General features: G+C 48.1%; 46 protein-coding genes (1 of these 46 running past the window's edge). 33 read left to right on the forward strand and 13 right to left on the reverse strand.

The features are described 5' to 3' along the window. Positions 1-269 precede the first annotated feature (269 nt). On the forward strand, positions 270-974 hold the full coding sequence (locus FCN51_RS24410; RefSeq protein WP_160257086.1) for a DUF1349 domain-containing protein: 705 nt from the start codon (positions 270-272) through the stop codon (positions 972-974). Next, positions 971-1,513: a sugar O-acetyltransferase gene (locus FCN51_RS24415; protein WP_160257087.1), complete on the forward strand. Its 543-nt coding sequence runs from the start codon at positions 971-973 to the stop codon at positions 1,511-1,513. Before FCN51_RS24410 ends, FCN51_RS24415 begins: the two co-directional genes overlap by 4 nt. Positions 1,514-1,737: 224 nt before the next feature. Here FCN51_RS24415 and pgm read toward each other — a convergent pair whose 3' ends face one another. The 8 genes from pgm to FCN51_RS24455 all read right to left on the reverse strand — a co-directional run bounded on the left by pgm (position 1,738) and on the right by FCN51_RS24455 (position 9,120). After that, positions 1,738-3,402, reverse strand: a complete 1,665-nt coding sequence (pgm, locus tag FCN51_RS24420) for a phosphoglucomutase (alpha-D-glucose-1,6-bisphosphate-dependent) (RefSeq protein ID WP_160257088.1) — start codon at positions 3,400-3,402, stop codon at positions 1,738-1,740. Between the two features lie 182 nt (positions 3,403-3,584). Then, complete coding sequence (locus FCN51_RS24425; protein ID WP_160257089.1) at positions 3,585-4,961, reverse strand: MFS transporter; 1,377 nt, start codon at positions 4,959-4,961, stop codon at positions 3,585-3,587. A 203-nt stretch (positions 4,962-5,164) separates the two neighbouring features. Next, positions 5,165-5,611 carry a hypothetical protein gene (locus tag FCN51_RS24430; RefSeq protein ID WP_201762577.1) on the reverse strand — a complete coding sequence of 149 codons (447 nt, stop codon included), beginning with the start codon at positions 5,609-5,611 and terminating at the stop codon, positions 5,165-5,167. A 97-nt stretch (positions 5,612-5,708) separates the two neighbouring features. Further along, entirely contained in the window at positions 5,709-6,149 is a 441-nt protein-coding gene (locus FCN51_RS24435) for an SRPBCC family protein (RefSeq protein ID WP_160257190.1), read from the reverse strand. A 29-nt stretch (positions 6,150-6,178) separates the two neighbouring features. Beyond that, entirely contained in the window at positions 6,179-6,940 is a 762-nt protein-coding gene (locus FCN51_RS24440) for an SDR family NAD(P)-dependent oxidoreductase (protein WP_160257091.1), read from the reverse strand. A gap of 159 nt (positions 6,941-7,099) precedes the next feature. Then, positions 7,100-7,732: a TetR/AcrR family transcriptional regulator gene (locus tag FCN51_RS24445; protein ID WP_124306173.1), complete on the reverse strand. Its 633-nt coding sequence runs from the start codon at positions 7,730-7,732 to the stop codon at positions 7,100-7,102. Between the two features lie 62 nt (positions 7,733-7,794). Further along, the gene (bdcA, locus tag FCN51_RS24450) at positions 7,795-8,508 is read right to left on the reverse strand and encodes an SDR family oxidoreductase (protein ID WP_160257092.1); all 714 of its coding nucleotides are present in this window, start codon (positions 8,506-8,508) and stop codon (positions 7,795-7,797) included. A 60-nt stretch (positions 8,509-8,568) separates the two neighbouring features. Further along, entirely contained in the window at positions 8,569-9,120 is a 552-nt protein-coding gene (locus FCN51_RS24455; protein ID WP_374727185.1) for a hypothetical protein, read from the reverse strand. A 543-nt stretch (positions 9,121-9,663) separates the two neighbouring features. Between FCN51_RS24455 and frc the strand changes: the two genes are divergently transcribed. From frc to FCN51_RS24485, 6 genes are all read left to right on the forward strand, one after another. Next, positions 9,664-10,974 carry a formyl-CoA transferase gene (frc, locus tag FCN51_RS24460; RefSeq protein WP_003626715.1) on the forward strand — a complete coding sequence of 437 codons (1,311 nt, stop codon included), beginning with the start codon at positions 9,664-9,666 and terminating at the stop codon, positions 10,972-10,974. Positions 10,975-11,083: 109 nt separating this feature from the next. Beyond that, positions 11,084-12,820, forward strand: coding sequence for an oxalyl-CoA decarboxylase (oxc, locus tag FCN51_RS24465; RefSeq protein WP_160257093.1), 1,737 nt, complete (start codon positions 11,084-11,086; stop codon positions 12,818-12,820). Between the two features lie 6 nt (positions 12,821-12,826). Further along, entirely contained in the window at positions 12,827-13,999 is a 1,173-nt protein-coding gene (yfdE, locus tag FCN51_RS24470) for a CoA:oxalate CoA-transferase (protein WP_160257094.1), read from the forward strand. Further along, the gene (locus FCN51_RS24475; RefSeq protein ID WP_160257095.1) at positions 13,996-14,712 is read left to right on the forward strand and encodes a YoaK family protein; all 717 of its coding nucleotides are present in this window, start codon (positions 13,996-13,998) and stop codon (positions 14,710-14,712) included. Before yfdE ends, FCN51_RS24475 begins: the two co-directional genes overlap by 4 nt. A gap of 12 nt (positions 14,713-14,724) precedes the next feature. After that, positions 14,725-15,000: a GNAT family N-acetyltransferase gene (locus FCN51_RS24480; RefSeq protein WP_231869366.1), complete on the forward strand. Its 276-nt coding sequence runs from the start codon at positions 14,725-14,727 to the stop codon at positions 14,998-15,000. 209 nt (positions 15,001-15,209) lie between these two features. Beyond that, complete coding sequence (locus tag FCN51_RS24485) at positions 15,210-15,923, forward strand: MgtC/SapB family protein (protein WP_160257096.1); 714 nt, start codon at positions 15,210-15,212, stop codon at positions 15,921-15,923. Here the strand turns inward: FCN51_RS24485 and FCN51_RS24490 are convergent. Next, positions 15,888-16,457 carry a phosphoglycerate mutase family protein gene (locus FCN51_RS24490; protein ID WP_160257097.1) on the reverse strand — a complete coding sequence of 190 codons (570 nt, stop codon included), beginning with the start codon at positions 16,455-16,457 and terminating at the stop codon, positions 15,888-15,890. The two genes, FCN51_RS24485 and FCN51_RS24490, sit on opposite strands and share 36 nt — an antisense overlap. Positions 16,458-16,657: 200 nt before the next feature. Here FCN51_RS24490 and FCN51_RS24495 point away from each other — a divergent pair, with 200 nt between their 5' ends. Then, the gene (locus tag FCN51_RS24495) at positions 16,658-17,161 is read left to right on the forward strand and encodes a YciE/YciF ferroxidase family protein (protein WP_003626699.1); all 504 of its coding nucleotides are present in this window, start codon (positions 16,658-16,660) and stop codon (positions 17,159-17,161) included. A 108-nt stretch (positions 17,162-17,269) separates the two neighbouring features. On the opposite strand, the gene FCN51_RS24500 is transcribed toward FCN51_RS24495, so the two are convergent. Then, positions 17,270-17,734, reverse strand: coding sequence for a nuclear transport factor 2 family protein (locus tag FCN51_RS24500; protein WP_160257098.1), 465 nt, complete (start codon positions 17,732-17,734; stop codon positions 17,270-17,272). Positions 17,735-18,107: 373 nt separating this feature from the next. On the opposite strand from FCN51_RS24500, the gene FCN51_RS24505 reads away from it, so the two are divergent. Further along, positions 18,108-19,178: an NAD(P)-dependent alcohol dehydrogenase gene (locus FCN51_RS24505; protein WP_160257099.1), complete on the forward strand. Its 1,071-nt coding sequence runs from the start codon at positions 18,108-18,110 to the stop codon at positions 19,176-19,178. A 99-nt stretch (positions 19,179-19,277) separates the two neighbouring features. Here FCN51_RS24505 and FCN51_RS24510 read toward each other — a convergent pair whose 3' ends face one another. Further along, complete coding sequence (locus FCN51_RS24510; protein ID WP_038506015.1) at positions 19,278-21,791, reverse strand: TonB-dependent receptor plug domain-containing protein; 2,514 nt, start codon at positions 21,789-21,791, stop codon at positions 19,278-19,280. A 479-nt stretch (positions 21,792-22,270) separates the two neighbouring features. Beyond that, complete coding sequence (locus tag FCN51_RS24515; RefSeq protein WP_160257191.1) at positions 22,271-24,511, reverse strand: Hint domain-containing protein; 2,241 nt, start codon at positions 24,509-24,511, stop codon at positions 22,271-22,273. 627 nt (positions 24,512-25,138) lie between these two features. On the opposite strand from FCN51_RS24515, the gene FCN51_RS24520 reads away from it, so the two are divergent. The 6 genes from FCN51_RS24520 to FCN51_RS24545 all read left to right on the forward strand — a co-directional run bounded on the left by FCN51_RS24520 (position 25,139) and on the right by FCN51_RS24545 (position 31,259). After that, positions 25,139-26,083 carry a LysR family transcriptional regulator gene (locus tag FCN51_RS24520; protein WP_004449342.1) on the forward strand — a complete coding sequence of 315 codons (945 nt, stop codon included), beginning with the start codon at positions 25,139-25,141 and terminating at the stop codon, positions 26,081-26,083. Positions 26,084-26,249: 166 nt separating this feature from the next. Further along, entirely contained in the window at positions 26,250-27,872 is a 1,623-nt protein-coding gene (locus FCN51_RS24525; protein ID WP_160257100.1) for an ABC-F family ATP-binding cassette domain-containing protein, read from the forward strand. Positions 27,873-28,236: 364 nt separating this feature from the next. Further along, positions 28,237-28,620, forward strand: coding sequence for a hypothetical protein (locus FCN51_RS24530; RefSeq protein ID WP_003630760.1), 384 nt, complete (start codon positions 28,237-28,239; stop codon positions 28,618-28,620). 181 nt (positions 28,621-28,801) lie between these two features. Further along, positions 28,802-29,935, forward strand: coding sequence for an acyl-CoA dehydrogenase family protein (locus tag FCN51_RS24535; RefSeq protein ID WP_160257101.1), 1,134 nt, complete (start codon positions 28,802-28,804; stop codon positions 29,933-29,935). Next, positions 29,932-30,663 carry a PIG-L deacetylase family protein gene (locus FCN51_RS24540; protein WP_160257102.1) on the forward strand — a complete coding sequence of 244 codons (732 nt, stop codon included), beginning with the start codon at positions 29,932-29,934 and terminating at the stop codon, positions 30,661-30,663. The genes FCN51_RS24535 and FCN51_RS24540 overlap by 4 nt, the downstream gene beginning before the upstream one ends. Then, on the forward strand, positions 30,660-31,259 hold the full coding sequence (locus FCN51_RS24545) for a class I SAM-dependent DNA methyltransferase (RefSeq protein WP_160257103.1): 600 nt from the start codon (positions 30,660-30,662) through the stop codon (positions 31,257-31,259). The genes FCN51_RS24540 and FCN51_RS24545 overlap by 4 nt, the downstream gene beginning before the upstream one ends. Here the strand turns inward: FCN51_RS24545 and FCN51_RS24550 are convergent. After that, complete coding sequence (locus tag FCN51_RS24550) at positions 31,162-32,298, reverse strand: glycosyltransferase (protein ID WP_160257104.1); 1,137 nt, start codon at positions 32,296-32,298, stop codon at positions 31,162-31,164. The two genes, FCN51_RS24545 and FCN51_RS24550, sit on opposite strands and share 98 nt — an antisense overlap. 713 nt (positions 32,299-33,011) lie before the next feature. Here FCN51_RS24550 and aspT point away from each other — a divergent pair. The 17 genes from aspT to FCN51_RS24635 all read left to right on the forward strand — a co-directional run. Then, positions 33,012-34,703: an aspartate-alanine antiporter gene (gene aspT, locus FCN51_RS24555; protein ID WP_160257105.1), complete on the forward strand. Its 1,692-nt coding sequence runs from the start codon at positions 33,012-33,014 to the stop codon at positions 34,701-34,703. A gap of 25 nt (positions 34,704-34,728) precedes the next feature. Continuing rightward, the gene (locus FCN51_RS24560; RefSeq protein WP_020944068.1) at positions 34,729-36,318 is read left to right on the forward strand and encodes a bifunctional aspartate transaminase/aspartate 4-decarboxylase; all 1,590 of its coding nucleotides are present in this window, start codon (positions 34,729-34,731) and stop codon (positions 36,316-36,318) included. A gap of 116 nt (positions 36,319-36,434) precedes the next feature. Then, entirely contained in the window at positions 36,435-37,535 is a 1,101-nt protein-coding gene (locus FCN51_RS24565) for an asparaginase (RefSeq protein ID WP_160257106.1), read from the forward strand. Between the two features lie 31 nt (positions 37,536-37,566). Next, positions 37,567-38,556 carry a hypothetical protein gene (locus FCN51_RS24570; protein ID WP_004449325.1) on the forward strand — a complete coding sequence of 330 codons (990 nt, stop codon included), beginning with the start codon at positions 37,567-37,569 and terminating at the stop codon, positions 38,554-38,556. Between the two features lie 225 nt (positions 38,557-38,781). Then, entirely contained in the window at positions 38,782-39,531 is a 750-nt protein-coding gene (locus FCN51_RS24575) for a tetratricopeptide repeat protein (RefSeq protein WP_160257107.1), read from the forward strand. Between the two features lie 161 nt (positions 39,532-39,692). Further along, positions 39,693-42,131, forward strand: a complete 2,439-nt coding sequence (locus tag FCN51_RS24580) for a TonB-dependent receptor (RefSeq protein WP_160257108.1) — start codon at positions 39,693-39,695, stop codon at positions 42,129-42,131. Positions 42,132-42,233: 102 nt separating this feature from the next. After that, positions 42,234-42,923 carry a Fe2+-dependent dioxygenase gene (locus tag FCN51_RS24585; protein WP_160257109.1) on the forward strand — a complete coding sequence of 230 codons (690 nt, stop codon included), beginning with the start codon at positions 42,234-42,236 and terminating at the stop codon, positions 42,921-42,923. A gap of 492 nt (positions 42,924-43,415) precedes the next feature. Continuing rightward, positions 43,416-45,104 (forward strand): thiol reductant ABC exporter subunit CydD, encoded by a 1,689-nt coding sequence (cydD, locus tag FCN51_RS24590; RefSeq protein WP_160257192.1) that lies wholly within the window; start codon positions 43,416-43,418, stop codon positions 45,102-45,104. Continuing rightward, positions 45,101-46,792: a thiol reductant ABC exporter subunit CydC gene (cydC, locus tag FCN51_RS24595; RefSeq protein ID WP_160257110.1), complete on the forward strand. Its 1,692-nt coding sequence runs from the start codon at positions 45,101-45,103 to the stop codon at positions 46,790-46,792. Before cydD ends, cydC begins: the two co-directional genes overlap by 4 nt. A gap of 64 nt (positions 46,793-46,856) precedes the next feature. Next, positions 46,857-48,470, forward strand: coding sequence for a cytochrome ubiquinol oxidase subunit I (locus tag FCN51_RS24600; RefSeq protein ID WP_160257111.1), 1,614 nt, complete (start codon positions 46,857-46,859; stop codon positions 48,468-48,470). A gap of 14 nt (positions 48,471-48,484) precedes the next feature. Next, positions 48,485-49,624 carry a cytochrome d ubiquinol oxidase subunit II gene (gene cydB / locus FCN51_RS24605; RefSeq protein WP_160257112.1) on the forward strand — a complete coding sequence of 380 codons (1,140 nt, stop codon included), beginning with the start codon at positions 48,485-48,487 and terminating at the stop codon, positions 49,622-49,624. 13 nt (positions 49,625-49,637) lie between these two features. Continuing rightward, positions 49,638-49,832, forward strand: coding sequence for a hypothetical protein (locus FCN51_RS24610; RefSeq protein WP_019087756.1), 195 nt, complete (start codon positions 49,638-49,640; stop codon positions 49,830-49,832). A 345-nt stretch (positions 49,833-50,177) separates the two neighbouring features. Further along, positions 50,178-51,518 (forward strand): PQQ-dependent sugar dehydrogenase, encoded by a 1,341-nt coding sequence (locus FCN51_RS24615; protein ID WP_160257113.1) that lies wholly within the window; start codon positions 50,178-50,180, stop codon positions 51,516-51,518. A 324-nt stretch (positions 51,519-51,842) separates the two neighbouring features. Next, positions 51,843-52,661: a mechanosensitive ion channel family protein gene (locus FCN51_RS24620; RefSeq protein ID WP_003630273.1), complete on the forward strand. Its 819-nt coding sequence runs from the start codon at positions 51,843-51,845 to the stop codon at positions 52,659-52,661. 201 nt (positions 52,662-52,862) lie between these two features. Continuing rightward, the gene (locus FCN51_RS24625; protein WP_020944056.1) at positions 52,863-55,139 is read left to right on the forward strand and encodes a TonB-dependent receptor; all 2,277 of its coding nucleotides are present in this window, start codon (positions 52,863-52,865) and stop codon (positions 55,137-55,139) included. Positions 55,140-55,425: 286 nt separating this feature from the next. After that, complete coding sequence (locus tag FCN51_RS24630) at positions 55,426-55,947, forward strand: DUF4142 domain-containing protein (RefSeq protein ID WP_035362229.1); 522 nt, start codon at positions 55,426-55,428, stop codon at positions 55,945-55,947. 346 nt (positions 55,948-56,293) lie between these two features. Then, positions 56,294-57,671 carry the 5' portion of a B12-binding domain-containing radical SAM protein gene (locus tag FCN51_RS24635; protein WP_201762578.1) on the forward strand. The gene runs 230 nt beyond the window's last position, so the window shows 1,378 of its 1,608 coding nt (coding positions 1-1,378); its start codon is at positions 56,294-56,296; its stop codon lies beyond the right edge, outside the window.

Here is a 57,671-nt window from a genome sequence, read left to right on the forward strand (position 1 = left end):
TGGTCGGAGATCCAAGCGGGCGAACCGGATGAATGGCAAATTCCGCGTTTGTGGTTCATCCTGAATAACGTCACGTATCGCCCAATGTATCGGTATATTCTCCGAATGCACTGTCAGCTAAATCAAATACGCTGATTTCTTGCGCGAGATTTCATCGGCTTGTCGCAGTTCACGGTTTTCGCTCTCCACAAAACCTAGGGCAATTCGAACTTGTCTGAAAGCCAGATAAAGCAGATCATCACACAAGATAAATACCTTAATGACACAGGATGTTAGCAGTGAGCGAGAAGACCGAAAAGAACTATCCTCCCAGCATGACAAGGCGCACGGTGATTGCTGCTGGAGCGATGGCTGGTGGCATGGCTTTAGGGGGCAAAGCGCATGCCGGCAATTCTAGCCCGTGGCAGAATGGGGAGTGGCTTAACAAGCCACATCAAAGCGCAATCACTGCCGATGCATTAGAGATGGTAACGGACAAAGGGTCTGATTTCTGGCGAGAGACCTTTTACGGATTTACACGTGATAGCGGGCATTTTTATGGACTCCATGCGCCGTCACGTTTTACAGCACAGCTTCGTATTCGCGCGGAATACGAGAAGCTATATGATCAGGCCGGTCTCATGGTTCGTATTGATGAGAAGCAATGGGTCAAAGCTGGGATAGAACTTTCAGATGGGCGCGCCATGCTCAGCAGTGTTCTTACAGATGGCCGTTCAGACTGGGCGACGGCTCCTTATGAGGGCGACCCCAAAGATTTTTGGATGCGCGCAACTGTAGCCGATGGCGTGCTACGGCTTCAGGTATCTGCCGATGGCAAGATCTGGCCGCTTGTGCGTTTGGCGTCTTTTCCCAAGGCGGCGTCCTATCTGGTTGGCCCAATGTGTTGCACGCCGGAGCGAGAAGGCCTTAAAGTCTGCTTTTCTGATTGGCGGCTTACTCCGCCACTGGGCAAAGCATTACATGATCTGACATGATGCCTCATCGTAGCGAAAAACAGAAAATGCTGGCGAGTGATCTGTATCTCGCTAGTGACCCCGAATTACAGCACGATATGGCGCAATGCGCTCAATGGCTTGCTCGGTATAACAACCGCAATGGAAATTTGTCTGAACGACTAGGAGAAGTTGGAGAGAACACCTGTATTCGCCCGCCTTTTCATTGTGATTATGGTTATAATATTTTCTTGGGCAATAATGTGTTCCTCAACTTCAATTGCATCGTGCTTGATGTAGTGCCTGTCAGGATTGGGGATGAAACACAGATCGGCCCCGGTGTGCAGATTCTGACTGCTGATCATCCACGAGACCCTGAATTGCGCCAAAAAATGTTGGAGTTTGGCCACCCCATTACCATAGGTAAAAATGTCTGGATTGGCGGTGGGGCTATCATCCTGCCCGGTATAACAATTGGGGATAACGCTATTATCGGGGCAGGCAGCGTTGTCACGCGCGATGTTGCTTCTGGCGTAACCGTGGCTGGCAATCCCGCACGGCCTTTGCATGCTGGATTATAATTCTGGCAGAATTCTTTACTTGGCTGGTGAGAGTAGTGTGTGCACCGTGTGCTGAACCTACAGTGTCACGCCAAATGTGATTTTGTGTCAGTCATCTAAGACAAGCTAAAAAACTCCCAGATGACTGGCACAAAATAGGTATAATCCCAATATTTTCCTAAAAAATTTGGAAAAATGGTATCAATCCATGCCCAATGGCAGGGCATGGAAGGTTACTCAAAAAATCAAACAGCTTTCTTTTCGGCCGCTTTAGCAAATAGAGCGGAAATCGCATTTTGTGCTTCGGTTTGGATAGCCTTCAGATGCGCCTCGCTCTTGAAGCTTTCAGCATAGATTTTATAGACGTTTTCCGTGCCGGAGGGGCGGGCGGCAAACCAGCCATCTTTGGCTGAAACCTTCAGCCCACCAATAGCTGCTCCGTTGCCGGGCGCATTGGTCAAGGTGCTGATGATCGGTTCACCCGCCAGTTCGGTCATACCAATCTGTTCAGGTGACAGGTTTTTCAGGATAGCTTTTTGTTCTGGATTGGCCGGAGCATCAATACGCGCGTAATACGGCGTACCAAGGCGTTTGGTCATATCTTCATACGCGGTGCCGGGGTTGCGCTTGGTGCGCGCAGTGATTTCGGCTGCCAGTAGGCCAAGAATGATACCGTCCTTGTCTGTGCTCCATACCGTGCCATCACGGCGCAGGAAGGATGCCCCCGCACTTTCTTCGCCGCCAAAGCCCAGCGTGCCGTGGAACAGACCATCAACAAACCATTTGAATCCAACAGGCACTTCCACCAGCTTGCGACCGATTTCCTCTGCCACACGGTCGATCATGCTGCTGCTGACCACTGTTTTGCCCACGCCTGCACCGGCATTCCAGTTTTCACGATTGCTAAACAAATATTCAATCGCAACGGCTAGATAGTGATTGGGGTTCATCAGCCCATATTTGCCTGACACGATGCCATGACGGTCGGCATCGGTATCATTAGCGAAGGCGATGTCGAATTTATCCTTCATCCCCACCAGACGGGCCATGGCATAGGGTGAAGAACAATCCATACGGATGCCATCCCAATCGGCAGTCATAAAGCGGAACGTCGGATCTACTTCCTTGCTGACGATCGTGGCGTTGATACCGTATTTATCAATAATCGGCTGCCAGTAATCTACAGCAGCTCCGCCCAGTGGGTCGATACCGATAGACACGCCGGACTCACGGATAACATCCATATCCACCACAGATGCCAGATCATCCACATACGGAGTGATGTAGTCATGCCGCTTTGTGGTGGCAGCTTTCAGCGCATCTTCAAGGCTAACACGCTTTACGCCTTCCATCTTTTTGGCCATGTAAGCGTTGGCAGCACCTTCCACCACCTTGGTGATATCGGTATCTGCCGGGCCGCCATGGGGAGGATTATACTTGTAGCCGCCATCTTCTGGCGGGTTGTGTGATGGTGTAATCACCACGCCATCAGCCAGATCGCTACTACGATTACGGTTATAAGTTAGGATTGCGTGCGAGATGACTGGCGTGGGCGTATAGCCATCCTGCGCATCAATACGGACTTCCACGCCATTGGCCGCGAAGACTTCCAGTGCGGATTTCAGTGCAGGGCGTGATAGCGCATGGGTATCAATACCGATGAACAGCGGCCCAGTAATACCTGCGCTTTTGCGGTAATCGGCAATCGCCTGACTGATTGAGAGAATATGGTTTTCATTGAAGCTGGTGCTTAGGGAAGACCCACGATGCCCCGATGTGCCAAATGCTACACGCTGTGTTGCAATAGCGGGATCGGGCTTGCGGGTATAATAAGCGTCAAGCAGGGCATCGATATTGACAAGATGGGCTGGATCGACTGGCTTGCCGGCAAATGGGCTTATGCTAGGCATTCATTGCTCCCAAAATACGATATGAAAAAAGACACATATTCTCCCAATTTCCTTACAGGCCGGTCATGGCATCGTCCACCCGCAAACCATTCTCATGCGGGATGGCCTGATGGTATATGAGAAAGAAAATGTATCATGCCCGAACACTATGCACGGATTGTGGCAGTGGCGTTGCATGACATTTAAGGACTGCTTTTTTGCTGATGCTGCTCATCTCGAATAACGCGGCGTGAAACACTAAGAATAGCGCCGGTAAGGGCAAACCCTGTTGCCAGTTCAAGGCAATGAACAGCTCCAGAACTTCCTTCAGACAAACCAAAAACCAGCGCCACCAAGGCGGAGCCCAAGGCCCAGCCCATTGTGCGTGCAACAGCTAACATGCCACTGGCAGCGCCGCTGCGGGTGGTTGGGCCAGAAGTCATGACAGTAAGATTATTAGGTGTTTGATAAAAACCGAACCCAATGCCACATAGTCCCATACGCCACGCCACATCCAGAAATGATGGGTGTGCAGGCATAATGCTCAACATGGTTAATCCAGCAGCCAGAATTGTCAGCCCGATACTGCTTAAAACAGATGCCGGGTGGCGGGCCGCCAGTTGCCCGGCAAAAGGGGCTGCCACGGCAACAAGTAATGGCCAAGGCGTAACAAGCAGGCCAGTTGTAACCGCAGACTGGTGCATAATTGTTTGAAACAGAAATGGCAGGGCAACATAAGCCAGAATTTGTGCTGCATAGGCACAAACAGATGTAAGGATGGAAAGCGAAAATAGCGGAATAGCCAGAAGATCAAGAGGGAGCATAGGGGCCTTTTGGCGGCGCTGCTGCAGATACAGCATAATGGCACACAGAAAACCTGCTCCGATTTCAATGCCCGCCCATCTGGGTTCTTTTTGCCCCAGCGCATCAACGCCAAGAACGCCCAGCCCCAGAGCGCCAACATTCAGCAAAGCGCCCATCCAATCGAATGTGAATGAACGGCGCGGGCTATGTGGTGCAACCCGTAGAAAAAGTGGTACCGCTATAAGGCCGATTGGCAAATTGATTAAAAACAGCCAAGGCCAAGTGGCAACAGATAAAACTGCAGCGGCCAGTGTGGGGCCAGTAGCAGCGGAAATAGCAACCGCAAGTGCAATTGTTGCGAATGCCTTATGTAAAAGCTCTCGGGGGTAAACACTTCTCACAAGCGCACCGCTTAACGCGGCCATACAGGCTCCACCAATGCCTTGTAACACGCGAGAACCCACCAGAAGACCGATAGACCCAGAAAGCGCACAGGCGAGGGATGCCGCAGTAAATAGTGCCAGCCCAAAACCGTACACTTTTTTAAGGCCAAGGGATTCAGCTAATGCAGCAGCCGGTAGCAGACTGACCGCCACAGCGAGTTGATACCCGTTAACAATCCAGACAGTAAGTGTTTCGCTGCATGAAAGATCCTTTGCGATGGTAGGAAGGGCAATGTTGGCAATGGCGCCATCCAGCCCGCCCAACACAATTCCGAGCACAGCGCAGAGCATAACCAAACGGCGTTGAGTGTCAGAAACCGGTTGATTATTCATTAGAAAAAAGACCCCGCAAGCAACATATGAGCGGGGAACTGCACGTGAGGCTGCTTTAATATTGGAGCGTTCATGAAAGTTCCCGATTTCCTGATAATGAGCATGCAGCTTTGAGGCCTAAAAGAAAATACGGGCATTTCATTGCATTCGGCAATTCGTATTTATGGGCCACATATATCAAAACACTTTTGTAGCCCGTATTATTACTGCCTTATGCCGCTGCTGGAGCTAAAATTCGAGGTAGAAAAACTATGGCTCAGCACAACGCCATTATTAAACACGATAGTAAGCGTTTTACTTTTGTTGTTTGTTCTTTCACCAAGCATGCCTAGCCCCACAACATCCTGAGCGATGGAAAGACCATCTTCCCGGCCTGCTGTAAAACTGTAAACCCAGAACTCGTAGCCGTTTTCGTAACCTTTTTGCCCCGGTTCACCGTAAATCTGATGCACTTGGGATGCCGTTGTTATGCCATCATGAATATTCTGGTTAACTTCCATAAGAGTGGTATGTTTTATAGAGGCATCACCTGTAGAGGTACAGGCGCTCGTGCTGGCAATAATAGCTATGGCCGCAGAAATTCTGATAATTTTCATTCTGTAATCTGTCCTTTTGTCTATGTATTCTGTGTATACTCCATTGTGTTGCATCAATACAGATTATCTATCAGAATGTTGCGGTGAACGCGCTCAATGTGATTTTTTAATTAACTGAATATCCACTTAATTACGGTCTGGATAATAGCGATTATTTGCCAGAAAGCCTGCTAGCCAGCTTATCGAAAGCAGGTTGGTAAATCAGTGTGGGCATGCGTGCTTGCATTGCGGCAGCATCGTCTGGATTAGCCTCAAATTGCCCTTTCCAGCGGATGAAGGTGCGCTCACCATCTGTAACCGGCAGGAGCTGGATGGTTGAACGATAGTTCCAGATTGGGAGCGCTGATTCAATGATCGAAAATGTTACCGCGTGATCCGTATCGGATAGAGCCAGAAGCTGCTCACGAATAAGGCCGACATCGTCCATCTCAAGCCGCCGAATGGCACCGACCCGATCGCCCGGATCATCCCCTTCAATCTGGCAACTTTTCACCCCCGGCAACCATTGCCCGATGGATCCGAAATCCCGAAGGAGGGGCCAGACGGATGCAATGGGTGCATTGAGAACACTACTGGCCATAACCTCTATCATCATATTTTCCTGATCTCTGCTAAGGCGTATCAAAGTGACTGACCGCCAGTTACTTCGATACGCTGACCATTCACCCAGTGCATGTTGTCAGACAAAAGGGCCGCAACAGCGGCTCCAATATCATCTGGTTGCCCGACACGTCCCAGAGGTGTGATCTCTGCCAGACTTTTGTTGACATCAGAGTTGTCTCGTACCAATCCACCGCCAAAATCCGATGCTATGGCGCCGGGTGCTACCGCATTGACGGTAATGCGGCGTTCCCCCAGTTCCTTTGCCATGTACAGTGAGATTACTTCGGTAGCCCCTTTCATGGCGGAGTAGGGGCCATGATCGGGCAGGTAAAAGCGTGTGGCTGCCGAAGTGATGTTGAGAATACGTCCACCATCGCAGATCAGCGGCAGAAGGGCCACAGTTAACAGGTAAGGCCCCTTGAAATGAATGTTATATTGATTATCAAGCAGTTCAGGTGTCGCCGCATCAAAGTGAGTGTGAATGATATTGCCAGCGTTTTGCACGATGTATTTTAACACAGATCCGGAAAATTCTTCATCCAGAAGATTGCTGACCTGCGCAGTAAATGTCGCAAAAGTGGTGTAGTCTGAAATATCCAGTTTCAGCATGCGCAGTTTTGCGGTGTCGGTGCTGAGTGCCGTTTTAGCGGCCTGTGCTTCGGCTTCGTTAGTGTAATAAGTGCCGATGACATCAATGCCTGCTACAATCAGGTGTTTTGCAATACTATAACCGATCCCACGATTGGCACCTGTAACAAGGGCCACGTATTTCTGGTTCATAATCGTTTCCCTTTGGTAGGTTTGTGAGAGGCGAAATGAGGTTGCTATACTTAAAGAACAATCGATACATAAATGGGGTGAGGTAGATCGTCAATAAATTATGGACCGACCGATATGTATAAAGCCACAGAGAGTGGCTGGTGATAAAATCAGGGCCGTTTACTGGCGGGAGGAAACGCTCTTGGGACGCACCACAAGACTATCCCAGATTTGCATGAGCGTTGTAATGGCTGCATCCAGTTTCTTGGCCCTGTCACCATCTCTGGCTTCGCAGGCCATGCCGTGAAGAAAGGTTGTGAACAAAGTAGGGAGCGTCTCGATAGCGGGTGAGGGGGGCAATTCTCCACTTGCCACAGCCCGATCTACACAAGCTTTCATGCCCTTTCTGGTGCGTGCGCGTTCGGCAGCCAAAAGGGTCTGCACAGACTGGTTTTCTGGTGAACAATTACTGGCGCCCAGCACAATTAGGCACCCCGTAGGGTGAGAGCGCGTTGTCTGCATGCGGGCGGAGCGTCGCAATGTCTGTTCAATAGCATCACGTGGCGCGAGTGTTTCGTCCCATAGAGGCGCAGTAACTTGCCCATAGGTTTCTAGATAGCGCTGCACGACTTCACGGAACAGCGCTTCCTTGGAACCAAAGGCAGCATAGAAACTGGCAGGCGAAATATTTCCCATGCAGGCCTTGAGCTGGTTCAATGATGTCGGCTCATAACCCTGCATCCAGAACAGCGTGAGCGCGGCATCCAGCGCCTTGTCCCGGTCAAACTCACGGGGCCGTCCTGTTCGGGCCATATCTTGTCTCCGTTCGTGTAAAAGTTTTTTATACTAATTGATACGGAAGTGGATGGCCAGAATCACGCGCTGAAACCCCCATCAATGGTCTGCATGGCCCCCGTAATACCGCGTGCTGCGTTGCTGGCCAGAAACGATACATAGGCTGCAACATCATCTGCCGAGCCATGTTCCTTGATAGCCATGACGCTGTGCATGAGATCGGCTTGTGGGCCATTGGCCGGGTTCATATCCGTATCTGTTGGCCCCGGCTGGATGACGTTGACCGTGATATGGCGTTCGCCAAAATCCCGCGCCAGACCACGCACCATGCTTTGCAGGGCTGATTTTGTCATGCTGTAAGCGGCCAGCCCCTTGAAGGGCACGCGATTGGCGTTTGTGGAACCGATCAGGATAATCCGGCCTCCATCTGGCATGGAGCGGGCCGCTTCAACTGCACAATGATAGGCGGCACGAATGTTGATATCTATCATGCGGTCAACGTCATCAGGGTTGAGTGTTAGCGGGTCTCCGGCAATGCAAATTCCAGCATTAAAGACGAAAATGTCGATTGGGCCTGCATTTCGGACGACAGAAAGCATTTCTGAACGACTGGTTGCATCTGCCTGAATGGCTTCTGCTCCGGTCTGGCGTGCAAGCTCTTCAGCTTTTGTGCGCGATCCGGCCCATGTGAAGCTTACGGATGCCCCATCGTGGGTCAAACGTTTGACAATTGCAGCTCCAATCCCTCGGCTACCGCCGATGACCAAGACCTTTTTGCCTAAAAACTCTGCCATGTTATGCTCCCCTTAGTTCTGTATCGATCACTACAGAACGGGAAAGCATTAGAGCGCAAGTTAATTTTGTATCGAGTGATATGGAACTTTTGTTTTGTTGCTAAAGATTTTATAAAAATTATTCAGGGATATCTTTTTCTTTTTTTCACCTTCAGCACTTACACTGAATTTTTGGTAAACGCCTAAAGCAATGACCATGAATGTGGCGACTATTAATAGCGCAGCAGGAAAAAGAATATCCTCTGGAGCTTTGCCGCTTCTTTCAAAAACACCGACCAATCCTTCAATAAAGACTGCAATAATAATTGTTGTCATGAATTTGGTGAGACTGACTCTAGCTTCGCTTAATGATTGCTTTTCTTTGGGGCGTAAGACTTCTTCTTCAATAAAGTATTTTGCAATATCAAAGACAGCAACGGCAATAACAACATAGCTAATGGCTTGAACTATTTCTTCTCGTCCATCGTCAAGAGAGACTATGAAAGCTGAAACAAGGCCAATTGTCCCAGACACAATGAGTAAAGTGGCCAATATTATTAAAAATATACTCGCCACACAGAATGCTAATCTGGAAATGTTTGTTATGGTATTAATTGTAAACTGTCCTTGCATGAGCAAATTGATGCCATAAGATAACATTTATTTTGGCAAAAAGTTCCCTACAATTCTGCTAGTTCTTCTCAATATATTGCTATCCTAGAAAAGGCTATTGCGCGGTGCACCAATGGTGATTGTGGCATCACTTATTTATGGCATGAGGTATACCTGCTCAGATATATATATCATATAAGAGGATTTACTTTGAGTTGTTCGCATAATAATTTTTATTTATATCAATATGTAATAATTTACGAATTTCTGATATAGGTTATTATTTTGAAATAATATGAAAATGCAAAAGTTTTCGCGGTAAATATATTTTTCTTAACATTTGCAAAATCAATGCAGTTGGGTGTTTTGATGGTATAACTTTTTTAAAAGAGAATTATAAAAATATTATATATAATAAATAATTTATCAAATTTTTGATATGAATCAAAAGATCACCATGTTTCTTCATGGTATTTGTTATAACGTGTTAACAAAGGGCATCCGTCCGGTAATTATTGAAATTACTAGCCATTGCTTAATGTATGGCTGAGGGAAGGTAAAATTATGAGCACGACATCAGAAAATCCCAAACCTCTCGATGGCATTAAGGTTATTGATTTTGGGGGAGTGCAGTCGGTTCCATCTGCGGCTCAGTTACTGGCGTGGTATGGTGCTGATGTCATTAAAATTGAACGTGTAGGGGTGGGCGATATTACCCGCAACCAGCTTCGGGATATTCCGGATGCAGATGCTCTATATTTTACAATGTTGAACTGCAACAAGCGTTCTGTTGAGTTGAATACAAAAACACCAGAAGGCAAGGCTGTATTTGAAAAATGCCTCAAATGGGCTGATATTCTTCTTGAAAATTTTCGCCCCGGAGCCATGGAGCGTATGGGGTTTACGTGGGAATACCTACAGCAGCTCAACCCACGTCTGATTTATGGCACAGTTAAAGGATTTGGTGAAAACTCCCCTTGGGCCGGGGTGAGCGCATATGAAAATGTTGCCCAATGTGCAGGTGGCGCAACATCCACAACTGGTTATTGGAATGGTGCGCCACTTGTTGATGGTCAGGCTCCAGGCAATAATAATGGACCTTTGGTAAGTGCAGCTGCTTTGGGTGATAGTAACACAGGTAATCACTTGCTGATTGGTGTGTTGGCAGCTTTGTTCGGGCGTGAACGGACGGGAAAGGGCCAAAAAATCAGCGTTTCCATGCAGGATGCTGTGCTGAACCTATGCCGTGTTAAACTGCGTGATCAGCAAAGGTTAGAACGCGTAGGGTATCTGGAAGAATATCCGCAATATCCAAATGGCAAATTTGGAGACACAGTGCCGCGTGGCGGCAATGCTGGTGGCGGTGGTCAGCCTGGCTGGATACTAAAGTGTAAGGGCTGGGAAACCGACGATAACGCCTATATTTATTGCACTGTGCAAGAACAGGATTGGGGCCCAACTTGTGAAGCCATAGGTAAGCCGGAATGGGCAACAGATCCTAAATACAATACGGCAAAAGCGCGTGAAACGCACATGTTTGAAATTTTTGCCGCGATTGAAACAGCTATTGCAGATAAAACAAAATATGAAGCAGTGGCACATCTGGCCAAGTATCGTGTGCCTTGTTCACCAGTGTTGTCCATGAAGGAAATTGCCGAAGCTCCGGATCTGCGTGAATCTGGAACAATTGTTGAAGTGCAGCAGCCAAAACGAGGCTCTTTCTTAACGATTAACCCAATTAAATTCAGCGGATTTACGCCCGAAATCAAAGCAGCTCCCTTGCTAGGGCAGCATACGGATGAGGTGCTGGCTGAACTGGGTTACACGGCTGAAGAAATCAAAAGCCTGCGTGATAAGAAAATCACCTGCGCATAATGCGACCATTGTGAAAAGTGACAGCACCTTAGGGTGTTAAATCTACCAGATATAAATTCCTGCATGGTTCTGTTTTGAGCATCTTTCATGCAGGAACGAGGAAAAGATTATGACAGACCAGACAGCACCAAGCACTCTGACGGATGGTTTCCATCTTGTTATTGAAGCTCTTAAGCTCAACAACATTTCCACAATGTTTGGTGTTGTCGGTATTCCGATTACAGATCTGGCTCGGCTCAGCCAAGCGGAAGGCATGCGGTTTATTAGTTTTCGGCACGAACAGCCTGCTGGCTATGCGGCAGCCATTACCGGATATCTTACAAAAACGCCGGGTGTGTGCTTAACAACATCCGCTCCAGGTTTTCTAAATGGCCTTGTGGCAGCAGCAAACGCCAACACAAACGGCTTTCCAATGATTCTGATTAGCGGGTCAAGCAATCGTGCCATTGTTGATCTTCAGCAGGGGGATTACGAAGAACTTGATCAGATGAATGCGGCCAAGCCTTTTGTAAAAGCGGCTTATCGTATTGATCGGCCAGAAGATATAGGAACCGGAGTGGCACGTGCCATCCGCACAGCCGTATCTGGTCGCCCCGGCGTTGTTTATCTTGATCTGCCCGCAGCGGTGCTGAGTGCAACTGTGGATGCGCAGGTTGGTCAGGCATCTTTAGTCAAGGTGGTGGATGCAGCAGCTCCTCAGCGTCCAACGGATGAAGCGATTGAACGTGCGGTCAGTCTGTTAGCTGCCGCAAAGCGTCCGTTGATTCTTTTAGGAAAAGGGGCGGCTTACGCACAGGCAGATACGGCTATTCGTGATCTGGTCGAAAAGACCGGTATTCCGTTCCTGCCCATGTCCATGGCAAAAGGTTTGCTGCCCGATGGGCACCCGTTATCTGCGGCCTCTGCACGGTCTTTGGCTCTTGCGCAGGCAGATGTGGTTCTGCTGGTAGGGGCGCGCCTAAATTGGATGCTAGCACATGGTAAAGCACCGCAGTGGTCTCCAACTGTCAAATTCATTCAGATTGAAGCTAATCCGAGCGAATTTGATAGTAACAAGCCCATTGCTGCACCCGTTCCAGGCGATATTGCAGAATCTGTAAAAACCTTGAATGCCGCTGTGGCAAGTAAGGGCGTGAAAGCAGATCCGGCATGGCTTGCGGAGCTAAATGCCAAGCGTGAGCAGAACGTTGCCAAGATGACTGCACGCTTGGAAAAAGTGACAGACCCAATGAACTTTTTCACAGCACTCAATGTCATCAAAGGGGTTCTGGAAGGGCGCGATTACTATCTCGTCAATGAAGGCGCGAACACACTGGATGTGACGCGGAATGTTATTGACATGAAGCTGCCTCGCCGCCGTTTGGACCCAGGCAGTTGGGGCACAATGGGCGTTGGGCTTGGATATGCCATTGGCGCGGCTGTTACCACAGGTAAGCCCATTGTAGCTATTGAAGGTGATAGTGCTTTTGGGTTTAGCGGCATGGAAATGGAAACAATCTGCCGTTACAAACTGCCTGTTGTTGTTATTGTATTCAATAATGGCGGGATTTATCGCGGGGATGATGTGAACCGCGGGAATGGAACAGACCCGGGGGTGACCCGGCTGGATGCTTCCGCGCATTATGAAAAGATTATCGAAGCCTTTGGTGGCGCCGGGTACGATGCACAAAAACCAGCGGATCTGAAACAGGCTCTGGAAACTGCTCTGGCATCTGGCAAGCCAGCCATGATCAACTGTGTTATTGATCCGCATGTCGGCACGGAAAGCGGACATCTCAGCAAGCTGAATCCGCAAAGTGCTGTTAAGGCTGGCGCCGCTGTCCCCACCACAAAAGCTGCAAAATAAGGTGGCATGATGACTGAAACCACCGCAGCAAAAGCGAAGGGGCCCTTTGATGGGCTTCTCGTCATTGATCTTACGCATGTGCTGAATGGCCCATTCGGCACAACAATTCTCACAGATCTTGGTGCACGCACAATCAAGGTTGAGCCACCCGGTCATGGTGATGATACACGCACCTATGGTCCGTATGTTGGCGATCAGTCACTTTATTTTTCTTTTGTAAACCGGGGAAAGGAAAGCATTGTCCTCAATCTTAAAGATGAGGGTGATCGGGCTATTTTTCTGGAAATGGTTCGTAAAGCAGATGTGCTGGCAGAAAACTTCCGCCCCGGTGTGATGGATCGCCTTGGTTTTAATTACGAAGAACTGGCAAAGATCAATCCGCGGTTGATTTATGCATCTTCATCAGGGTTTGGGCAGACAGGGCCGCTTGCACACTATCCCGCCTACGATACCATTGTGCAGGCTATGAGTGGTGTCATGATGGCTACTGGCTTTCCTGATGGGCCGCCAACACGGGTAGGGGGCACATCGCTTTCTGATCTATGTGGCGGCGTTTTTATGTTCTGCGGCATTGCTAGCGCGCTTTATGCTCGTGAACGTACAGGGAAGGGGGCGCACATTGATGTTTCAATGTTTGATGGCACCCTCGCATTTTTGCAGCATGCGCTAATGTGTTGGTCAGCCACGGGTAAAGCCCCAGAGCGCATTGGCAATCGTCACCCCTACATGGCGCCTTTTGATGTGTTTCAGGCGCAGGACAAGCCTTTTGTGATCTGTTGCGGGAACGATCATCTCTTTAAGGCTTTATGTGACGTTATTGGTGCGCCAGAACTGGCAACAGACCCGCGTTTTGTCGAAAATCATGACAGAATGACCAATAATGATGCGCTAAAGGCAGCATTGGAAAAAGCGCTTTCCAAACAACCATCCGCATATTGGTTAGATGTTATCCATAAGGCTGGTGTGCCCGTTGGCCCATTGCTGGACATAGCAGAGGCAGCGGCTCTTCCGCAGACATCTGCGCGTAACATGCTGATTAAATCTGGTGGCGTGATGATGCCGGGTAATCCGGTAAAGATCAGCGGGTATGATGACCCGCATGAACGGCCCAGTGCACCCAAGTTGGATGAGCAAGGGGCTGCATTGCGTAAGGAATTTGCTGCACCAGAGACGAAATGACGCCTGATTTAACACAACCCACTACATTACCAGCACGCCCGGCAGCGCCGTTGTCGGTTTTGCTTCGGCGTGTGGTGGCATTAACCTTCGTTGTCGCCTTTGTAGAGGTGACGGTTTATATGGATGTCGGGAGAATATATCCCGGCATCATGACCGGAAATACCGTGCAGTTTGGGCGATCTGTTGCGTTATCTCAGTGGGAAAATGCAGCCCTTACCGGAACTGCAATCGGCTTATTTTTTTGTGGGTGTATGTGTGCCAGCCTGATACGGCGTTACATGAAATGGCCGTATTGGGAACTGTTGCTGATGGCAGCAGTTCTTGTTGTGGTCTCCTTTGCTCGTCTTTCACCTTCGCTACATCATGTCGTTGAGCTTCCATTAGTTGCGCTGGCATTGGGAATGCAGGGGGAAACACTGGCGCGCTTTGGTGGTGTTTCCCTACAAACACTGGTCGTGACTAATAATATGGTCAAGTTTTCAGATGCATTCATCGGACGCTATGTGGCAGTTTGGCTTGATCGCTCTCGTTTTGAAGCCAAGCGGCCAGCGCTTAAGGAGGTTGTTCTCCCCGGGGCTGCGTGGTTTTGCTATTTTGTTTCAGCAATGTTCGGGGCTGTTATTGAACACATCTCACGTTTTGGGCTTCTTCTACCTGTCATCGTTCTGCTCCTGACTGTCTATGACCTTCGCCATTCACGGTATGCCAATTAAGGGAAGATGCAGATGTGCAATCTTGTTGATAATACGGCGGAACACCGGTTTGAGATGATTCAAAATGGCCATAAAACTTTTATAGATTACGCAAAGAAAGGAAGTGTAATTGTGCTTCTTCATACAGAGGTTCCGTCTGCATTAAGAGGTCAGGGAGCTGGTAGTCGTTTAGCGCGTGCGGTTCTGGATGCTGTAAGAAGCAACAACATGAAGTTAAGCATTAAATGTGATTTCTTACTGCACTTTATTGCAAAACACCCGGAATATAAGAATCTTGTTTCTGTCTGAAAAATGTATAGATGATTTTTCATTTTAAAATGCAAAATACTTAATCACGATGGTAAAATATTCTCAATAACAGAGAACCTTGTAGACAGATTAAGCGTTGCTACAAAAATAGAATGCAATACTCTCATGATAGTGTCGTGATTTTTCCTAGGTAAATACATTTTATCTTTATAAGGAAATCTATTTTTCTGATAGGAGCCACGCCAGTAATGATGGTGACATTACACTGGAGTGACGTTGTTCTGAGGCTTGTGGTCACGCTAGCAGCCGGGATAGCGTTTGGGCTTAATCGTGATGAGCATGGGCGGCCTGCTGGTTTGCGTACGACCACGCTAGTGTGTCTTGCTGCATGTCTGTCTATGTTACAAGTGAACTGGTTGCTTGATACGACTGGTAAAAAATCCGGATCTTTTGTGACACTGGATTTGATGCGTCTGCCACTTGGCGTCCTTTCCGGGATGGGATTCATTGGTGGTGGCGCAATTTTGCGCCGGGAAAATATGGTTCTCGGCGTTACAACAGCTGCGACCCTGTGGATCGTCACAATAATTGGCTTATGCTTCGGTGGTGGTCAGATCATTCTTGGTGTTACGGGTACAGTGTTGGGGCTAGGTGTTTTGTGGGGCCTCAACTTTGTAGAGCGTAAATTGCGCGAGGATCATCGTGCGGCGCTTATTGTTGTCGCAGATACAAAAAATCCAGTAATTCAGGAACTCATCTCACGCTGTGCCGAGGTTTCTATTCAAATTTCTGGACAGTCCGTGGTCTATTCAGAGCAGGGGAAGATAATAGAACTACATTTTGATCTTCGGTGGCGTGGGCATCGTCATAATTTCTGGCCACCAGTTTTTCTTTCAGAACTGGCATCGCGTCCGGGTGTCATGACATTACAATGGAAGCCGAGCGGTTTCACTGGAATGTAGTTTTAATTTGCCATGATCAGTTATGTTATAAGATTTAAAACACCAAGGAACGGTTGGCTTGGAGCGATTAAGCTGCCAGATCATATTATAGCAATCAGAGGGCCAATACCGCAGAGTAGAAAATTCCTCAGGTAAAACAATTGCTTTCGCCAGTGCCGCAAGCCCTTGATGTTGCCAACAGACGAGAGAGGTGCCTTTCAGACGGCAAAGCGCCGCACCAAATTCTTTTTCTTCATGCAGTGCCCAAGTCATATCTATTGGGCAGTGCAATATTTCAGACAAAGGCAAAACAGTCTGTTCCGGTCGTCTGCTATGGCCACCGCCAGCACGGAACGCAGACGCAAAAATACGATCTGGTAATGGCAGTATTCCATTTCTGGAAACAAAAAGTTCAGCAAGTTGCTTTGCTTGTTGCCAGCCTTCCAAGCTTAATGAATAAGGATCCTCTCGCCCATTACTGTCGATTCCGGGTTCATGCTGAGATTCTTCGGGTTTTTTCGCATGCCTTATTAGAATAATATTTGATGAAATCATGGGAGATTCTACTTTCCTTTATGAGACCTAAAGTGCCTTGAGGACGTGCAAAACAAGAAAAGAGTTTCCTTTTTTATTGGATAAATTTTCTTTCAAGCGCTGCAACTTCATTCGAACCAGAAGGTTTGGCATAAGAACGACTGGCTATATCTTATAACTATGATGGTTAGAGATGTACTGGTCAAAAATGGAGAAGACCAATGGGCCTCTTTTTCAAACCAATAAAAACTCTTGATGATCTGTTTGTGCATACTCTTCAGGACATTTATTATGCTGAAAATCAGATTGTCAAAAACTTGCCCACCATGGTGGAAACTGCTTCTGACCCAGAGTTGAAAGCTGCTTTTCAGCTTCATCTGACAGAAACGGAAGAGCAGGTTCGTCGGCTGGAACAAGTGTTTCAGATGCACGATCAACCTGTTAAGGGCGTAACCTGTCAGGCCATGGATGGTATTATTGCTGAAGCAAAAGACATTATCAGTGACTGTGATGATGCTGAAGTGTGTGATGCGGCTATGCTTTCCGCTGCTCAAGCCATAGAGCATTATGAAATAACCCGTTATGGCAGCTTGATTTCTTATGCCATGCAGCTTGGCCGTTCTGACTGCGCGGCGATACTGAGGCAGACACTTGAAGAAGAGAAGTCTGCTGATAAAAAATTAACCCGTATTGCTGAAAAAAGTGTGAATGAACACGCTGTTTGATGCAGAAAAAATTTTCCGTTAGTTAAGTATTAAAGCTGCCTATCTGTTTAGTATCAGATAGGCAGTATTTACTTTGATAGAATTCTGAAAATTACTGTTTTATGTTGTTTAAAGTCCTAGGTCAGAAAGTCCCGGATGATCGTCCGGTCGGCGCCCTTGAGACCAATGGAACAACCGTTTTTCTGCTTCGATAGGCAAATCATTGATGGATGCAAACCGGCGGCGCATGAGCCCATCAGTGTCAAATTCCCATACTTCATTACCGTAAGAACGAAACCACTGTCCTGCATCGTTATGCCATTCATAAGCAAAGCGGACAGCCATGCGGTTATTGCGAAAACCCCAGAGCTCCTTAATAAGACGATACTCGTGCTCTGCGTTCCATTTGCGCTTCAGAAAATCCACAATTTCATCACGACCATGAATGAATTCCGTTCGGTTACGCCATTGGCTGTCTACAGTATAGGCCTGTGCCACCTGTTCAGGGTTTTGGGAGTTCCATGCATCTTCGGCTAGGCGGACTTTGCGTGTTGCGCTCTCGATATCAAAAGGCGGAAAGGGTGGTCGTGACATGGATATATTCCTGGTATGATTCAGTATTTAACGTTGCCATAGCGCGGTGCTTCCATTGCAACGTTACTGAAATGGCAAGGATCTCTCATGCCCAAACATGATCAGATCTATGAAAGTTGTTCTATCCGGTTTTTGGGCTGAGGGTATAGTCTGTATGTGGATAATTCGGAAACTTTTTGATTTTTGCATTATATTTTAATCAGTGAAAGCGGTTTTTTTTATTCTTGCACAATCTAGGGGGAGATGACGCTGAGCATGTGTTCGAAAAGAGCAACTCAGAGGTCAAGTTGATGTGCTTACATAAGGCGGGATGTTTCTGTTAGTTTTGGCTGGTTATCTGAAATATGTTTTCAGCCTTAATTAGGAACCTTTTATGTTTACTTGTGTCGGCTATGCTGCTTCCAGCGCCACAACTCCATTGGCTCCTTTCACTTTCCAGCGTCGTGATTGTGGACCTCTGGATGTGCAGATTGATATCACGCATTGCGGTATCTGCCATTCCGACATCCATACAGCCCGGAGCGAGTGGGGGCCTGCGTCTTACCCATGTGTGCCAGGGCATGAGATTGTCGGGCGTGTTGCTGCTGTGGGAGTGGATGTTACACGCTTTAAACCGGGTGAACTGGTGGGTGTAGGGTGCATGGTCAATTCGTGCCAGACATGTGGATCTTGCGAAGCCGGGTTAGAGCAATACTGCGATGCCGGGCCAACCTGGACTTATAATAGCCCAGACCCGGCTTTTCCTAAAACGGATGCCTATACGTTTGGTGGATATTCACGTGCAATCGTGGTGGATGAACGTTTTGTTTTGCGTGTGCCAGAAAACCTAGATGCGGCTGCCGCAGCACCTCTGCTTTGTGCGGGCATCACCACATGGTCTCCGCTATCACATTGGAAAGTGGGTGTAGGCCATAAGGTTGGTATTGTGGGGCTAGGTGGGCTTGGCCATATGGCGGTAAAGTTTGCTGTGGCACTGGGTGCGGAGGTAACGCTTTTCACCACCTCTGCAAGTAAGGTGGAAGATGGCAAACGCTTGGGGGCTCATCGCGTGGTGATTTCGCGTGATGCAGAGGCAATGGCAGCAGAAGCCAACCAGTTTGATTTCATTTTGGATGCCGTTTCAGCCGAGCATGACATTAATGCCTATCTCGCGCTGCTCAAGCAGGATGGACATATGGTTCTTGTTGGCCTGCCAGAAAAGCCGATGTCCATTGGTGCATTCAGCCTTGTGGCCAAGCGCAGAAGCCTTGCTGGTTCTGCTATTGGTGGTATTCAGGAAACGCAGGAAATGCTGGATTTCTGCGGTAAACACAACATTACAAGCGATATTGAAGTTGTACGTGCAGATCAGATTAACGAAGCTTATGAACGTGTTTTGCGTTCGGATGTAAAATATCGATTTGTTATTGATATGGCCTCTATGCCCGAAAGTGTTGAAGCCTAATACGGGCGTTTTACAACTTTGTGTTGCATGCTCTTGATATGGTTTTTCTACGGGACCGCGCTACTATGGTCCCGTAGATACGCCATTTCAGCGGTGTTTCTAAAACCTTACATCTGCTTTCAGGTAGTAAAAGCCACCATTGATGCCAAGTTGTGAGGTGCTCATGTAATACTGTGGCACGCCTAGGTAGCGGTTACTGTCTGGCACGCGTGAGGGCAGGGCGTTGAACAGGTTATTTGCCCCAAGCGTAAAGGAGAGTTGCGGCATAACCCGGTAGGTAATGTCCAGGTTGGTTACAAATTTGGGCGTGTTGTGGAATTGCGTAAAGGAATAAGCGCTTACGCTGGAACTATTGGTTGCCCCTGTATAGTCAGTGAGTTCCGAGGTGGTTTGTCCCCAGCGTATTTCATGCACGCCTACAGTCCATTTGCCATCGCTGCTGGTAAAGCGGCCACCCCAGATCATTTTGCTACGTGGGTAAGCTGTTGTGATGTAGGCAATGCTTTGGGCGGTAAGCAGGGGTGTACCATCTGCCGCAGCGCTCTGGTGCGTTAGGCGTGTACGGTTCAGGTTAATGCCAACATCCCAGTCAATGCGGCCTATTGTGGGGCTCAATTCAGTTGGATACGTGGCGGTAATATCCAACCCCTGCGTGCGCGTACTGGCAACGTTTGCAAACCAGTGTGTGGAAAGTGAGCTGCCCCATGTGGCGGCATCACTCGGAAGTGTAAATCCGTTCATCTGCAAGGCAGAAAGGGCATCCGTGCCATATACGTTACCGCCCGGCAGGATCTGGTCGCGCAGGTTTATCTGGTAAACATCTGCGGTGATATGGAGCCGTTTAACGGGCTCAAGTACAATACCGCCCGAAACATTGGTGGAGCGTTCTGGTTTAAGCGCATTTGCGCCATTTGCACGTGCGCCGGGTGAATTGGCTGCAATAATGCCGCGAGCCGCCGTGGGGGAAACAGCAACGGCGCTATAATATTCTTGCGCCAATGTGGGGGCATGAAAGCCGTTTGATATTGTTGCGCGCAGGCCAAGCCACGGTAGCGGGTCATACCGCAGCGCGGCCTTGCCTGTTTCAGTATCACCTACATCCGTATAGTGTTCGTAACGGCCTGCCAGATCGAGTTGCACATTTTTGGCAAGATGGGTGGCAACATCAATATAACCCCCAACAACATCTCGACTATAATTGCCAGCATTGGCGGCAACCGTACCCTGCAATGCATCTGAGCCGCTGCTATAGGTGGAATCAGCCGAACCTGTGCCAATGCTATAACTTTCGTAGCGGTAGGAGGCGCCCCCAGCTACGTTGATGGCATATGGCCAGCCCGGAATATGAAAAGCTTTGCTGAGATCGAACGTATTGCTCCATTGCTCATTATTATAGCCCTGAGCATCAAACTTTGTAGGTGTACGCCCGGTTGCGGTTGAAAGAGCAAGGTTGGCTGAATTGGCAATGCCAATCTGATCGTAATCACGTCCGTAAACGGATGAGAGATCCCAATGCCAGTTATCAATTTCACCACGTAGGCCTGCGGTAACTTCCCAGTCGTTTTCATCCATTGTCATGACGGGGGAATAGCCATTTGGGTAAATGGCAGCGTAGGCCGGATAGTTATCTAAAGAACTGGCCGTGCGGTAGTTCTGGAAGGATTCAGCGTGCCGGTGTGCATAGGTGGCTACAGCATAAGCTTCCAGATTATCCAGAATATGATACCCAGCTTTTACAGCCACAGTTTCGCGCGTTTGTTCTGGCTGGCCCAGAAGTTTGTTAATTTTCGTGTTCGTGCGCAGGTCGGGGGCACTGCGATATGTGTGATCTTCATGCACATAGTCGCCACTTACATGAATGTAACCGCGGTCTGTCAGTTTCGCACCGCCATCCATGTAGATGCCTTGTTCAAATCCGTCTTTTGAGGCCGTGATGCCTGTAAGGGACTGCGCATGAAAACCATGATCCTGCTTTTTGAGGATGATGTTTACAACACCGGCTACCGCGTCTGATCCGTACTGGGCGGATGCGCCATCCCGCAGAATTTCAACATGATCAATAGCAGCAAGCGGGATCATATCCACATCAACCGGAGTGCTTCCCTGTTGGGGGCCGGGATCTGCATAAATATTGGCTGTAGTGTGCCGACGTTTGCCATCTACAAGTACCAGCGTTTCATTTGGGCTTAGCCCACGCAAACTGAAAGCCGATGTAAGGGCGCCTGCATCATACCCGCTGGTTGGCATGGTTAAAGAAGGGGCAAGCTGGGTTAATGCTTCCCGTAGGGAGGGCATGCCTGTCTCGGAAAGCTGACGTGCCGTGATGATATCTACAGGCGAAATACTGTCTCGCGCTTTTTTACCAATTTCACGTGTGCCAGTCACAATAACAGCTTCGGTGCCCCCAGTAGCGGGCTGTGCCGCAACAGAATGTGGATCGGACACCGTTAATTGCCGTGCGCGGGAGGTTGCTGGGGCTTTTTTCCCTGTAGTCTGGTGCTGTTTGGGTAAGGAGCTGCTTGCGTTCTGGGCATGAACGGGTTCAGCCAGCAAGCACAATACGGAAGTTGTTCCCAAAAAGAGAGGGCGTGTGATGTTAGCCGGGCGAGCCATAATCGAACGAGATGAACGCACAATAAGCTCCTAAAAAACGCATAGAATTCCTAAAAATACGATCACCTAAGTGAATTAATGTTTTCAACATATTTTTTGTATTATATGGATGGAGCCAAGGATTTGTTGTGTATTTGCAACATCTGGCAAAACCAACCTATGCAGATAAAAACCGTGAGTTTGGGCTATGGTTGCACACGCTTGCGAGCAAATTATGATGCATTTATGGGCAGGACGCAGTCTGAACAGTTTTGTCAGGCAGTATGCCGAAGCAGGGTAGAGCCCTTATAGGTGGTGCATTGGTATTCAAAGGGGCTACAGTTCAGCAGGATATTGCTGTTTGAAGGGTAAGCCATTTAGCTATATTGTAATGTGTTATGATAAAATAAAATCGGATTTGTTTTTATATATTTATTGTTAATGCAAGCAAAGAGATCTCTCTCTTATATTTTTATATATAAGAGAGAGATACTTTTCTTTTAAGCAGAACGTGCTTCTGTTTCTGCAGTTTCCTGATCATCAACCAGATAAGGGCCGGCTGCACGAATGGTCATGGAAAGAATGCCCATTTTGCCATTAAGCAGGTCCTCACCTAGCGGTAGCACAGCATTACCATTGGTCCATGCGCAATCGGTCCAGTCTGTAGCGTGCCAGCCTGTGGGCTTTTCGGTCTGAAGATGTGCCGTGATGTTGTGCTGCTGCTTGGCAGAAAGCAGATGGATCTCTGCAATAGCAACACCCATATGGCGGCGATCATCAACAAATGGCCCAATCACATCAGCCGGACGGCTGGCGCGTGAGACGATGCGAACAGACTGTGTGCCAGCAGGCAACATGAAGCTGTATTGCTGGCCATTATGGCGCATTGGGCGAATAACAGCGCCTGTCTGCGTTAGCAACTGCAGGTCAGGATCATGAGTCTGTGTCAGCGTGAGAGCAGGCACTTCATGGCTGATAATGCTGTTTTCCCGGCATTCCAGTTTGCGGAAAAGCGCTTCCACAAATACACGATCAACGCACAGAGGGGCGGCTGCATCTTCTTCCCATGAGCGGGGCTTGCCCCCAAGGCTGACAACAGAGCCTTCCTGGCGGAAGGAGCGGCGGTTACCAGTATCCAGATAGCTTTCCGTTAGCATGCCATCAGCGCGAATAACGGAGTGTTGTTCTGTTTCCACGTGGAAGTAATCGTAAGACGTGATGGATTTATCGTAGAAGATGGAAACACCATTCACGAGCATACGTGCAGGCACAAACTTACCTTCAAAGAACAGGCAATGCTCTGGCGTAATCAGCATGTCCTTGTAAGGTACACCATCTGCAATGGCATCCTTGAGAATACGCACAGGGTATCCTGCTTCATCATCTGGCAGGCCAGCGTGCACTGTTGCATGGGTTTTTCCAACCCAGACCACTGGATGAGAAGTGTCCTTGTTGTTTTGCCAGTCAAACGCAACAACCTGATCACCAATCTGGAGGTTTTCAACCGCCACATCGCCTTCTGGTGTGCGGATCATGCTACCGGAGAGGAAGCAGACTTCATAACTCAGCCAACCATCAGAGCCGTCGGCCAGAGTGAAGCCATAATTGCTTACGCCAACAATGTTCAACGTGATGTCGTTGCCATTGCTCAGGGTTAGCTTAACCTGATCTGCGCTAGGGTAGGTGACAGATGAAACATCTGCGGCTTTTACCCCGGCCAGCTCAATGCTATCCGAATTGCTTGCAGAAGCACCATTGAATCCGCTGATGACGGTGTTGAGCGTACCACCAGATGCCAGGCCAGAGATCACCAGCCCAGTGTTGGTATCACCCTGTAGGTCTATAGAACCGCCAGCATTGTTCCAGATAGTTGCAGAACCACCATCTTCAATAGTGACGGTGCCAGAAATGGTTGCGCCGCTGGCAGCACTGATCTGCCCGCCGTTAGAAACGGTGGTGGTGCCCAGAATGCTGTTGGCATCCGCATAAACATTACCGCCGCTATTAACAGTCGTGCCTGTGGCTGTGCCGCCGGAGTTAATTTCTACAACACCGCTATTATTAACGGTTGTATTGGCAGCAGAACCAGAAACAGCCAGCCCACCATTGCTGGAGACGATTGTGCCGGAAGCAACGCCACCACTGTTTACGGCCAGAGAAGCATTGGTTTCTATTGTAACATTGTTTGCGGATGCTCCAGCACTCACAACTGCCAAGCCGTTGTTAGCGACGGTAGCTGAGTTAAGAGTAGCACTTGCATCAACATAGGCAGAGCCACCATTGATAGTGCCGCCTGTAGCCGTGCCGCCGGAGGTGATTTCTATAACACCGCCGCCATTAACGGTTGTGTTAGAAGCCGAGCCGTAAACAGCAACGCCACCACCGCTGGAAACGACTGTACCAGTAGCAACACCACCACTATGAATGGCAAGTTTATTGCCAGATTGCAAAACGGCATTTGAAAGCTTTGCCCCAGATTGCACGATAATAGTCGCGCTGCCTGCTTTGGGGCTTTCGTTTGTGTCTGATACGCCGCTTTCTAAAACAAGGGTGCCACCGCTAGAACCCCACGTAAAATACGGAGGGGAGTTGTAGGCGCTAATTGTGCCACCATTAAGCGTAACGCCGCTTTCCTTGGCTCCTGCTGAAAATGTTGCTGTCGCACCGGCATTAATGGTGGTGGTACCGTTCAAGGTGCCGCCACTGCTGACAACCAAGCTGTTTCCAGATTGCAAAACCACGCCAGAAAGAGTGCCGCCCGAATCAACGATAATTGAGGCATTTCCTGCAAGAGGAGTTTCAGCACGATCAATAGCGCCACTTTTTAATTCCAGGATCCCCCCCCCAGAACCCCAGGCAAAAGTTAACCCACCAGAGGTACTGTTATATGAAATAATAGAGCCGCCATTCAGAACGGCGCCCCCGCTAAGAACGCCCCCTTGGTTTACGGTAACGGTGGCTCCACTATCGATAGTGTTTGTGCCAGTCCATGTGCCACCAGATTTAATAATGACAGAGGAAAAAGTAGCTCCATAGTATGAATTACTTGGACCTGAAGGGATGGTGCTTGCCCCACCAACATATCCATCAATCGACAATACGCCGCTTGTAACGCCCGTCATTCGGTTGTTTCCTTAAAGATTATTTAAACAAATGTCTGTTGTGAGGCGAAGCTTCCATCTGCAAAATCAATAAGGACAGCTGATGGTTAAACCCTCTACCATGATGAACGTAGAGGGTTTGCTAACGGACAGAAATTGAAAAAAAGTTGGCGTCCATCAACTGTTTAGTTTTTTCAAAATGGCATCTTAAAATAAAATTGCATTTCTGGTATGCAGGGTTTTGGACTCTTTAAGGGATAAGCTGGAATGATGAAGGTGGCTAAACTGCCAGACCTCCGCATACATATGAAATTACGACATTTTCGGCTTGTAGAAATGTTAGTTGCAACCAAAAGTATCAGGCTTGCAGCAGAACGCCTTAATATTACACCCGCAGCTGTTTCAAAATCTTGTCTGGAATTAGAAAATATTCTTGGCATGAAGTTGTTTGTCAGAAACAAGGGTGGTCTTATTCCAGATCCTATTTGTGAACGTTTTATAATCGCGGGGAGAAGAATTGATTCTGAACTTAAAAATCTGACCGCAGATATAATGCTGTATGAAGAAAGTTTTCATGGGAATGTAAAAATTGGCTTTCAGGCAACGTTGCTGCAGGATCCAATTGTAAGAAGTGTTGCCAAAATTAAAAAGACCCATCCCGGCCTGAATCTGACGCTTGAATATGCATCGCGCCAGCAGCTTTTAACTGGATTGGCGGCAAATCACTATGATTTTGTTTTTGTAAATCTTGCCGATATACCAGTTAACAAACGGTTTGGTATCCAGCAACTGGGTACGGAACAATATGTTGTTGCCACAACAAAAGAAACTTTTTCAATCCCTGATGTTCTTGAAAGGTGGGATGAATTTTCTGCCGGAATATGGGTTATTCCGATATCCGGAATGGCGATGAGAGATCGGTTTGATAGTGTTTTGGCGGCAAGGGGGCTTTCTCTTCCATCTCGGCGTATTGAAATCAACTCTGTTGTAGGGGGCGAAAGAATGGTGGCGCTTGCTGATGCATTTACCCTTTTGCCTTTAACAATGCTTAGGGATCTTGGGCGCGATATTATTGATCCTGAAACAAAATTACGATTTTTGCCTGAAATGCAGCTAGAAGTAGGAATGGTCTATTTGCAGGATACGCAGCTCAGTGCCGCGGCGCAGTACGCCAGTGATTTTATAGTGAATAAAATTACAAGAACAATTTAAGAAAATATATCTTCATTGCGCGCTGCTGTTCTTGATTTTGGAAACAGATTGCGCACGAGCGTACATGTGCCCTCTGTAAAATTGGGCTTTCCTATTTACGCTTAGCAAGGCTTACGCAATAAGGGGCCTCCGGTTTTGCTTGTTCCCTTTAGGTATCTGAGGCCCCATGATCCGTCTTGACACTATCAGCAAATATAATGGCCATCGGGTCATTTTTGTCGATGCCTCAGCTGCGCTTCAAAAAGGTGAGAAAATCGGGCTTGTTGGGCCAAATGGAGCGGGTAAGACAACACTGTTCCGCCTGATTACAGGCCAGGAAGAGCCTGATGAAGGAAATGTTCTGATTGATCGTGGCATTACTATTGGCTTCTTCAATCAGGATGTAGGGGAAATGGCTGGCCGCAGTGCCGTGGCGGAGGTCATGAATGGGGCAGGCCCCGTTGCCGAGGTTGGGGCTGAGTTGGCCGAACTGGAAGCAGCTCTGGCAGATCCAGAACGTTTGGATGAACTCGACACCATTCTGGAACGATTTGGCGAAGTGCAAGGGCGTTTTGAGGAATTGGGCGGCTATGCCTTGGATGGCCGTGCGCGCGAAGTTTTGCACGGCTTGGGCTTTAGTCAGGAAATGATGGACGGTGATGTTGGCCGTTTGTCTGGCGGGTGGAAAATGCGCGTAGCACTTGCGCGCATTCTGTTAATGAAACCAGACGTTATGCTGCTGGATGAGCCAAGCAACCATCTTGATCTGGAAAGTCTGATCTGGCTGGAGCAATTTCTGGCGGGTTATGATGGTGCTTTGTTGATGACATCGCATGACCGTGCCTTCATGAACCGGGTTATCAATAAGGTAATTGAAATTGATGGCGGTGTGCTGTCCAGTTTTTCGGGTGATTACGAGTTTTATGAACAGCAGCGCGCTATAAACGAAAAGCAGCAGCAGGCCCAGTTTGAACGCCAACAGGCTATGCTGGCCAAGGAAGTGGCTTTTATTGAGCGTTTCAAGGCGCGCGCTTCTCATGCAGCGCAAGTGCAGAGCCGTGTTAAGAAGCTGGATAAAATTGACCGTGTTGAGCCACCAAAGCGCCGCCAGACACTTTCCTTCACTTTTCCTCCTGCGCCACGTTCGGGGGATGCCGTGGTTAATCTGTGCGGTGTAGATAAAGCCTATGGCAGCCGGGTGATTTACAAAAACCTTGATCTGTTGATCCGCCGGCAAGAACGTTGCTGTGTGCTGGGTATCAACGGGGCGGGGAAATCAACTTTGTTGAAGCTTGTTACCGGAAGTACAGAACCGGATGCGGGCACGGTTACTCTCGGTGGTAGTGTTAAAATGGGCTATTTTGCACAACATGCCATGGATCTGTTGGATGGTGAGCGCACTATTTTTGAAACGTTGAACGATGCTTTCCCGCTTGCATCTCAAGGATCACTCCGGTCATTGGCAGGCAGTTTTGGCTTTTCTGGCGATGATATAGATAAACTATGCCGCGTGCTTTCAGGGGGAGAAAAGGCTCGTTTGGTTCTGGCATTGATGTTGTTCGATCCACCAAACTTTCTGGTGCTTGATGAACCAACCAACCACCTTGATATCGCAACAAAGGAAATGTTGATTACAGCTTTGGCTGATTATGAGGGCACAATGCTTTTTGTTTCTCATGATCGTCACTTTCTCGCCGCTCTTTCTAACCGCGTTCTGGAACTTACCCCAGAAGGGCTTCACCGCTATGATGGTGGATATACGGAATACGTTGCGCGAACCGGGCGAGAAGCTCCGGGCTTACATGAGTGATGCCTTATTTAAACTGAACGTGGGTTTATCGTAGTCTAATTCGGTCCATATCTTTTTGTAGAATAAAATCATGCGCTCATTATGGTTTCTGCAAAAAGAGTGGACCGCTGTGCTGCCTCTAGCTTGATAAGACTGGATAGACAGTTTAACAGGTTGTCCATGTTTTTTAGAATATTATGAATATTCATTGTATTAAGTGAATCAAAATATAAGAAAAACATTCATTTTATTTTATTATCGTATCGGTTTTCTTATAAAATATTTGTAACCATCTTTCTTTTTCGAAACTTCACATACGCCGAGAGGTTTTCTGTCTGGCGGCTAGATTAAAAGACCGTCTCATCTCAAAAAAAGGAAGAGCACAATGGTCAATCAAGGCGGCAGCCATGAACAGCACGTAAAAGCTGGTGAGCAGAGCCACAAAAACACAGGTAGCTCGCATACTGATAAAAATGCGGGTGAACATAGCTCCGGCACGCGGGGCGGAACACACGAACAACACGTTAAAGCGGGTGAGCAGAGCCATAAAAACGCTGGCACATCGCACGATGAAAGAAGCCAGAGTGAACAAGGCTCTAGCACGCGGGGTGGCACACATGAACAGCATGTGAAAGCTGGTGAGCAGAGCCACAAAAACACAGGCTCATCGCACGATGAGAGAAGCGGGGGCGAACATAGCTCTGGCACGCGTGGTGGCACACATGAGCAACATGTTAAAGCCGGCCAGCAGAGTCATAAAAACTCCTGACTTCGTGCCAAATACTGGAGGCATCAGCAAGATTGCTGGTGCCTTCAGGCACGGGGTATTTAGTTTTAGGTCATAATCTCTTTCAATATAAAGTGACCATATTGCATTCATTCCGCGTGGATCTGCATTTCTACATCATGCGTTATCCGTAGAGATTTTTGCGGAATTGGAATGTGTAAGAATGCTGGTTTTGGGCACAGAACGCGTTGAGAATGATCTTTTTACTTTTCAAATGGATCTGAAAAATCTGTTTGATAGGTGGAAATCTGTTTCTCCCATGCTTGCAGAAAATATTTTTCCAATAGATATTTTGAACTCTTTACGTGAAATTGGTGCGTTAGATGCGCTTTTGTCACATGAAGAAAGAGGCCTCAATCTCTGTCGATCATTAGAAGGTGGGCTTGCACTTTTAAATCTTCTACGGCGAACAGGGTATTTGAATCTCTCGTTAGGGCGGTGTCTGGAAGGGCATGTTAATGTTGTCCGGTTGGTAGAACTTTATGGCACGTTAGAACAACGGCATATACTTGCTCAGCAACTACGAAGCGGAATACTGGCTGGTATATGGGTTACGGATGGCGTTCCTCCCGTTACAATAAAGCAGGAAAACACGCAGTATAGACTTGCTGGTATCAAAGGCTTTGCCAGTGGCATTATGCAGGTGGAGCTTGCTCTTATAACAGCAACAACACAACAAGGGCATTCCATAATGGTTCTTGCCCCTACGGTTGAGGCCAACCGTAGGCGATCTGGCCCCGGAAAGTTGATGGGGATGCAAGCCAGCGGCACGGGCGCTTACGATTTTACAGATATTGTTATCTCTTCAGATAATATTATTGGCTCAGCCGGAGACTATTTACGGCAACCAGAGTTTTCTGCAGGGGCTTGGCGCGGGTCAGCCGTTACCCTTGGGGCAATGGACCGATTGATTGACCTGTTGCGGCAGGAACTTCTGGATCGGGGGCGAGCACACAATCCACACCAGTTATATCGGCTTGGAGAGGCTCTGATTTTACAGAAAACGGCGAGTATGTGGGTTACGGAAGCTGCCAAAGCTGCCTATACCCCCGGCATGCAATCAGAGGATGTGGTTGCAACTGTTAATCTCGCACGCATTGCTGTTGAACGTGCAGCTTTAGAGTTAATCACGCTTGTTCAAAGAAGTTTGGGGTTATCGGCTTTTGTAAAAGGTAAAGCAGTAGAGCAGGTCATGAGGGATTTGATGACCTATCTGCGACAGCCCGCTCCAGATGAGACTTTGACAGAAGCTGCAGCATGGTTTGCAAACCATGATTGGCCAGGAGAAAATGCATGAAAGTTCAGCAGATCATAGAGCATTTTTCTACTCTTCCGATGGCTTCTTTTAATACAATTGCACCGGGAACATCACTTATTTTGGCCCCTCATTCTGATGATGAAAGTTTGGGATGTGCCGGTTTGATAGCAACGGCAGTGCAGCATGATCGGCCGCCGGTGGTGGTGATTGTTTCGGATGGCTCCGCGTCTCATCCGGCTTCTCATGCATGGCCACCTGAGCGTCTTGCCTTGTGCCGTCAGGAGGAAAGTCGAAACGCAGCGGCTGTGCTCGGTCTCGCTGTTGATAGATTGTTGTTTCTAGGCTTGCGTGATTCAGCAGTTCCAAGTGCAGGTATTGTTTTTGAAAACGTGGTGCAAAAGTTACGTTTGCTTGTGCACCAGTATAATTTCCAGAATATTTTTGTACCGTGGCGCCATGATCCTCATTGTGATCATGTGGCTGTATGGAGCATGGGGCAAAGACTAAAAGCTTTACAGCCAGAATTAAGAATATTGTCTTACCCTGTCTGGGGTCTTACGCTTCCCCCTGAAAAGAATATTGAAGAGGCATTACCAACTGGGTGGCGCTTGGACATTAAATGTTTTCTAAGCCACAAACGCAATGCCATTTTGGAATATAGAAGCCAGATGGGGTTGGTTGTAGAAGATGATCCCAATGGTTTTGTATTGCCGGAATATTTATTAGAAAAAATGCTCCAGCCTTACGAAATTTTTATGACATCATGAGTAATGAAACATGGAAACCGGATGTTTTTGAAAACCTCTTTCAAAATAGCCCTGATCCATGGAATTTTGAAAGCAGTTCTTACGAGCAGCAGAAACTCATAAGGGTGTTGCAGTGCCTTCCTGCACGTCCGATTTCCTTTGCAGTAGAATTAGGGTGTGCAATCGGTGTGGGCACTTTGGCGCTTGCACAATACTGTCAGCATATCGTGGGTATAGATGCTTCAGAAACAGCTCTTGCTGTAGCTAAAACCCGGTGCGCTCAGCAACAGCATATCAGATTCATCCAGGCTTTTTTGCCCGAGGCTTATCCGGATTTAGACGTGTCTGGGTGTGATTTGGTTCTTGTTTCTGAAGTTCTTTATTTTCTTAGTCCAGTAGATATTCAGCGTCTTGCTGCGCATGTAACCAAAAGTCTGAAATCAGAAGGTAGTATTCTCATTGTAAACTGGACCGGCTCCACAAATACTCCATGCACAGGGGATGAGGCAGCAGACTGCTTTATTCAGGCCTGCCAAGAGCGGCATTGGCATCCGGAGCATAACGAGCGCGGAGAGGGATATCGCATTGATCGACTGGCCCACTTTGCCAATTCTTAGCAAGGCAATGTTTTGTGTGGCGCAGAAAGTTGAGCACGCGCTGGGCGCGTTTATAATGTTTGGGTAGATCTTCCCGAAGAATACGGGAAGGTAAAAGTCCAGCATGTATTTTGCTTATGGGAGCCAATGGGTTAGTGCGTTGGTAAGTGAGTTCCCGGCGAATGCGTAATAATCGTCTTGATACTGTTTCAAAAGCATCATCAATATATTTGTCTTGCGCAATAATCCTGCGGGCTAGAGTTTCTGCCATACCTCCGCGTGCACGGCCTAAAAGACGAGCAGAAACATAAACGACAACTTCCGGTGCGTGGCGTACGCGAATATTATTTTGTCTTAACGCTTCATAAAACTGCCGATCTTCTCCAGAATGTACATTCGGAAATCCTCCGACTTGCTCCCATGCCTGACGAGTAACTGCAATGCTTGCTCCTGAATGTTCTATATGCCGGGGCCATGGATCATGCGGTTGTGGGCAAAGAAGTAAGGTAATCTGCTCCAAAAGAGCACCATAATCCTGTTCTGCCTTTTCATCTTCATGGAGCTTTGGAGGAATTTTGGCATATTCAGATGGTAAAAGCCGAGCTTGCCCAAAAACAGCTTCAACTGGGTACTGCGCGAAAGCTTCAAGAGTGCGATATATCCAATCTGTAGCAACCTCACCGTCAGCATCAGTTGTAAATAATAGGGCATCCTTGTGCGCATGCTTGGCTGCGTGTGCCATTGCTTCTCTTCTTGCAGTGCCTGCGCTTGCTATGTCAGGGGCATAGGTAGTTTGTATAATCTCCAGCGTAAACGGAAGGGTGTTGTGTAAAGATAATGCCCGTTCATAGGTTTGATCTGTGGTATTATTGATCCACAAAACAACCTTGTCTGGCAGAGTGAGAGATTGCGCTGCGAGAGCGAGCAAGCAGGGGATAATATGATTTTCCTCATTGCAAGCTGGAATGACCACAATTCTCTGTTTTTTCCAAAAGACATTTTGCCTGTAAGCAACATAGGGAATACATAAGGTCCGATTATCAGGATCTTCTGAAGACATAATGATACGCCTCGTCAAAGAAGATAAGGTGACTTCTTAAGACGTATCAGAACCTTAAAAGTTCAATTTAATATTTTATGACAATGTATGATGAAAGGGTATGATTCAGTTTGAAAAATATCTGTCGTAAGCATGGTAGGAATTGTGAGAGTTTATCGTTTGCTAGTGCATGTATGCTGCTGTGTTTTATTTTAAATTAACAAACATATTGGTTATTGGAAGTTATCAAGAGGTTGATGTTGGATATTGTAAATATTATTGTAGATGCGATGAAAATATGAAAATCATAATTATCTAAAAATATTAAGATATATAACATTATTTACTTTATTTCTCGTGAGGGTTTCATAGGAAAATTTGACATATATGTCTATTCTGAGTGCATCGGCGTAGGTGATAGATTTTCTGTATATGTAATTAAATAAAATGCAATATACGTTATTTAATGAAAACAATAATTATTTATCCATCCGTATACAATTAAATACAAAATATAATTTTCAAAATTATTGTATAAATAAATAAAAAATAAAATATATTATTTAATTTATATCGGGTTTAAATAAATACAAAGAATATCAAAGTATTTATTACTTCAATGGAATGTAATGAGGAAAATAAAATTAAATTAATTGACTCGAATCAATTACAAATGCGTGTGCTCATGTATATGTTGCGCAGTTCGGATAGAATAAATTCTAAGGAACTTCATTTTGCACGCATTCACTGCTCTTTTATCCGGCCTGTTTGGTGCGTGTCCGGAAATGGCTCTATTTCTTGCGCTTGTTTTAGGGTGCTGGATTGGGCGCTTTCGTTTCGGGTCGTTCCAGCTTGGCGGTGTAGCGGGTTCGCTTTTAGCGGCTGTGCTTATCAGCCAAGTGGGCGTTCATATTGATTCTGGCATCAAGAGCGTTCTGTTCGCTCTTTTTATCTATGCCGTAGGTTATCAAAGTGGCCCTCAGTTTTTCCGTTCATTGGGACGTCAGTCTCTCAAGGAAATTCTAATGGCTGTTGTGCTGGCTATTACGGGGTTAATTACCGTTGTAGCGGTTGCGCGCATATTCCACCTTGACAAGGGGCTTGCCGCAGGGCTTGCGGCAGGGGGCCTTACTCAGTCGGCTATTATTGGCACGGCAGGGTCGTCCTTGGAAAAAATTGGTCTGCCGCTTGCTCAGGTGCAGCAGCTTCAGGGCAATGTCGCTGTTGGATATGCCGTTACGTATATCTTTGGCTCCATTGGGCCAATTCTTCTTTGTGTTAACGTTTTGCCGTGGTTCATGAAGCGCGGCATCCGTGAAGATGCCATCCGTGCTGAAGCCGAGCAGGCGGGCGGTGTGCATGTTATGGGTGAGGGAGAGATTTCTGCTTTCCCTAATCTTGTTGGGCGTGCCTACCGTCTGACGCAGTCTGATCTCACTATTGCTGGTGTGGAAAGCATGGCAGCAGGCGTTACAGTGGAACAGGTGCTGCGCAATGGCAAACCCGCCGGTATAGGGGCCGATGCTGCGCTGTTACCGGGTGATCAGCTTCTGCTTGTTGGGCAGCGCTCAGAGGTTCTGGCGACAGGGCAGAAGATCGGGCAGGAAATAGGTGACGTTCCCGGTCTTGATCTTTCCCTTATCCGTCGGGATGTTGTTTTGTCTCGTAAGGATTTTGTCGGAAAAACCGTAGATCAATGCGTGCAGTCTCTTTCTGCGGCTGTGCGCCACGGTGTTTATCTGGTTGCGCTGTCCCGTGCAGGTAAAGCCATGCCTGTTACGGGTTCCATGCAGGTAAAGGATGGAGACATTGTTACCCTGCTTGGTACGTCTGCCGATGTGCAGCGCGCAGCTGCGCAGATTGGTACAATTCTGCTTCCAAGCATTAAAACTGATCTCGTTTTCCATTCTCTGGGCGTCGCCCTTGGTTTGTTGATCGGTTTGGGAGTGGTGCATATGGGGTCTGTGCCACTTACTCTTGGTAGTGGTGGCGGAGCTCTGCTTTCCGGGTTGCTGTTTGGTTGGTATCAAAGCCGCCATCCTGTGACTGGGAATATGCCGCAGGGTGCCTCAACTTTTCTGGTGGACTTCGGGCTGGCAGGTTTTGTGGCCGTAACGGGCTTGCAAACGGGCCAGCAGGCTATTGCCACCATCATGCAGCACGGCATTACGCTCTTTCTGTTGGGCGTGGTGGTTACATTGGTGCCGCTTATCCTCACCATGCTCTTTGGGCGCTATGTCCTGCGCTATAACAATACGGCCATTTTTGCAGGTGCTTTGGCTGGTTCTCGCAGTGCCAATCCAGCTTTTGGCGAGGTGTTGAACAAGGCAGGCAATGCTGTTCCCACAACACCTTTTGCCATTACTTACGCAGTTGCAAACGTATTGCTTACGCTACTTGGGCCACTTGTGGTCGCATTTTCCTGAATACTGAAAAGAAGGAAACGCAATAATGACAATCGATTATTCGAAATTTCGTGATCTCAGCCCATTTGAACTTAAAGATACGCTCATCAGCCTGGCATCATCAAAGGCTGACCGCGTTATGCTGAACGCAGGCCGAGGCAACCCCAACTTTTTGGCAACACTGCCACGTGCGGCCTTTTTCCTGTTGGGGCAATACGCTCTGGCCGAAGCGCGCCTTTCTCTTTCCTATCTCTCCCCGGGGCTTGGTGGGACAGTCCGTATTGAAGGCATTGAGGCACGTTTTGATCGCTTTATTGAAAGCAATGAAGATAAAGAGGAAGCCGCTCTTCTTGGTCACGCCCTGAGTTATGTGCGCGACCAGATGGGCCTGCCAGCCGATACATTCCTTGTTGAAATGGTGGAGGGTATTTTGGGCTGCTACTATCCAACGCCCCCGCGTATGCTCACACTCAGCGAAAAAATTGTTGGCCAGTACGTGCTGCGTGAAATGGTCGGTGGTAGAATTTCTCTAGATTCCACAGACTTTTTTGCAACCGAGGGCGGCACGGCGGCTATGGCCTATGTGTTCAATTCGCTCAAGCAGAATGACCTGATCAAAAAGGGAGACAAGGTGGCAATCGGCATGCCGATCTTCTCTCCCTATATCGAAATCCCGCAACTTGAAGAATACGGTCTGGAAGTTGTGCCAGTGCAGGCAGATCCTTCTCTGGATTGGCAGTATCCGGAAAGCGAGCTGGAAAAGCTGCGTGATCCGGCCGTAAAAATGTTCTTCTGCGTGAACCCCAGCAACCCGCCATCTGTCAAGATGAATGATGCATCGCTGGAGAAGATTGCATCCATTGTGAAAGATCGTCCAGACCTGATGATCCTGACGGATGATGTCTATGGCACGTTTGCTGATGGCTTCCGTTCGCTGTATGCAATCTGCCCGCGCAACACCATTCTTGTTTACTCCTTCTCAAAATACTTTGGGGCAACAGGGTGGCGTCTGGGTGTTATCGGGATGCACAAGGATAACGCGATTGATGCACGTCTGGCGCAGCTTCCGGCTGATGCCAAAGCTGCGTTGGCAAAGCGCTATTCCAGCCTGACAACAGATTCAGCTGATCTGAAATTTATTGATCGGTTGGTGGCAGATAGCCGTGCCGTGGCTCTTAACCATACGGCAGGCCTCTCTACGCCGCAGCAGGTTCAGATGGTGCTGTTCTCACTGTTTGCGCTGATGGATCACGAAGGCCGTTATAAAGCCACACTCAAGAGTGTTATCCGCCGCCGTGAAGCTGCGCTCTACCATGAACTTGGTGTGGCGCCATCAGAAGATGCCAATGCAGTAGATTACTACACGCTGATTGATCTGGAAGACACCTGCCGTGCTCTGTATGGCGAAGAGTTTGCCCAGTGGATGCTAAAGCGTGCCAGCACAGGTGAAATTCTGTTCCGGATTGCAGATGAAACCGGCATTGTGCTGTTACCTGGCGCTGGGTTTGGGGCTACGCGTCCTTCTGCTCGTGCATCTCTCGCCAATCTTAATGAATTCCAGTATGCCGCAATCGGTCGTTCATTGCGCAAGATGGTGGAAGAATATCACGCTGAGTTTGTGAAGCCTCAGGCGTAATGAAAAGAGTGTGTGGAAGGAGAGGGTTCTCCTTCTGGTAGGTTTGGTTTTTAAATGACGATGAGGGGAGATAAGGACATTCCTTTATCTCCCTTTGTTGGAAAGAGTGTTCTTTTATGGTTTCTGTGCGTGGTCTGCCTATTCTTGCTGCAATTTTGGGAGTAGCCTCTGTTATGCCTGTTTATTCTTATGCAGAAGGGGCAGGTGCACCTCCTGCAGCGCATCAGCAGGTTTCTTCGCCGCGTGTGCTTGTGCTGGCTACAGGGGGCACAATATCCGGTAAGGCTGATACCCGTTCCGCTATTGGATATGATGCCGGTGCCGTAACTGGTGAACAGTTGATTGCAGGCGTGCCTGGCGTTGAAAAACTGGCGCAGTTGCAGGTGGAGCAGATCTCCAACATCGCATCCCAGAACATGAACAGTCAGGTCTGGTTTAAGCTGGCTGAGCGTATTCGGCGGGCTTTTGCCAATAACGAAGCAGATGCCGTTGTGATCACCCACGGGACAGACACAATGGAAGAAACTGCTTTCTTTCTGGATAACGTGATTGGGGATGCACGGCCGGTTATTTTAACGGGCGCAATGCGGCCTAGCACGGCTATTAGTGCAGATGGACCCGCCAATATGTATGAAGCCGTAAAGGTTGCGGCTGATCCGCAGGCCCGTGGGCGAGGCGTACTGGTGGTATTGAATGATGAGATACAGTCTGCCCGTGGTGTCAGCAAAATGCATACCACTGCACTGCAAACCTTCCATTCACCTAATCTTGGTCCGGTTGGTTATGTTGATCCGGCAAGTGTGCGCTTTGTGGCGCCAGCCAAGCCTCAGCAGCATCTTGATCTGCCAGCAGATCACAAGCTGCCGCGAGTGCAAATTGTTTATGCCCATGCAGACATGGATGCACGGCAGATTGATGATGCAGTGAAAGGTGGAGCGCGGGGCATTGTGATTGCAGGTATGGGTGATGGCAATGTTTCAACAGATGCATTGGCAGGCATAGAGCGCGCCACAAAGGCTGGCGTTGTTGTTGTGCGCTCCACCCGTGTGGGCAACGGTTTTGTAAACCGCGATGTAGAAGTTGATGATGATCACTACGGGCTTGTGGCCTCTATGGACTTAAACCCGCAAAAGGCGCGGATACTTCTACAGCTTCTGCTGGCTAATGGAAAAACAGCCGCAGCAGATATTCAAAAAGCGTTTAGCGCAGGCTTTTGAGCAGAAAAAACTCAGCAGGATGAGTAAGTGAATGAGAGCACGCCTTAAGCAATGGGCATATGCGGGTAGCAGGGTTTCCGTAAAAAAAGCATTTGCCTGTTTTCTTGCATCCACGGGTAGTTTTGCTTCTGCCCATGCAGATCAGTGGTATACAGGCTCGCTCGTTTCCCCTTCCGGCACAACGCGGGAAGGGGTGCTGAATGTTGAGCCCTACTATTCCTATAGCCAGCCCTTGGGGTCTTTTGATGCGCATGGGCGGGCAGGGCCTGCATCTCACCCCATGCAACGTATGTTTTCCAATTCGACCCTCTGGAAATACGGGATATCTCAGGATTTCAGTATCCAGTTGCATACTATTGTCGATTATGGATGGAAACACGCAGACGGACATTCTCATGGTCCTAAAACAGGCGATGTTCCGTTTGATCTGATCTATCGTTTGGTGCGGCCTGATCCCAAACATTACATTCCGGCTTTCAACCTGTTTGTAGGCATGATTTTCCCCACAGGGGATTACAAAAAACTGGGAGATAAGCAGGATGGAGTGGGGAGCGGCGCATATGTTTTCCGCTTTGCCTTAACTGAGCAATCTACTTATACGCTGCCGGGCAATCATGAACTGCGTTTGCGTGTATGGAACTGGTTTCGGCGTGCGGTAACATCTGCAAAACTTACGGATGTTACCAGTTATGGCACAGCGCATGGTTTTCGTGGCCGTGGGCAGCCGGGAATGAGCGGCCAGACGGGTTTTTCATTGGAGTACGGCTTGAGCCAGAAATGGGTGCTGGCCATGGACCTTGCGCGAGACTGGTCTAATGGGTCCACGTTACGTGGGCATGATAGCAACGGTAATTACATCCATAAAACAGGATCTGCCGGAACAGATTGGCAGATTGCACCTGCATTTGAATACAACTGGAACCCACGCTGGGGGGTTATTGTAGGCTCAGCTTTCTATTTTGCGGGGCATAACAAGAGTATTCAGGTTTCACCACAGTTTGCAGTCAACGCCATGTTCTGAGGCCAGTGCTATAAGGCTTTTGAATATTTGCGTAACTACCACAAAAAGATACAGAGACTATAATTGCAATGATAAGAACAGTGTCCAGATATATTGTTCTTATCTGTAATCTATTTTGCTGATTGATCTTCATATCAAAGTGAAAGAATCTCAACATACATATTGTTGAGAATAATTTGCATCATCTTTATATGGCATCTCTTCGATGAAGGAGGGCTTGCTGCAATGCATTTTAGAAAATTCTGGAGATATGGGAAAAGGAAGAAAGAGGTTTCTAAACCTTTGGAATTGCCTTGTGAGATAGAAGCGATTCGCCAAAAAGCGTTGCGTGGGTATCATTTAGAACAGGTATTATGGGGTAAAATCCTTTTAGACAGTATATATGTACCCGCAGATCCTGAAACAGCGATTATATGGTTCCGTATGGCTGCTCAGGCAGGCTATGGGCCAGCCCATAACATGTTGGGGCGTTGTTATTATTTTGGCTGGGGGTGTGCCCAAAACTACCAGCAAGCCATTGCGCATTACACTGTAGCTGCAGAGTTAAATGATGATTGGGGACGTTATAATCTGGCAATCATGATAATGCGTGGCATTGGTCAGGTACCGGACCTTCCTTCTGCGTACGCACTTTTTCAAGCAGGAACTCAAGCCGGGCACGCAAAATCCATGAATGTATTGGCTCGTTTTTATGAAGAGGGATGGGTTGTTTCTAAAGACAGGAAAAAAGCGATCATGCTGTATCAGCAATCCGCCCAGAAAGGTGATTACCGAGGCCAGCATAATTATGCCGTGTGGTTAGCAGAGCAGGGGCATATTGAAGAAGCTGTTACATGGTGGCGGCAAGCCGTACCGCAGGCCACATTAGATGTTTTGCATGCAATACAAGACGTTACACAGCATTTAAAACACAATTCTATAGAGAGTTTGAGAAATATTGTAGATGAGAAAATAAATTCTAATAAAATACTATAAAATTGCGATAAACAAAATATATTTTGTTACTTGTTGCGAGTTGAATGTATACATCAAAACATAGAAAACAATAAAAATTATTTTAATAAACCATATATTGCGAATCATTCGCGACAAGAGGCATATGCAACTGATTCGCATTAATGTTTTTGTAAAGTCTCATGACAGATTCATCCTCATCACGGCAGATACCTACGTCTTCTCTTATGTTCGGCTTGGCGATGGGGTGGGGTACGCTTTCATTGCTCGCGGGGAATGCTTCTGCGGCATCCATCGCAACAGATGAACCATCTCTTAAAAACCCAAAAGCTCCTGAGGCCATAGATGCTTCATCTAAGGCTACCCTTGCTACATCAGGCAAAAAGGGGCCGCATTCTGCCAAGCAGGAAGATGGTTCGGAGGCAGAAGAATGGGTGGTGACTGCATCCCCCATGAACACGCTTCGGACGCCTATGGGCATTAGCCGGATGCCGCATGATGCACTGCATACCCCGCAGACCATTAACGTGGTGCCGCAAATTCTTATGCAGCAGCAGAATGTCAAATCTTTGGATGAGGCCCTTAAAAATGTTCCGGGTATTACGGCTTCCGTGGGGGAAGGTGAAGGGGGTATGGCGGGAGATCAGTTTTTGATCCGCGGATTTGCCGCCCAGAATGATATTTATGAAAATGGCTTGCGCGATTTTGGTGTGTATACGCGTGATAGTTTTGATTATGAAAATGTGGCCGTTATTAAAGGGCCATCTTCACAAGTGTTCGGTAATGGCACCACAGGCGGAGCCATTAATATTACGACTAAAACGCCAACATTGAAAAATCATATTCGCGCGTCGTTTTCTGGCGGAAGCGGGCAGTATTATCGTGGAACATTGGATTTTAACCGCATGCTTACGGATAGCATTGGTATCCGTATTACCGGCATGGGGAATGAGAACAATACTGTTGGGCGTGATTATGTTTATTCCCACAGGTGGGGTATTGCACCATCCATAACGTTTGGTATGGGTAAAAAACTTTCCTATACGTTAGAATACTTCCACCAAACAGATAATCGTATTCCAGATTACGGTGTGCCTGTGCTGAAAAAGCCGGGGGCTGCTTATGGCAAACCTGCCACGGAATATGGTGTAAAACGTACCAATTGGTATGGCACCACGTTTGATCAGGATAATTCCAGTGTGGATATGCTGACAGGACGTTTGAAGTGGGAAGCTTCCCCTTACGTTACAGTGTATAATGATACACGTGGTGGACTTTACAGCCGGTATTTTTCTGCTTCGCAGGAAGGTTGTACCAGCAATCAGCTTTCTTATAATGCAAGTGGATATCTACAAAACGGAGCTGCCTATAATTGTAACACCGATTTTTTTGGTGGGAACGCAGCAGCAGCCAAACTTTCCAGAACCGGTGGTGTGTTTGGGCCAAACCCGTATCAGCAAAATGACTGGTCTGTGCAAAACGTGCTTTCTGCTGTTGCCAAGTTTGATACAGGCAGCGTGAAGCATGAAATGATTGGCGGCGTAGATATCATGCATGTGTATGATCGCCGTGAAAATTTTGCTTATAACAACGCCGTTGCGCGTCAATATGTAAATCTTCTGGATCCGTCCCCCGTCGTGTCAGGGCTGAATGTTGTAGATGGCTCTTCCATGCCGGGCGGATTGGTCAACACATCCACGGCCGGGCAGAAAAAATGGAAAACGGGTGATGCAACAGATGTAGGGGCATTCTTTTCAGAACAGGCCCAGCTTACCCCATGGTTTTCTGTGCGTGCTGGTTTTCGGTGGGATCACTGGGATACACATTACAGCATGACGGGTGGAAGTTATGCCAAACCAGACGTACATATGGGCCAAACGCAGGATACGTTTAACCCTAATGTGAGTCTGATGTACACGCCAAATGACCACGGTATGATCTATTTTAATTGGTCGGAATCAACAACGCCTCTGGGCCTGTATGTTACAAACAGTTCTGAGCCGTTGAACCTAAAGGATCAAAACTCCAAACCTGAACGTAGCAGGCTTTATGAATTAGGGGCTAAATATTCTGCTTTCCATGATCGTATTGGTTTTGCAGCTTCTGTGTTCCGTTTGGAAAAAGGCAATTCCATTCAAACAGATCCAAGCTCTGGCACCGTTACACCCACCAGTGATACACAGCGTAACCAAGGTGTGGAACTGAGCGTTTCTGGCATGATCATGAAAAACTGGAACGTAATTGCCACTTACGCACGGTATGACAGCAAAACACTTTCTGGCACAGCAACAGATGTTGGTAAGCAGGTACAGTATGTGCCCAGAAACCAGGCAACAGTTTGGACAACATATGAGATTGCCCCGTCCAAGCCTTACAATTTTCTTGTAGGCGGAGGCATGACGTGGCGGGAAGGTGTGTTTCTTGATAACGCCAATACTGCGCGCGTTCCTGCAAACGTAGAGTTTGATGCTGTTGTTTCTCATCGTTTCGATAAGCATTGGAAAGTAACGATGAATGGTTACAATCTTGCCAATCGTCTGAATTACGGAAACCTGTTTAGTAATCGTGTTACGCCATCTATTGGACGTGCCTTTTTGTTCAATTTGGCAGCAGATTATTGATAGGTTTAAGGTTGAAAATAAAGGAAGGAGTGCACAACAAGTGCGCCTTCCTTTTATGCTGTGAAAATAGAATATCCTTTAATTTTTAGAAAAGTTTTGAATATGGCCCTGTGTATTTCTTCTGTTCTGACAGATGATGAGCTTGCTTATTGCCGAATGAAGTTGGAAGCAGCGGCATGGACAGATGGGCGCGAAACAGCCGGGGCACAATCCGCAAAAAGTAAGAACAACTTACAGTTGCCACGTCATTCAGAAACCTGTTTGGAGCTGGGTGAACTGGTTTTGCGCGCATTGGGGCGGAATGCTACATTTAATAGTGCTGTTCTGCCTTATAAAGTCACGCCTCCTTTATTTAATAGATATGAAGGAGGCATGAGTTTTGGTGCTCATGTTGATAATGCTATCCGAGGCGTTTTTGCTGGCGGCATTCATACGCGTATTCGTACAGATGTTTCCTCAACATTATTTTTCTCTGCACCAGAGGAATATGATGGTGGGGAACTCATTATGCACGCCAACGGGGCGGAGCAATCAGTCAAGTTGGCTGCGGGTGATATGGTTATATACCCCACCACGGTTTTACATAGCGTTGCGCCTGTTACACGGGGCACAAGGTTGGCTGCATTTTTTTGGTCACAATCAATGATAGCAGAAGAAAGCCGACGGCAAATTATGTTTGATCTGGATACACAGATTATATCTCTGCGTGAAAGATTGGGAGATGCAGATCATACTGTATTAGCCCTTACAAATACATATCATAATTTGATGCGCCAATGGTGTATTATATAATAATTATTTCTATGTCCGTTTGAATAAAACAAAAATATACTCAGTAATTTCATTGTAAATTATCATAAATATGTCAGTCAGCCTGAGTTGCATAATGCATGATGGGCAACAAAGGCGCAAAGTGCCCGAGATATCTACTAAAAATTTTGTTGTGGCTGCCCTTATTTCCTGATCGGGAATGGGGCGCTTTTTCTTTGTAGTCAATTCGCCGTGTCGCGTTCGTCAGATACCTTATCTACGCATATGCCTGTACTGCCGATGGTCTCTGTGATGCTGATTTCATCACGAAAATAGTTAACAAAAATATGTAAGTTAATGGAGGCGGAATCCCCAAATCCTCAGGTATTCCATTTTCATATAAATCATATTTTCAAAAATATCCTTTTCCATTTTTGCATTGACATTAATAAATACATAATTACATTAAATATGAATTAAGGCGAATGCCTTCCCATTCTCATCCAATGGGTTTGTGAGGGTGGGGCGGTGAGTATGAAAGTGATGATGCAATCTTCGGGCAACAAAACCCTTGCGGGCTTTACGCGGCGCATAAGCCTTTGGCTTGGTGTGGCTGTGCTGCTTGGCGGCATTGCGGCTGTATTGCTGGTGTTGCAACTTACTGTTTTTGCAAGAATTGTTGCAGATTTTGCTTTTGGGCAGCACGCGTTGGTGGCTGAAATGCCAGCCTTAAAGTGGTTGGTGTTTTTTCTGGTTGCGCGTGGGTTGTTGCAATGGGCGGCCGATATGGCCGCCGTACAAGGAAGCCTGCGCCTTATCTCCAGTTTGCGGAGTGAACTGTTACAGCATCTGTTTAATGTTGGCCCAGTAGGGATGGCCAGCCACACAACAGGGGAAACAGTTACGGCGTTGGATGCAGGGCTGGAAGGGCTGGAACCCTATTTTGCTCAGTACATTCCACGCGCTGCCATGATGGTGGTGTTGCCGCTTATGATCTTGGCAACCGTTTTACATCTGGATGGCTGGAGCTTCTTGATTCTTGCCTGCACCGGGCCGCTTATCCCTGTTTTTATGGCGCTGGTTGGGTATCGGGCGCAGGCTATTATGGACCGGCAGTGGACTCAATTGCTTTTGCTGGGTTCATCTTTCTTGGATGCACTACAGGGGATGACAAGCCTGCGGCTGTTTGGTCGTGCAGGGGATGCCGTTGCTGCAGTGGCCGGTATGGCAGATGAATATCGCTGCACAACCATGTCCGTTATGAAAGTGGCATTTCTTACCTCTGCGGTGTTGGAATTTTTTGCCAGCCTTTCTATCGCGCTTGTAGCTGTTGTGTTTGGTGCCCGTTTGCTGGAGGGGAGAGCAGATTTTCAGTCTGCTTTTCTGGTGCTGCTTCTTGCGCCAGAATACTTCATGCCATTGCGGGCTTTTTCTGCCAGTTATCATGCGCGGCAGAATGCCACGGCAGCCATGGCGGGTATCAGCAAACTGTTTGCGCTGCCATCTGTTGCAACATGTCATTCTAATCAGCCAATCACAGAACCACTTCTATCTGTAAGGTGCGAGAATCTGTCGGTTGGATATGAAGCAAACAGGCCAGTTTTATTCAATGTGAACTGCACGTTTGCACGCGGCACGCTCAGCTTGATAATGGGAGAAAGCGGGGCGGGCAAAACAACGCTGGTGCGTCTTCTGCTGGGCCTGTTATCGCCTGTTGCAGGACGTATTGTTGCAGAAGATGTTCACGGCGCAATACATGCGCATTGGCAGTCTAGCATTGGCTGGGTGCCGCAACGGCCTTGCCTTATACATGGCACAGTGGCGGAAAACCTGCGCCTGGCAAACCCACAAGCAGATATTGAAAGCCTTCGCAATGTTGCGCGGCAAGCTGATGCGCTTTCGTTTATCGAGGCTCTGCCTCAGGGGTTTGATACCCCTATAGGGGAGCGTGGGGTATGTCTGTCAGGCGGGCAGGTACAGCGTTTGGCGTTGGCGCGTGTGCTGTTGCGTAACCCGCAAATTCTCATTCTGGATGAACCTACAGCCCATCTTGATCCTGTAAGCGAGCAATGTGTGGCTGCTGCCATCGCGCGTATTGCACTGAATCGCATTGTTATTGTGATCGCTCATCGCGGGGCAATCATCAACTACGCACGGCAAGTGCTGCGGGTGCATAAAGGGCAGGTTTGCAGTGTGCCAGAAATGTTGGAGCACGCAGCATGAGCACGTTTTCACGCCTGGCTGTGCTGATGAAGCCTATTCAGCGCGAAATGCTCGTAGGGCTTGCTCTGGCAGTCGTGGCATCTTTGGCGAATTTTGGGTTACTGTTTTTGTCCGGTTGGCTTTTGGCCGCTGCGGCAGTAGCGGGCCTTGGCGGGATTGTGGCGCAAAATACCTTTAACATTTTCTTGCCTGCTGTAGGCGTCAGGTTTTTTGCCACTGTACGTATCCTTGCCCGGTATCTGGAACGGGTGGTGACGCATGATGCTACGCTGCGGTTCATTGGGCGTGTGCGGGCATGGAGTTTTGAAAGGCTTGCTCCTCAGGCGCCTGCCGCTCTGGCTCAGCAACGCAGTGGGGATATGCTGTTCCGTTTTGTGTCTGACACAGACCGGATGGGGCAGTTTTACCTGCAAGTCATGCTGCCTTTTGCTGCTGCAGCCATCTGCTGCACTGCATATGTAGTGATAACAGGCTTATTTTCTCTTCCGGCAGCCTTGGTTCTGGGGGTTGGCCTGTTGCTGTGTGGAATCATAATCCCGCTGATAACAGCCAAACTTTCAGCGCAAGCAACTGCACAGATCAGCCTTCAACAAGACATGATGCATGCAGATCTGACGGAGATCCTGCAAGGCATGGGCGAATTTATGTTTCTTGGCGCGGCAGGCAGTGTGCAAAAACATATTGCAGACCAACAAGCCAATATCCGCTTATGCCGCCAAAAGATTTTTCTGCTAGAAGGTGGCGCACGCTGCCTGAGCACAATTATTGGCACGTTAAGCGCGGTGGCAATGTTGGCTCTTGCTACGCACGCCTATCATGCAGGCACTCTTTCCGCTGCATGTTTGCCTATGTTGGCATTGGGCGGGCTTGCTGCATTTGATGTGGTGGGGCCTTTACCGGCGGCATGGCAATTGCTGGGGCACGTGCGCGTGGCTGCACGTCGCGTATTTGCTGTATGCGATCAGCCTCCATGTGTGCCTGCACCTGCTGCAAAAGCCTCGCCAGTTCAACCGTTGGATCTGTGTTTTTGTAACTTGGGAATGCATTACCCAGAAGCAAAACACTGGGCACTGCGGCACGCAAACCTGTTGATCCGGCAAGGAGAGCATGTCGCTCTTGTTGGGCCATCAGGAGCAGGCAAAAGCACGCTGATAAATCTGCTGTTCCGTTTTTATGATTATCAGGAAGGAACAGCCAGCTTTGGCAATGTTGATCTGAAAAACGTCGATGCTGACGTCATGGCGCATCATGTTGGCGTGGTGGCGCAGGACTATCATCTGTTTCAGGGCAGCATCCGGCGTAACCTGATGATTGCTTGCCCCAATGCCACAGAGGAAAAAATGTGGCGGGCATTACAAATTGCGCAACTGGCAGAGTTTGTGCGCGCTGAGCCGGCAGGGCTGGATACCTTGATTGGTGAAGAAGGTGTTCGTCTTTCTGGCGGGCAGGCACGGCGGTTGGCGATAGCGCAGGTTGTGCTGCGTGCACCAGTCTGGATCATTCTGGATGAGCCAACAGAAGGGCTGGATACACAAACAGAGCAGGAGCTTATGGCCGCTTTGCTTTCTGCTCTGCCGCCGCAGGCAACCATAATGTGCATGACCCACAATCCTGCGGTGGCAGGATTGATGGACCGTATCGTGCGCGTTGAAGACGGCCGGTTTCATGAGGCCGGGAGAGCGCCATGATCCGACGATAACCTGATACCCCGAAAAACCTTATTTGCTTTTACCGTAATCAGGAGATCTGACGGTGGAATTTATTGATCCCAATGTCGTCGATCTGTCGCGCTTTCAATTTGCGCTGACGGCATTGTACCATTTCATGTTTGTGCCCCTTACCCTTGGCCTTACATTCATGCTGGCAGCTATGGAGACGGTTTATGTCGTCACTGGTCGGCAGATTTATAAAGATATGGCGCAGTTTTGGGGCAAACTGTTTGGTATCAACTTTGCCATTGGTGTTGCAACCGGCATAACAATGGAATTTGAGTTTGGCACCAACTGGTCCATGTATTCTCACTTCTTTGGGGATATGTTTGGCACGCCCTTGGCTATTGAAGGTCTTATGGCCTTTTTTATGGAATCAACGTTTGTAGGTCTCATGTTTTTTGGCTGGGACCGGCTGAGCAAGCAGGCGCATCTGGCCATCACCTATTTGGTGGCTCTGGGTTCTAATTTGTCGGCCTTGTGGATTTTAATTGCCAATGCCGGGATGAATATGCCCGAAGGTGCGCATTTTGATCCTGAAACCATGCGGATGCAGTTTGAAAGCTTTGTAAATCTGGTTTTCAACCCAGATGCACAGGCCAAGTTTGTACACACATCTGTTGCGGGTTACGTGTCTGCCGCAATGTTTGTGATGGGGATTAGTGCTTTTTATCTTTTGCGCGGTCAGCATCGGCAGTTTGCAGCGCGTTCGTTCCGTATGGCGGCACTGTTTGGCATTATCTCTACTGTGGCAGTTATCACGTTGGGAGATGTGCTGGGCCGGTTGGATTATGAAAAGCAGCCGACCAAAATTGCAGCGATTGAAGGCCTTTGGCATACCAGTCAACCACCGTTTGAACCGTGGATTTTGGCTGCTCTGCCGGATGATGCCAAGCAGGAAAACCATTTTGAAGTGGGTGTGCCGCTTGTACTTACTCCGCTGATTACCCATACGTTTGATCAGCCTATTACCGGTATGCATGAACTGGAAGACGCTGCCGGACCGCGTATTCGTTCGGGTATTGAGGCCGTGAGCGCCTTGCGCCGCTATGGTGTAACGCATAGCGATGCAGATCTTACTCTGTTTACACAGCATGAGCAGGATATGGGGTATGGCCTGTTGGCGGCCCGCCATGCGCCTAATCAGGATGTTACGAATATCCCTGAAAATCAGATTGACGCTGTGGTGAAAGCAACCCAGCCCGATATTCTCCCCAACGTGTTTGTCACGTTCTGGTCTTTTCGGTTTATGGTGTTTCTCTCCCTATGGTTCTTCGCGCTGTTTGCTATCTCGGCTTATGTCAGTTTGAAGCGTCGGCTGGAGCATAACAAGCTACTGCTAAAACTGTGTATGTGGTCTATTCCTTTGCCAATTTTGGCCACAGAGTTTGGGTGGATTACGGCTGAAGCGGGCCGCCAGCCGTGGACAGTATTTGGCTGGCTACCAACATTCCTTTCAGCTTCAAGCCACGGCGTGTCTTACATGGTGTTTTCGCTTATCGGGTTTGTGCTGCTTTACAGCGTGTTTATTGCCGCAGAACTTTACCTCATGTTCAAGTTTGCGCGTCTGGGGCCAGAGCATGACAGCATGGAACCACATGCCCAGCATGATGCGCCCAAACCATCAGCCTTTGACATGCACCCCACGGCCTCCTGACAGGAAACGGTGAAATGGAACTTTACGCGATATTGAAGATAGTCTGGGCCGTTATGCTGGGTGTGCTGTTTATTGGCCTTGGTACCATGGTTGGTATGGATATGGGGGTTGGCACATTGCTGCGCTTTGTGGGGCGTAATGATGCCGAACGCCGTACGGCACTTAACATTATTGGCCCGCATTGGGATGGCAACCAAGTGTGGTTCATTTTGGGGGGAGGGGCAATTTTTGCCGCTTTTCCCACGCTCTACGGTACATCGTTCTCAGTTTTTTATGTGGTCATGATCACGCTGCTGTTCAGTATGATCCTGCGCCCAGTCGCATTTGAATATCGCTCCAAGGCAGATAGCAAAATGTGGCGTGCAAGCTGGGATTGGGTGTTTCTGGTTTCAGGCTTTGTGCCGATGTTTATCTACGGTGCAGCCTTTGGGAATATTCTGGAAGGGGTTGGATATCATTTTGGCTGGACGGGACAATATTATCAGGATGAATCCTTCCTGTCTTATCTGCTCAATCCCTTTGCCATTTTGTGTGGTCTTATGTCCGTCAGTCTGAGCATTTATCAGGGTGGGGCCATGCTAATGCTGCGGGCTGATAACCCTATTTGGGCACGTGCACGGCATTACGCTATTGCCGGAGGTCTATTTGCGGCCATCCTGTTTGTGGCCGGTGGCATATGGATGCAGTTTTTGCCGGGATTTGTCATGCAGGCTCCGGTTAATCCGGCCATGCCAGCAAACCCACTACATGGGCAATCAGTAGCTATGGTTGCTGGTGGATGGATGCATAATTTCCACAATCATCCTGCTTTGTGGGTGCTGCCACTTATGGGAGTAAGCTGCATGTTGGCAGGTTCTGCCATGCTGGTTGCTGGTCGCACTGTGGTGGCCTGGTGGTTAGGCTTGGGTGCATGGGCTGGTACTATCATGACAGTGGGTTGTGCCATGTTCCCATTTCTTATGCCGTCTTCCACCGTGCCAGATCAAAGCCTGACGGTATGGAACAGCACCGCAAGTGAATATGGCTTGGGGTGTATGCTGGCTGTGGCCACCATTTTTGTGCCGATTATTCTGTCTTACACTTCTTGGTGTTATTACGTCATGCGCGGGAAGGTTCATACCGCTGATGTCGTAAACGATACCCATAGCTACTGATTGTGAGGTCGTGATGACAAAGCTTTTGCGTCTGGCCGGTCTGGCTGTTGTTCTTGTGGTCTCTCTACTGTTTGCCGTGTTTGTGGGAGACCAGGGGCCATGGTATTTTGCGTGGGTGATTGGCACGGTCATGATCATTCTGATTTCTGGGGCAGGGGCTATAATGCTGGATGCCCAATCCAACCTTTCATCCGATGAGGAAATCTGATCATGATGGGTGATCTTGAACGGATTATTTTCTTTATTCCCGTTGTGTATATGGGCCTGTATCTTATTGCTTACCGGTGCGGGCGGCGCTGGTTCCCATAAATAAAAAATGCGCCACCCCAACATATATGGGTGGCGCCATTATTGGGTGAAGCAGGTAATATAAGTGGCAGATAGTGGAACCTGCCAAGATGTTCGGATGTTACACAGGCACTACGCATTGACCAGACGATCATGCTGTTGTGCTTAAGCTTGCTTTATTCTTGGTTTTTCTTCCGAAAAATAGAGCAAAGGTTTCTTTGTTGAGTGCATGATCTTGGTCGTAACATAAAACCGAGAGAATGTTATGAAAACATGGGTGTACTGGGGTGGCGTTGGCGTGCTGAGCCTTGCGGTTATCAGTGCTGCTGGGTGGAAGCTTTTATTGCATCCAGAAGCAGCAGTGCTACCTGTTGCTTCTGGGTTTGGCCCTAGTCCAGATCTTCCCAAACCCAACCATACCTTGTTTCCAACGGTTAATATTGCAACGCCTGTTGGATGGTCGGGCACGCAGGCCCCATCACCCGCACAAGGGTTGGCAGTTACGGCTTATGCAAAGAACCTGAACCACCCGCGATGGCTCTATAAGTTACCCAATGGTGACATTCTGGTGGCTGAGAGTAACTCCCCCAAAACAGATGTTAAAACCGTTAAAAGTCGTATAGCCGGGTTTGTCATGGGTAAGGCAGGTGCGGGCGATGCCAGCCCGAACCGAATTATTCTGCTGCGTGATACGTCAGGAAACGGAACTGTAGATACGCGCACGGTTTTTCTGGATCATCTTTATTCTCCGTTTGGAATGGCTCTCATAGGGAATGATCTTTATGTCGCCAATGCCAATGAGATATTGCGTTTTCCCTATCATGATGGTGATACGCAGATTAAGACGCCCGGCACCAAAGTGGTGGACCTACCTGCTGGCTATAATCATCACTGGACCAAAAACTTGCTTGCCAGCCCAGATGGCAGCTTTTTGTATGTCACTATCGGATCCAACAGCAACGTTGCCGATAACGGAATGGAGGTTGAAGAAGGGCGGGCGCGGATAGACAAACTCGATCTCTCCACAGGAAAGCTGACCCCATATGCAACCGGGCTGCGTAACCCCAATGGCTTGGCTTTTGAGCCAGATACTGGCGCCCTGTGGGTGGCGGTAAATGAGCGTGATGAAATAGGCAGTGACCTTGTGCCCGATTACATTACCGCCGTGAAGGAAGGTGCGTTTTATGGTTGGCCTTATAGTTATTACGGCCAGCATGTTGATAGCCGTGTTTCACCCCAGCGGCCGGATCTTGTGGCGCAAGCTGTTGTGCCTGATTACGCGGTTGGGGCACATACAGCTTCCATCGGGATTGCGTTTTCTCATGATGCCACTCAACTTCCTGATGCATGGCGTCATGGTTTGTTTGTGGCGCAACATGGATCATGGAACCGTAGGCCTAAAAGTGGCTACAAAGTTATCTATGTGCCGTTTGCTGATGGCCAGCCCGCAGGAATGCCCATTGATGTGCTGACGGGATTTTTAACATCAGACGAAGCGCATGTGCATGGGCGGCCAGTAGGGCTTGCGCTTGATCGTTCAGGAGCATTGCTGGTTGCTGATGATGTTGGCAATGTTGTGTGGCATGTAACGGGACAGAACCCATAATACCCGTTGCTTTGAAACGTGTTCGTTGCACTCTGGATAATAAAATACGGATCACAGTTGTGTGATTTTGGTGCCGAACAGATGCATATGCTTTCAATATCATGAAGGCATATGCAGACGATTATGACTCTATGTGCCTCAGAACCTAAACGCGCGACCGGGCGCTTTAGTGCGATGGTGATGTATTGTTAACAAATTCACAACAATATGTATAAATTTTAGTCAGGCCATAATGATGACGGATAGTCGTGAAATATCCTACGATGTCAGGAAGGTGCGGGCGCTACATGCTGCCGTGTAGCGAACGCGAAATATGATTTAGGGATGATTATGGAAAATCAGGTTCATTCAATTTGGGCGCAATTAAGCGGGCTATTGCCTGTATTGTTAGGGTATGTAAGCCAGTTTGTTCTGGCATTGATTGTTCTTTTTGTCGGCTGGAAAGTTGTTAACGCAGTAACGCGTGCAATGGGCCGGATGATGACCGCCAGCCATATAGAACCAACGCTGCGTGGGTTTTTGCTCAGTGTTGTCGGCCTGTTCCTGAAAGCTCTTTTGCTGATCAGCGTTGCCTCTATGGTCGGAATTGCAACAACATCGTTTGTTGCCGTGTTGGGTGCTGCAGGCTTGGCTGTTGGTATGGCGTTGCAGGGTAGCCTTGCAAACTTTGCCGGCGGTGTTTTGATTCTGCTGTTCCGTCCCTTCAAGGTAGGGGATTCCATTACGGCAGGTGGCAGCTCGGGCACGGTGACATCCATTGAGATGTTCCGCACTGTACTGCTGGATGCAAACCACGAGATTATTTATGTTCCCAACGGAACGCTCTCGAACAACATTGTTATTAACAGCTCGGAATCTGATCGGCTTTTGGGCTCAGTCAGTTTGCTGATTGATTACAATGATGATCTTGATAAAGCACGGACGCTCTTGCTGGGGCTGACAGAGCAAGATCCGCTGGTCTTGAAAGATCCGGCTGCTTCGGTTTCCTTTTTACCCAAACCTGCCAATATTCAGGTCACTTTAGGGTTCTGGTGTGCGCCGGGTGATGTTTCATCTCTCGTAGCAAAGTATTCCGAGGATTCAATCAAAGTGCTTCAGCGGGAAGGTTATCGTTTGGGGGTAACTGCGCGGCCAGCCGCATAATACACGCTATTCTTGCTTCGGGTTCAATAAGAGCCATCAATTTTGGCGAGGGGGTAGGCATTGTCCTACCCCTTTTTGATTCGGCCGATGTTTGTATTGTTTTGCTGAGAGACCCAACGAAAACTCATAGAAGTACGTACTTGCAATTTATTCTTAGTTGCTTGATAAGGCGCTGGCCGTTCCCATGCAGTGAGCCTTACTATGAGTTTCCGTGTGTTTTGTTTGAATACGCTTTGTGTTTCCAGCCTGCTTGCAGGTATTGGAGAAGGCGTTTTCTTTCCTGATTATGCGCAGGCAGAAGATGTGGCATCGTCACAGAAGGCCGTTCGTGCGCCGCTTTCAGCTAAAAAACAGCCAAATACAGATCAGACAAAAAAGGCGCAGCAAGGGCAAAACAAGCAGACAACAGCTCCTGTTGCTGCCAAGCAGGAAGATCTGGTTGTTAAAGCATCGCGTAGCAACCGCATGTATGTCACCAACGGAGGGGACCTGGGAGTTTTAGGGCATAAAAAGGGGTTAGATGTTCCGTTTAATATACGGAGCTATAATTCCAGCCTTATCCTCAACCAGCAGTCCCAAACGCTTGGGGATGTTTTGTTGAATGACCCCACTGTTCGCACAACAATGGGGTATGGCAACTACGCTCAGCTTTTCCAGATACGTGGCTTTACCCTGTATGGCGATGATATTGCGATTGATGGCTTGTATGGTGTGACACCCCGCCAGCTTGTTTCACCACAACTTTATGATTCAGTTCAGGTTCTCAATGGTGCCAGCGCGTTTTTGAACGGTGCGGCTCCGGGCGGATCTGCCATTGGCGGCAATGTAAATCTTATTCCCAAACGTGCAGCTTCTACCGATATCACGCGTGTAACAGGTGATTATACAAGCAGCGGGCAGGGTGGTGGCGCTTTTGACCTAAGCCGTCGGTTTGGCAAAGACCGTGCTTATGGTTTCCGCTTCAATGCCGCAGGTATGGATGGGGAAACGCCTATCAAGGGTGAACGGCATGATGATATTGCCCTTGGTGGTTCCTTTGATTGGCATAATGATGATACGCGCATCAATATGAACATGAACTACCAGAAACAGCAGGTTTTTGGTGGGCGCAGCGCCATTATTGTTTCCAGCCTTGCAACCGATATGCCTACACCCAAAGCCACATCTCCATCAAAAAACTGGGGGCAGCGCTGGGCTTATACAGATCTTTCTTATCTGTTTGGCACGTTGAATATTGAGCATGATTTCGGCGAGCATATTACCACCTACGCAAAATTTGGTGCCCAGAGCGGGAACGAAATGGGTAACTACGCCACAACCACACTCACCAATTCTCGTACAGGGGATGGATCTGTGGGGGCTATGGCAGATGCCTATAATGTTATGAACGAGGCAACGCAGGCTGGTGTGCGTGCGCATGTCAACACAGGCTTTATCAAGCACGAAATCAATGCGGGTGGTTCTGCTATTTGGGAAGAATCAGACGCAGCCTATGCCATGAGCTTGGTAGGGGAATCTGGAAACATTTATCATCCCACACAGTTTACGCCCAATGAAACATATGCCGGAGGAAGCCTGCGCAACCCGGGCCGCGTTTCATGGAACAAACTGTATAGCCTGTTTTTGTCTGATACGATGACGTTCTGGCACGACCGTATCGCATTGACAGGTGGCTTTCGTTATCAGGATATCTTGTCAGATTCCTATAATTACGGAAGTGGTAGCCTGCTTTCACATTATAATTCTTCAGCCTTTTCGCCCGTTATCGGCCTTGTTGTGCATCCGGTTAAGAATTTTGCGCTGTATTTCAACCGTATCCAGGGGCTTTCTGCGGGCACCACTGTTGGTTCCACTTACGTGAATGCAGGGCAAACCTTTGCGCCGTATCAAAGCACGCAGTACGAGGTCGGTGCCAAGTATGATGTGGGCCGTTTTTCTGCTGGCGTCGCATTTTTCCAGACATCCATGCCGTATGGTATGACAGAACCTTACGGAGATACGGGTGAATCTATCTATACCCAAAGTGGTAAGCAGAGAAACCGGGGTATGGAACTGACATTCAACGGGGAAATCCTGCGTGGGCTGCGGTTTAATGGAGGTCTCACGCTGATTGATGCCAAGCAGGTGCATACAGCGGGTGGGGAATATAATGGCAAGACCGTTATTGGTGTTCCAAATTATACAATTAACGGCAATCTGGAATACGATGTCCCCTTTGTAAAAGGGCTAACGCTTGTGGGCCGTGTGGTCAGCACTGGCAAGCAGCAGTTCAATAACGTAAATTCAGCACATCTGCCTGCATGGTCTCGGTTTGATCTGGGGGCACGTTATACTTTCCTTGTGCATAACAAGCCTCTTACGGCCCGGTTTGAAGTCGATAACGTTGGAAATCAACGCTATTGGGCCTCTGTTTATCAGAGCGATCTGGTTATGGGTGATCCAGAAACATTTAAGTTTTCGGTAAGTGCTGATCTCTGATAGGGCCAGATAAGAAGATACTGCTGTTAGAGGTGCCGGATGTTGCTTTGCTGCATCCGGCTTTTTTAGGTGCGCAATGGTCTATTGCGCATGAAGCCGAGATTTTCTTTTGGAAAACAAAGTTTCCAAAATTTCAAAAGTTATTTTGTAAATAAAAATTATTTAACAGAGAAATTGTTCTTTGGTGGCATGAAACCTTTAGTAAAGGGTGCCGTTCAACACATTGCGCACTGTGCGGATTTATCTTTTTTGCAAGAAAATCACCGCCTCCAAAAGGACAATACTAATGAAAAAGATGTACTTTCTTGTTGCGGCTTTATGTGTTGCTGCGCCAGCATTTGCAGAATCCTTACCAGAACGGACAGGTATTAATTCTGCAATGGGAATAGCCCCTAAAACAGAGGATTTTATTCAAGGTGCTGTATGGAGTGATATTTTCGAAATTCAATCTAGCCAGCAAGCACTTTCAGAACCTTCTCTTAAAGATTTTGCATCTAAAATGATAGAAGATCACCACAAAACATCAGCAGAGCTGAAGCAGATTGTGAGTGATAACAACATGAACAATACGCTACCGGTTGATGTTGATGAATCAAGTCAAAAAAAGCTTGATACGCTTCACGGTCTTCATGGTGAAAGTTTTGTGCGGCAGTACCGGGAAGATCAGATAACGGCGCATGAAAATGCTCTCTCACTTTTTCAGCGTTATGCAAAAAATGGGGATAACCCCGCTTTGAAAAAGTGGGCAGCCAGCACGGTGCCAACGCTTGAAGAACATCTGAGATTGGCAAAGAATTTGCCGCAGTAAATTTGTAATTTTTATGTGAGTTGTAAAGCGCAAGCGTTCCAGATTGGAAATTTCATACCGAGGAGATCAGTCCCTTGGTATGTCATTTTCTTCTGGAACAGTGATTGATTTGCAATATATGCGCTCTTGAGCGTATAAGCAGTGTTCACTCAGATGAAAGGTCGTGTAACGACCTTTTGCTGGCTCTTGCCGCCCTTTGCTCTCAGATACGGCGCCCATATGGAAGGTGTCCAGAGCATTCACCCTCCATAACAAACCAAGCCCTGCAGGGGGCTGTGCGCCGTCGAAGAGAGCGAGATGTCGTCCTCTTTGATTGTGATCAGCTATTCAATCAAAGGATATCTCTGTGACGACTGATAGCTGCAAGGTCTTGATGATCTTCCCGCTTTTTAATGCCAGTTCGTTCTGGAATTACAAAGAGGCCTGTGATCTGGCCGGGGCACGTTATCCGGCGGCTCCTCTTGGTTTGATTACGGTTGCAGCGCTGCTTCCTAAAAACTGGGAGGTCAAGCTGGTGAACCGGAACACCGAGCTTCTGACGGATGATGATTTCGCCTGGGCTGATATGGTGATGACCGGCGGAATGCTCCCCCAGAGAAATGATGCCCTGCGCATTATAGAAATGTGCCGCGCCAATAATAAGCCTGTGGTGGTAGGCGGCCCGGATGTGACATCCAGCCCAGATTTGTATAGCGCGGCAAATTTTCAGGTTCTGGGTGAAGCTGAAGAAATCATGATTGATTTCATAACAGCTTGGCGTAGGGGAGATACGCATGGCGTCTTTAAGGCTCCTATGGGCAAAACAGACGTTACCAAAAGCCCTCTACCGCGCTTTGATCTGTTAAAGCTGGACCAGTACCTACATGTAGGTATTCAGTTTTCACGCGGGTGTCCGTTCAGCTGCGAGTTCTGCGATATTATTGAACTTTATGGCCGCGTACCGCGGACCAAAACAAACGCGCAGGTTCTGGCTGAACTGGATGCACTATATGCTCTTGGGTATCGGGGGCATGTGGATTTTGTTGATGATAATCTGATTGGCAATAAAAAGGCGCTCAAGAAGTTTTTGCCGGACTTGAAACTCTGGCAGAATAAGAAGAAATTTCCGTTTGAGTTTTCAACCGAAGCATCCATTAACCTTGCTGACGACACAGATTTGTTGCGTGGTCTGGCAGAAACAAATTTCTTTGCTGTATTTATCGGGATTGAAAGCCCCGATACAGATACGCTGGTGATGACGCAGAAAAAGCAGAACACCCGGCGCAGCCTGCAAGAAAGCATTACCAAAATTCATGAAGCCGGCATTTTTGTAAATGCTGGTTTTATTGTTGGCTTTGATAGCGAAAAGGGCAGTGTTGCCGCAGGAATGGTGGATTGTATTGAAGATACAGCCATTCCGGTTTGCATGGTCGGATTGCTATACGCTTTGCCGACAACTCAGCTTACGCGGCGCCTGCTGGCAGAGGGGCGACTGTTTTCTGGGGGTGAGCAGACGCAATCTGGAGATCAGTGCACGGCGGGGCTAAATTTTGCAACAAACCGCCCACGCCGCGATGTGTTGAATGATTACAGAACTGTGCTGGCAGAAATTTATAATCCTGTTGCATATTTTGGCCGCGTCCGTCGGATGGGGAGGATGCTTAAGCGTACGCGCGCCCATAAAATGATCCGTGGTGATTTGCGTAGCTTTGCACGCTTGCTTTTCCGTATTCATCGTGCTGGCC

Origin of the sequence: Acetobacter pasteurianus, assembly GCF_009914215.2 — a bacterium.
GTDB lineage: Bacteria > Pseudomonadota > Alphaproteobacteria > Acetobacterales > Acetobacteraceae > Acetobacter > Acetobacter pasteurianus.

What these genes read in the sequence shown, in the direction of transcription:
- FCN51_RS24410 (WP_160257086.1), top strand. Translation starts at nt 270, where the DNA reads ATGTTAGCAGTGAGCGAGAAGACCGAAAAGAACTATCCTCCCAGCATG.
- FCN51_RS24415 (WP_160257087.1), top strand. Translation starts at nt 971, where the DNA reads ATGATGCCTCATCGTAGCGAAAAACAGAAAATGCTGGCGAGTGATCTG.
- pgm (WP_160257088.1), bottom strand. Translation starts at nt 3,402, where the DNA reads ATGCCTAGCATAAGCCCATTTGCCGGCAAGCCAGTCGATCCAGCCCAT.
- FCN51_RS24425 (WP_160257089.1), bottom strand. Translation starts at nt 4,961, where the DNA reads ATGAATAATCAACCGGTTTCTGACACTCAACGCCGTTTGGTTATGCTC.
- FCN51_RS24430 (WP_201762577.1), bottom strand. Translation starts at nt 5,611, where the DNA reads ATGCAACACAATGGAGTATACACAGAATACATAGACAAAAGGACAGAT.
- FCN51_RS24435 (WP_160257190.1), bottom strand. Translation starts at nt 6,149, where the DNA reads ATGATAGAGGTTATGGCCAGTAGTGTTCTCAATGCACCCATTGCATCC.
- FCN51_RS24440 (WP_160257091.1), bottom strand. Translation starts at nt 6,940, where the DNA reads ATGAACCAGAAATACGTGGCCCTTGTTACAGGTGCCAATCGTGGGATC.
- FCN51_RS24445 (WP_124306173.1), bottom strand. Translation starts at nt 7,732, where the DNA reads ATGGCCCGAACAGGACGGCCCCGTGAGTTTGACCGGGACAAGGCGCTG.
- bdcA (WP_160257092.1), bottom strand. Translation starts at nt 8,508, where the DNA reads ATGGCAGAGTTTTTAGGCAAAAAGGTCTTGGTCATCGGCGGTAGCCGA.
- FCN51_RS24455 (WP_374727185.1), bottom strand. Translation starts at nt 9,120, where the DNA reads ATGCAAGGACAGTTTACAATTAATACCATAACAAACATTTCCAGATTA.
- frc (WP_003626715.1), top strand. Translation starts at nt 9,664, where the DNA reads ATGAGCACGACATCAGAAAATCCCAAACCTCTCGATGGCATTAAGGTT.
- oxc (WP_160257093.1), top strand. Translation starts at nt 11,084, where the DNA reads ATGACAGACCAGACAGCACCAAGCACTCTGACGGATGGTTTCCATCTT.
- yfdE (WP_160257094.1), top strand. Translation starts at nt 12,827, where the DNA reads ATGATGACTGAAACCACCGCAGCAAAAGCGAAGGGGCCCTTTGATGGG.
- FCN51_RS24475 (WP_160257095.1), top strand. Translation starts at nt 13,996, where the DNA reads ATGACGCCTGATTTAACACAACCCACTACATTACCAGCACGCCCGGCA.
- FCN51_RS24480 (WP_231869366.1), top strand. Translation starts at nt 14,725, where the DNA reads ATGTGCAATCTTGTTGATAATACGGCGGAACACCGGTTTGAGATGATT.
- FCN51_RS24485 (WP_160257096.1), top strand. Translation starts at nt 15,210, where the DNA reads ATGATGGTGACATTACACTGGAGTGACGTTGTTCTGAGGCTTGTGGTC.
- FCN51_RS24490 (WP_160257097.1), bottom strand. Translation starts at nt 16,457, where the DNA reads ATGATTTCATCAAATATTATTCTAATAAGGCATGCGAAAAAACCCGAA.
- FCN51_RS24495 (WP_003626699.1), top strand. Translation starts at nt 16,658, where the DNA reads ATGGGCCTCTTTTTCAAACCAATAAAAACTCTTGATGATCTGTTTGTG.
- FCN51_RS24500 (WP_160257098.1), bottom strand. Translation starts at nt 17,734, where the DNA reads ATGTCACGACCACCCTTTCCGCCTTTTGATATCGAGAGCGCAACACGC.
- FCN51_RS24505 (WP_160257099.1), top strand. Translation starts at nt 18,108, where the DNA reads ATGTTTACTTGTGTCGGCTATGCTGCTTCCAGCGCCACAACTCCATTG.
- FCN51_RS24510 (WP_038506015.1), bottom strand. Translation starts at nt 21,791, where the DNA reads ATGGCTCGCCCGGCTAACATCACACGCCCTCTCTTTTTGGGAACAACT.
- FCN51_RS24520 (WP_004449342.1), top strand. Translation starts at nt 25,139, where the DNA reads ATGATGAAGGTGGCTAAACTGCCAGACCTCCGCATACATATGAAATTA.
- FCN51_RS24525 (WP_160257100.1), top strand. Translation starts at nt 26,250, where the DNA reads ATGATCCGTCTTGACACTATCAGCAAATATAATGGCCATCGGGTCATT.
- FCN51_RS24530 (WP_003630760.1), top strand. Translation starts at nt 28,237, where the DNA reads ATGGTCAATCAAGGCGGCAGCCATGAACAGCACGTAAAAGCTGGTGAG.
- FCN51_RS24535 (WP_160257101.1), top strand. Translation starts at nt 28,802, where the DNA reads ATGCTGGTTTTGGGCACAGAACGCGTTGAGAATGATCTTTTTACTTTT.
- FCN51_RS24540 (WP_160257102.1), top strand. Translation starts at nt 29,932, where the DNA reads ATGAAAGTTCAGCAGATCATAGAGCATTTTTCTACTCTTCCGATGGCT.
- FCN51_RS24545 (WP_160257103.1), top strand. Translation starts at nt 30,660, where the DNA reads ATGAGTAATGAAACATGGAAACCGGATGTTTTTGAAAACCTCTTTCAA.
- FCN51_RS24550 (WP_160257104.1), bottom strand. Translation starts at nt 32,298, where the DNA reads ATGTCTTCAGAAGATCCTGATAATCGGACCTTATGTATTCCCTATGTT.
- FCN51_RS24560 (WP_020944068.1), top strand. Translation starts at nt 34,729, where the DNA reads ATGACAATCGATTATTCGAAATTTCGTGATCTCAGCCCATTTGAACTT.
- FCN51_RS24565 (WP_160257106.1), top strand. Translation starts at nt 36,435, where the DNA reads ATGGTTTCTGTGCGTGGTCTGCCTATTCTTGCTGCAATTTTGGGAGTA.
- FCN51_RS24570 (WP_004449325.1), top strand. Translation starts at nt 37,567, where the DNA reads ATGAGAGCACGCCTTAAGCAATGGGCATATGCGGGTAGCAGGGTTTCC.
- FCN51_RS24575 (WP_160257107.1), top strand. Translation starts at nt 38,782, where the DNA reads ATGCATTTTAGAAAATTCTGGAGATATGGGAAAAGGAAGAAAGAGGTT.
- FCN51_RS24580 (WP_160257108.1), top strand. Translation starts at nt 39,693, where the DNA reads ATGACAGATTCATCCTCATCACGGCAGATACCTACGTCTTCTCTTATG.
- FCN51_RS24585 (WP_160257109.1), top strand. Translation starts at nt 42,234, where the DNA reads ATGGCCCTGTGTATTTCTTCTGTTCTGACAGATGATGAGCTTGCTTAT.
- cydD (WP_160257192.1), top strand. Translation starts at nt 43,416, where the DNA reads ATGAAAGTGATGATGCAATCTTCGGGCAACAAAACCCTTGCGGGCTTT.
- cydC (WP_160257110.1), top strand. Translation starts at nt 45,101, where the DNA reads ATGAGCACGTTTTCACGCCTGGCTGTGCTGATGAAGCCTATTCAGCGC.
- cydB (WP_160257112.1), top strand. Translation starts at nt 48,485, where the DNA reads ATGGAACTTTACGCGATATTGAAGATAGTCTGGGCCGTTATGCTGGGT.
- FCN51_RS24610 (WP_019087756.1), top strand. Translation starts at nt 49,638, where the DNA reads ATGACAAAGCTTTTGCGTCTGGCCGGTCTGGCTGTTGTTCTTGTGGTC.
- FCN51_RS24615 (WP_160257113.1), top strand. Translation starts at nt 50,178, where the DNA reads ATGAAAACATGGGTGTACTGGGGTGGCGTTGGCGTGCTGAGCCTTGCG.
- FCN51_RS24620 (WP_003630273.1), top strand. Translation starts at nt 51,843, where the DNA reads ATGATTATGGAAAATCAGGTTCATTCAATTTGGGCGCAATTAAGCGGG.
- FCN51_RS24625 (WP_020944056.1), top strand. Translation starts at nt 52,863, where the DNA reads ATGAGTTTCCGTGTGTTTTGTTTGAATACGCTTTGTGTTTCCAGCCTG.
- FCN51_RS24630 (WP_035362229.1), top strand. Translation starts at nt 55,426, where the DNA reads ATGAAAAAGATGTACTTTCTTGTTGCGGCTTTATGTGTTGCTGCGCCA.